General features: G+C 63.8%; 51 protein-coding genes (2 of these 51 running past the window's edge). 17 read left to right on the top strand and 34 right to left on the bottom strand.

What is annotated here, in order from left to right; all coding sequences use genetic code 11:
• On the bottom strand, positions 1 to 1036 hold the 5' portion of the coding sequence (locus tag AWB79_RS04540) for an aldose epimerase family protein (RefSeq protein WP_061166471.1). The gene continues 119 nt to the left of window position 1, outside the view; the window shows 1036 of its 1155 coding nt (coding positions 1-1036); it begins with the start codon at positions 1034 to 1036; its stop codon lies off the left edge, out of view.
• 141 nt (positions 1037 to 1177) lie between these two features.
• On the opposite strand from AWB79_RS04540, the gene AWB79_RS04535 reads away from it, so the two are divergent.
• The 8 genes from AWB79_RS04535 to AWB79_RS04500 all read left to right on the top strand — a co-directional run bounded on the left by AWB79_RS04535 (position 1178) and on the right by AWB79_RS04500 (position 9885).
• Positions 1178 to 1396 (top strand): hypothetical protein, encoded by a 219-nt coding sequence (locus AWB79_RS04535; RefSeq protein ID WP_061166470.1) that lies wholly within the window; start codon positions 1178 to 1180, stop codon positions 1394 to 1396.
• 256 nt (positions 1397 to 1652) lie between these two features.
• Positions 1653 to 4262, top strand: a complete 2610-nt coding sequence (locus tag AWB79_RS04530; RefSeq protein WP_061166190.1) for a PAS domain-containing hybrid sensor histidine kinase/response regulator — start codon at positions 1653 to 1655, stop codon at positions 4260 to 4262.
• A 59-nt stretch (positions 4263 to 4321) separates the two neighbouring features.
• Complete coding sequence (locus AWB79_RS04525; RefSeq protein ID WP_061166189.1) at positions 4322 to 4909, top strand: peroxidase-related enzyme; 588 nt, start codon at positions 4322 to 4324, stop codon at positions 4907 to 4909.
• Positions 4910 to 4915: 6 nt separating this feature from the next.
• The gene (locus AWB79_RS04520; RefSeq protein WP_061166188.1) at positions 4916 to 5809 is read left to right on the top strand and encodes a LysR substrate-binding domain-containing protein; all 894 of its coding nucleotides are present in this window, start codon (positions 4916 to 4918) and stop codon (positions 5807 to 5809) included.
• Between the two features lie 93 nt (positions 5810 to 5902).
• A complete protein-coding gene (locus AWB79_RS04515; protein WP_061166187.1) occupies positions 5903 to 6652 on the top strand; it encodes an SDR family NAD(P)-dependent oxidoreductase in 750 nt (249 codons plus the stop codon).
• Positions 6653 to 6708: 56 nt separating this feature from the next.
• Entirely contained in the window at positions 6709 to 8037 is a 1329-nt protein-coding gene (locus AWB79_RS04510) for an MFS transporter (protein ID WP_061166186.1), read from the top strand.
• A 25-nt stretch (positions 8038 to 8062) separates the two neighbouring features.
• Complete coding sequence (locus AWB79_RS04505; protein WP_061166185.1) at positions 8063 to 8905, top strand: transketolase; 843 nt, start codon at positions 8063 to 8065, stop codon at positions 8903 to 8905.
• Entirely contained in the window at positions 8902 to 9885 is a 984-nt protein-coding gene (locus tag AWB79_RS04500; RefSeq protein WP_061166184.1) for a transketolase family protein, read from the top strand. Before AWB79_RS04505 ends, AWB79_RS04500 begins: the two co-directional genes overlap by 4 nt.
• A gap of 42 nt (positions 9886 to 9927) precedes the next feature.
• Here the strand turns inward: AWB79_RS04500 and AWB79_RS04495 are convergent, their stop codons facing one another.
• The 11 genes from AWB79_RS04495 to AWB79_RS04445 all read right to left on the bottom strand — a co-directional run bounded on the left by AWB79_RS04495 (position 9928) and on the right by AWB79_RS04445 (position 21995).
• Positions 9928 to 10512: a DUF2894 domain-containing protein gene (locus AWB79_RS04495; protein WP_061166183.1), complete on the bottom strand. Its 585-nt coding sequence runs from the start codon at positions 10510 to 10512 to the stop codon at positions 9928 to 9930.
• Positions 10505 to 11152, bottom strand: coding sequence for an OmpA family protein (locus AWB79_RS04490; RefSeq protein WP_061166182.1), 648 nt, complete (start codon positions 11150 to 11152; stop codon positions 10505 to 10507). The genes AWB79_RS04495 and AWB79_RS04490 overlap by 8 nt, the downstream gene beginning before the upstream one ends.
• The gene (locus tag AWB79_RS04485; protein ID WP_061166181.1) at positions 11149 to 13701 is read right to left on the bottom strand and encodes a DUF802 domain-containing protein; all 2553 of its coding nucleotides are present in this window, start codon (positions 13699 to 13701) and stop codon (positions 11149 to 11151) included. The genes AWB79_RS04490 and AWB79_RS04485 overlap by 4 nt, the downstream gene beginning before the upstream one ends.
• Positions 13702 to 13711: 10 nt before the next feature.
• Positions 13712 to 14419 (bottom strand): DUF3348 domain-containing protein, encoded by a 708-nt coding sequence (locus AWB79_RS04480; RefSeq protein ID WP_061166180.1) that lies wholly within the window; start codon positions 14417 to 14419, stop codon positions 13712 to 13714.
• A gap of 95 nt (positions 14420 to 14514) precedes the next feature.
• The gene (locus AWB79_RS04475) at positions 14515 to 15600 is read right to left on the bottom strand and encodes a linear amide C-N hydrolase (RefSeq protein ID WP_061166179.1); all 1086 of its coding nucleotides are present in this window, start codon (positions 15598 to 15600) and stop codon (positions 14515 to 14517) included.
• Positions 15601 to 15638: 38 nt separating this feature from the next.
• Positions 15639 to 16964, bottom strand: coding sequence for a BatD family protein (locus tag AWB79_RS04470; RefSeq protein WP_061166178.1), 1326 nt, complete (start codon positions 16962 to 16964; stop codon positions 15639 to 15641).
• A complete protein-coding gene (locus tag AWB79_RS04465) occupies positions 16961 to 18538 on the bottom strand; it encodes a vWA domain-containing protein (RefSeq protein ID WP_061166177.1) in 1578 nt (525 codons plus the stop codon). The genes AWB79_RS04470 and AWB79_RS04465 overlap by 4 nt, the downstream gene beginning before the upstream one ends.
• A gap of 1 nt (position 18539) precedes the next feature.
• Complete coding sequence (locus AWB79_RS04460) at positions 18540 to 19556, bottom strand: vWA domain-containing protein (RefSeq protein WP_061166176.1); 1017 nt, start codon at positions 19554 to 19556, stop codon at positions 18540 to 18542.
• Positions 19543 to 20058 (bottom strand): DUF4381 domain-containing protein, encoded by a 516-nt coding sequence (locus tag AWB79_RS04455; protein WP_061166175.1) that lies wholly within the window; start codon positions 20056 to 20058, stop codon positions 19543 to 19545. Before AWB79_RS04455 ends, AWB79_RS04460 begins: the two co-directional genes overlap by 14 nt.
• Entirely contained in the window at positions 20055 to 21017 is a 963-nt protein-coding gene (locus AWB79_RS04450) for a DUF58 domain-containing protein (RefSeq protein ID WP_061166174.1), read from the bottom strand. Before AWB79_RS04450 ends, AWB79_RS04455 begins: the two co-directional genes overlap by 4 nt.
• 18 nt (positions 21018 to 21035) lie before the next feature.
• Complete coding sequence (locus tag AWB79_RS04445; protein ID WP_061166173.1) at positions 21036 to 21995, bottom strand: AAA family ATPase; 960 nt, start codon at positions 21993 to 21995, stop codon at positions 21036 to 21038.
• Between the two features lie 412 nt (positions 21996 to 22407).
• Here AWB79_RS04445 and AWB79_RS04440 point away from each other — a divergent pair, with 412 nt between their 5' ends.
• From AWB79_RS04440 to AWB79_RS04425, 4 genes are all read left to right on the top strand, one after another.
• Complete coding sequence (locus AWB79_RS04440; RefSeq protein WP_232470831.1) at positions 22408 to 23478, top strand: formylglycine-generating enzyme family protein; 1071 nt, start codon at positions 22408 to 22410, stop codon at positions 23476 to 23478.
• Positions 23444 to 24511: an HAD family hydrolase gene (locus AWB79_RS04435; RefSeq protein WP_061166172.1), complete on the top strand. Its 1068-nt coding sequence runs from the start codon at positions 23444 to 23446 to the stop codon at positions 24509 to 24511. The genes AWB79_RS04440 and AWB79_RS04435 overlap by 35 nt, the downstream gene beginning before the upstream one ends.
• Positions 24512 to 24563: 52 nt before the next feature.
• The gene (locus tag AWB79_RS04430; protein ID WP_074169328.1) at positions 24564 to 26237 is read left to right on the top strand and encodes an arylsulfatase; all 1674 of its coding nucleotides are present in this window, start codon (positions 24564 to 24566) and stop codon (positions 26235 to 26237) included.
• Between the two features lie 81 nt (positions 26238 to 26318).
• Positions 26319 to 28904 (top strand): fused MFS/spermidine synthase, encoded by a 2586-nt coding sequence (locus AWB79_RS04425; protein WP_061166171.1) that lies wholly within the window; start codon positions 26319 to 26321, stop codon positions 28902 to 28904.
• On the opposite strand, the gene AWB79_RS04420 is transcribed toward AWB79_RS04425, so the two are convergent.
• Positions 28901 to 29863 carry a SphA family protein gene (locus tag AWB79_RS04420; protein ID WP_061166170.1) on the bottom strand — a complete coding sequence of 321 codons (963 nt, stop codon included), beginning with the start codon at positions 29861 to 29863 and terminating at the stop codon, positions 28901 to 28903. The two genes, AWB79_RS04425 and AWB79_RS04420, sit on opposite strands and share 4 nt — an antisense overlap.
• A 240-nt stretch (positions 29864 to 30103) precedes the next feature.
• Here AWB79_RS04420 and AWB79_RS04415 point away from each other — a divergent pair, with 240 nt between their 5' ends.
• Entirely contained in the window at positions 30104 to 30433 is a 330-nt protein-coding gene (locus tag AWB79_RS04415; protein ID WP_232470819.1) for a GNAT family N-acetyltransferase, read from the top strand.
• Here AWB79_RS04415 and AWB79_RS04410 read toward each other — a convergent pair.
• The 8 genes from AWB79_RS04410 to AWB79_RS04375 all read right to left on the bottom strand — a co-directional run bounded on the left by AWB79_RS04410 (position 30412) and on the right by AWB79_RS04375 (position 37833).
• Positions 30412 to 30768, bottom strand: a complete 357-nt coding sequence (locus tag AWB79_RS04410) for a hypothetical protein (RefSeq protein ID WP_232470818.1) — start codon at positions 30766 to 30768, stop codon at positions 30412 to 30414. The genes AWB79_RS04415 and AWB79_RS04410 overlap by 22 nt on opposite strands.
• 371 nt (positions 30769 to 31139) lie before the next feature.
• Positions 31140 to 32603, bottom strand: a complete 1464-nt coding sequence (locus AWB79_RS04405) for an alkaline phosphatase family protein (RefSeq protein WP_061166168.1) — start codon at positions 32601 to 32603, stop codon at positions 31140 to 31142.
• Between the two features lie 144 nt (positions 32604 to 32747).
• Positions 32748 to 33113, bottom strand: coding sequence for a GFA family protein (locus AWB79_RS04400; RefSeq protein WP_061166167.1), 366 nt, complete (start codon positions 33111 to 33113; stop codon positions 32748 to 32750).
• A 31-nt stretch (positions 33114 to 33144) separates the two neighbouring features.
• The gene (locus AWB79_RS04395; protein ID WP_061166166.1) at positions 33145 to 33537 is read right to left on the bottom strand and encodes a tautomerase family protein; all 393 of its coding nucleotides are present in this window, start codon (positions 33535 to 33537) and stop codon (positions 33145 to 33147) included.
• Positions 33538 to 33647: 110 nt separating this feature from the next.
• Positions 33648 to 34814: an ABC transporter permease gene (locus AWB79_RS04390; RefSeq protein ID WP_061166165.1), complete on the bottom strand. Its 1167-nt coding sequence runs from the start codon at positions 34812 to 34814 to the stop codon at positions 33648 to 33650.
• A gap of 9 nt (positions 34815 to 34823) precedes the next feature.
• Positions 34824 to 35978, bottom strand: a complete 1155-nt coding sequence (locus AWB79_RS04385; RefSeq protein WP_061166164.1) for an ABC transporter permease — start codon at positions 35976 to 35978, stop codon at positions 34824 to 34826.
• A gap of 6 nt (positions 35979 to 35984) precedes the next feature.
• Positions 35985 to 36677: an ABC transporter ATP-binding protein gene (locus AWB79_RS04380; protein ID WP_061166163.1), complete on the bottom strand. Its 693-nt coding sequence runs from the start codon at positions 36675 to 36677 to the stop codon at positions 35985 to 35987.
• A 1-nt stretch (position 36678) separates the two neighbouring features.
• Positions 36679 to 37833, bottom strand: a complete 1155-nt coding sequence (locus tag AWB79_RS04375; protein WP_332459655.1) for an efflux RND transporter periplasmic adaptor subunit — start codon at positions 37831 to 37833, stop codon at positions 36679 to 36681.
• A 282-nt stretch (positions 37834 to 38115) separates the two neighbouring features.
• Between AWB79_RS04375 and AWB79_RS04370 the strand changes: the two genes are divergently transcribed.
• Positions 38116 to 39201, top strand: a complete 1086-nt coding sequence (locus AWB79_RS04370; protein ID WP_061166161.1) for a tartrate dehydrogenase — start codon at positions 38116 to 38118, stop codon at positions 39199 to 39201.
• Between the two features lie 66 nt (positions 39202 to 39267).
• Here the strand turns inward: AWB79_RS04370 and AWB79_RS04365 are convergent, their stop codons facing one another.
• The 6 genes from AWB79_RS04365 to manD form a co-directional block, all read right to left on the bottom strand.
• A complete protein-coding gene (locus AWB79_RS04365; protein ID WP_232470817.1) occupies positions 39268 to 40776 on the bottom strand; it encodes a tetratricopeptide repeat-containing glycosyltransferase family protein in 1509 nt (502 codons plus the stop codon).
• Positions 40777 to 41001: 225 nt separating this feature from the next.
• Positions 41002 to 41757 (bottom strand): GntR family transcriptional regulator, encoded by a 756-nt coding sequence (locus tag AWB79_RS04360; protein ID WP_374728526.1) that lies wholly within the window; start codon positions 41755 to 41757, stop codon positions 41002 to 41004.
• A 126-nt stretch (positions 41758 to 41883) separates the two neighbouring features.
• A complete protein-coding gene (locus tag AWB79_RS04355; RefSeq protein WP_061166159.1) occupies positions 41884 to 43182 on the bottom strand; it encodes an MFS transporter in 1299 nt (432 codons plus the stop codon).
• A 103-nt stretch (positions 43183 to 43285) separates the two neighbouring features.
• Complete coding sequence (locus AWB79_RS04350; RefSeq protein WP_061166158.1) at positions 43286 to 44323, bottom strand: L-idonate 5-dehydrogenase; 1038 nt, start codon at positions 44321 to 44323, stop codon at positions 43286 to 43288.
• Positions 44324 to 44371: 48 nt separating this feature from the next.
• Positions 44372 to 45742, bottom strand: coding sequence for an MFS transporter (locus tag AWB79_RS04345; protein ID WP_061166157.1), 1371 nt, complete (start codon positions 45740 to 45742; stop codon positions 44372 to 44374).
• Between the two features lie 57 nt (positions 45743 to 45799).
• Entirely contained in the window at positions 45800 to 47008 is a 1209-nt protein-coding gene (manD, locus tag AWB79_RS04340; RefSeq protein WP_061166156.1) for a D-mannonate dehydratase ManD, read from the bottom strand.
• 106 nt (positions 47009 to 47114) lie between these two features.
• On the opposite strand from manD, the gene AWB79_RS04335 reads away from it, so the two are divergent.
• The gene (locus AWB79_RS04335) at positions 47115 to 48596 is read left to right on the top strand and encodes a mannitol dehydrogenase family protein (protein ID WP_061166155.1); all 1482 of its coding nucleotides are present in this window, start codon (positions 47115 to 47117) and stop codon (positions 48594 to 48596) included.
• A 274-nt stretch (positions 48597 to 48870) separates the two neighbouring features.
• Positions 48871 to 49572: a hypothetical protein gene (locus tag AWB79_RS04330; protein WP_232470816.1), complete on the top strand. Its 702-nt coding sequence runs from the start codon at positions 48871 to 48873 to the stop codon at positions 49570 to 49572.
• Between the two features lie 9 nt (positions 49573 to 49581).
• Here AWB79_RS04330 and AWB79_RS04325 read toward each other — a convergent pair whose 3' ends face one another.
• From AWB79_RS04325 to AWB79_RS04295, 7 genes are all read right to left on the bottom strand, one after another.
• Positions 49582 to 51063: a M81 family metallopeptidase gene (locus tag AWB79_RS04325; RefSeq protein WP_061166153.1), complete on the bottom strand. Its 1482-nt coding sequence runs from the start codon at positions 51061 to 51063 to the stop codon at positions 49582 to 49584.
• The gene (locus AWB79_RS04320) at positions 51060 to 52322 is read right to left on the bottom strand and encodes a Zn-dependent hydrolase (RefSeq protein ID WP_061166152.1); all 1263 of its coding nucleotides are present in this window, start codon (positions 52320 to 52322) and stop codon (positions 51060 to 51062) included. Before AWB79_RS04320 ends, AWB79_RS04325 begins: the two co-directional genes overlap by 4 nt.
• Before the next feature lie 36 nt (positions 52323 to 52358).
• On the bottom strand, positions 52359 to 53060 hold the full coding sequence (locus AWB79_RS04315; RefSeq protein ID WP_061166151.1) for an ABC transporter ATP-binding protein: 702 nt from the start codon (positions 53058 to 53060) through the stop codon (positions 52359 to 52361).
• Positions 53057 to 53824: an ABC transporter ATP-binding protein gene (locus AWB79_RS04310; protein ID WP_061166150.1), complete on the bottom strand. Its 768-nt coding sequence runs from the start codon at positions 53822 to 53824 to the stop codon at positions 53057 to 53059. Before AWB79_RS04310 ends, AWB79_RS04315 begins: the two co-directional genes overlap by 4 nt.
• Positions 53821 to 54843 (bottom strand): branched-chain amino acid ABC transporter permease, encoded by a 1023-nt coding sequence (locus AWB79_RS04305; RefSeq protein ID WP_061166149.1) that lies wholly within the window; start codon positions 54841 to 54843, stop codon positions 53821 to 53823. The genes AWB79_RS04310 and AWB79_RS04305 overlap by 4 nt, the downstream gene beginning before the upstream one ends.
• Entirely contained in the window at positions 54840 to 55700 is an 861-nt protein-coding gene (locus AWB79_RS04300) for a branched-chain amino acid ABC transporter permease (protein ID WP_061166148.1), read from the bottom strand. Before AWB79_RS04300 ends, AWB79_RS04305 begins: the two co-directional genes overlap by 4 nt.
• A gap of 76 nt (positions 55701 to 55776) precedes the next feature.
• Entirely contained in the window at positions 55777 to 56985 is a 1209-nt protein-coding gene (locus AWB79_RS04295; RefSeq protein ID WP_061166147.1) for an ABC transporter substrate-binding protein, read from the bottom strand.
• A gap of 225 nt (positions 56986 to 57210) precedes the next feature.
• Between AWB79_RS04295 and AWB79_RS04290 the strand changes: the two genes are divergently transcribed.
• On the top strand, positions 57211 to 57671 hold the 5' portion of the coding sequence (locus tag AWB79_RS04290; protein ID WP_061166466.1) for a FadR/GntR family transcriptional regulator. The gene runs 379 nt beyond the window's last position; the window shows 461 of its 840 coding nt (coding positions 1-461); it begins with the start codon at positions 57211 to 57213; the stop codon falls past the right edge of the window.

Below are 57671 nucleotides of genomic sequence, written 5' to 3'. Positions count from 1 at the left end.
AGCCATCGGTTTGCCGATACGCCGCGCCCGACGTGCCTGTCACGCCGCCATCGAGGCCGTTGCCCGCGTAGAACTGGAGCCCGGGCTGCGTCGTGTAGACGTCGAGCACGCGGCCGCTCGACGGATCGTAGACGCGCGCCGCGAAGGTCGGTTCGCCGTTGCGCTGGCCGTTCTTGTTCAGCTTCCAGTTGTGATCGTAGCCGTGCGCATAGCGCATCTGCTGAAACGACGAACGCAGCCGCGCGCCGATCGGCGTCAGTGCACGCAGATCCAGCGGCGTGTTCTCGACGCTCGCGAGTTCGCCGGTGGGAATCGAATCGGGCCGCACGGGCGTATAGCTCGACGCGGCGATCATGATGAGCTGCCCTTCGACACTGCCGCTGCCTTCGCCCGCGAGATTGAAGTAACTGTGATTCGTGAGGTTCACGACAGTCGGCTTGTCGGTCTTCGCGCGATAGTCGATGCGCACTTCGTTGTCGTCCGTGAGCGTGTAGGTCACATCGACCGTGAGCGTGCCGGGAAAGCCGTTCTCGCCGTCGGGACTCACGTAGCGCAGCTGCACGCCCGCGCCCTGCGCGCCCTGAAACGTTCGCACGACGCTCCAGACCTTTTCATCGAAGCCATGCGGCCCGCCATGCAGCGTATTGGGCGGCTCGTTGACGGGCAGCTTCCACGTGTGACCTTCGAGTTCGAAGCGGCCATCGGCGATTCGGTTTGCGTAGCGCCCGATGAGACCGCCAAAGTGAATCTTGCCGTTGTACTTTTCGTAGTCGGCCAGCGAGCCGAAACCGAGCACGATATCCGCGCGATGCCCGCGCCGGTCCGGCACATCGAGCCGCGTCACGACGCCGCCATACGTGATGCAGTTCATCGTCACGCCGCGCGAGTTGGAAAGCGTGTATTGCGTGACCTGCTGACCCTGCCGCGTCGTCCCATACGGCGCCGACGCGACCGATGCGGCCCATCCGCCAAGCGGGATCAGGGCCGCGCATGTTGCAGCGGCAAAACGGATGATGACGAGGTCCGTGAGTGACATAAGCGGCTTGAGAGAAAAGCGTTCGATGCTGCCTTCGCGGCGTACGTCGGGATGCGTCGTGAGCATGACCTATGCCCGGGCACGGGACATGCGCGTTCGCACGTGAAGCGAGACTTCATCGATGACGACCAGGAGCGCCTCATGAATCAGCCAGCAAACCAGCAAGCGAGCGAACAAACCAACGAGCAGACTGATCGCCCGACGCCGCCGAAGCAAACGCCCGACGATCCGAATGTCGCGGATCGCCGTCTTTCCGACGAACAGAAGCGCGCGATGAAAAACGAACCCGCGCCACCGCAACGCGACAAGATCGAAAAAGCGGACATGCCGAATCCCAAGGATGTCGGTGAAGCTGGCTGATAACTTTGCTTCAATTCATTAGATGATTGGACGGTCTTTTATAACTTTGACATTCTGCATCGCCTGGTCGGGCGAACGAGTGAACACTTTTCGCAAGGGTATTCAGCAATTTCTTCCCGTCCATTTCCATGTTTCCGTATGACGCCTTCAAAAGCTATATCGCATAGCTTTTGTTGTATGGTATCCCTAAGCTATCGCTGCTCTCGATGCCGCGCCAGGCGACGCGTCTCGCCAAATACGGAAGCAAGGACGCTCAATGCACGATCCTGCTCATTTTTTACCGTCGTTCGTATGGCGCGCGGCGCGCGACGGGGTCATCCAGTACGCAAATCCGTGGGCGTGCCGTTATCTCGGCGTTGCATTTCCCGAACTGGTCGGACGGCACTGGAAAGCTTTTGTCCATCCGGACGACATCCCGCCCGTTCTCGACGCGCTGCGGCAGATGCGCGACGGCACGTTGCTGCGCAACGTCGACGTGCGCCTGTTGCGCCACGACGGCGCCTTCCGCTGGCACACGTTGCATCTCCAGTCGCGCCGCGACGAGGAAGGACAGATCGGCGACACCGTGGGGGTCGCGATCGACATCCACGAGTGCCGGCACGCATGGTCCATGTACGAGGCGAGCGAGCGGCGTCTGCAGGCCGCGTTCGCGGGCGCGCGCATGGGCGCGTGGGAATGGGACATGAAAACGCGCGTCGTGCGCATGACCGCGCAACTCGCCGCGCTCTATTCCTTTCCGCCAGGTACTGAAGCCGTCCTGCTCTCGGAAGTATGGGATCGCGTCGCGCCCGAATATCGCGAGCCGTTTCAGCGCAAGCTCACCGAAGCATTGCGCGATGGCGGTCCGTTCGAATTCGACTTCGTGCTGGAGGCGGACCCCGGCGCACGCCGCTGGTTGCGCATGCGCGGCCATCCCGAGTTCGATCGTCACGGCGTGCTCGCGCGCGTCTATGGCGTGAGCTTCGACATCAGCACGCAACGTGCCGACGAAGACCGCCTGAGCCTTTCCGAGCGGCGTTATCGCGCGCTGGTCGAATCGACGGGCGCGCTCGTGTGGTCGGCCGACGCGAACGGCGAGATCCGTCCTTCGGGCGGCGAATGGGAGACCTTCACCGGCGTCTCTCCCGAAGTGTTGTCGGGCTGGGGCTGGCTCGATTTCATTCATCCCGAGGATCGCGAGCGCACGCATCAGGCGTGGCTCGAAGCATTGAAGGAAGGCACCGCGCGCACGCTCACCTTTCGCATGTACCGGCGCGACGGCGCCTATCGCATGGTGCAGGCGCATGCCGCACCGCTGTATGACGAACAAGGCAATCTGCAGGAATGGTTCGGGACCACGACCGACGTGACGCCGCGCTTCGAGGCGCAGGCCGCGATCGAAGCGCGCAGCCTGCGTCTCACGGTCGCGATGCAGGCCGCGAAGATTCATATCGCGTCGCTGGAGCTCGAGACGTGGACGCTCGCCATCGAAACCGGAGGCGAGCGGCAGTTCAGCGAGACGCTCGGCTACGAGGCCGCGCTCGCGCGCGTGCATCCCGACGACAGCGCCACGCTCGACCGCTATGTGCGCAGCCTCGCGGCGGGCGAAGATCCGGGCGGCCACTTCGAGTTTCGCGTGAGCAACCTTCATGGCGAACAGTGGATGCAGGGAAGCGCCCTGCTTCAACGCAGCAAGGACGGCAAGCCGCTGCGCATCATCGGCAGCGTGATCGACATGACCGAGCGCAAGCACATGGAGTTGATGTTGCGCGAATCGGGCCGCCGCAAGGATGAATTTCTCGCCATGCTCGCGCATGAGTTGCGCAATCCGCTCGCGCCGCTGCGCACCGCCATCGCGCTGCTGCAGAAGGATCAGGATGTCGAGAAGCATCGGCGCGAGCTGATCGATCTGATGCGCAGGCAGGTGGAGCACATGACGCGCATCGTCGACGATCTGCTCGAAGTATCGCGCATCACGCAAGGACGCATCGCGCTGCAACTTGAGCCGATCCTCGTCGGCACCGCCGTCTATCACGCGGTCGAGGCGATCGCGGGCATGGTCGAGGGACGCTCGCAAAGCATTCACGTCGATGTGTCGGACGCCACCACCTGGGTCTGCGGCGACCCGACGCGGCTCTCGCAGATTCTCGTGAACGTGCTGAACAACGCGAGCAAGTACACGCCGGAGCAAGGCCGCATCACGGTCAGCGTGCAGGCCGATGACCAATGGGTCGCCATCGTCATCGCCGATACGGGCACGGGCATTTCCGCCGATCTGCTGCCGAAGGTGTTCGAGCTGTTCTCGCAAGGCGAGCGCACGCTCGACCGTTCGAACGGCGGGCTCGGCATCGGCTTGTCGCTCGTCAAGAAGCTCGTCGAGATGCACAAAGGCACGATCACCGTGCAGAGTCCCGGACCGGGTCTCGGCACGACCGTGACCGTGCGGCTGCCGCGCCTGCAGCATCACGAGCGGCATTCCGCGCTCGCCCTTTCCGATAGCGGCGTGCGCGAGGCGCGCGCGGCGCTGCGCATCCTCGTGGTCGACGATAACCGCGACGCCGCCGATTCGCTCGCCATGCTGTGCGAGTCCGAAGGCCATGTCGCGCGCGTCGCGTATTCCTCGTCGGAAGCGCTGGAGGCCGCCCAGCCCTTGCAGCCCGACGTCGCGCTGCTCGATATCGGCCTGCCCGATATCGACGGCTATGAGCTCGCCCGCCGCCTGCGCCGCAAGGGCGACACGACCCCGTTGCTGATCGCCATTACCGGATACGGACAGGCCGAGGACCGGCTGCGCGCGCAGTCGGCGGGCTTCGACTATCACTTCGTGAAGCCGGTGAACGTGGACAGCCTGCTCAAGCTGCTGGCATCGCTGACCGTCACGCGTTAGGGAACGTCGCTCTACAATGTGCGTTCAACGCCAACGCACCGAACCCACGACGAGACGCCATGACGCATAAGCCCATCAGCCGCTATCCGGTTCCCGATCCGCAAGACTGGCCCGACGATATCCGCGCGCGCATTCTCGAAGTGCAGGAGAAAGCGGGCTTCGTGCCCAACGTGTTCCTCACGCTCGCGCATCGGCCCGACGAATTCCGCGCGTTCTTCGCCTATCACGATGCACTGATGCTGAAGGAAGGCGGCCTCTCCAAAGGCGAGCGCGAGATGATCGTCGTTGCGACGAGCGCGGTGAACGATTGCCTCTATTGCGTCGTCGCGCACGGAGCCATCCTGCGCATCTACGAGAAGAACGCGCTGGTCGCGGATCAGGTCGCGGTGAATCATCGCAAGGCGGATATCACGCCGCGCCAAAGGGCCATGCTCGATTTCGCACTGAAGGTGTGCCGTGCATCGGGCACGGTGGACGATGCCGACTTCGCCGCGCTCCACGCCCACGGTTTCAGCGATGAAGACGCGTGGGACATCGCCGCGATCACCGCGTTCTTCGGCTTGTCGAACCGCATGGCCAACGTTATTTCGATGCGGCCCAACGACGAGTTCTTCCTGATGGGACGCGTGCCGAAAGCGCCGAAGTAAGCTGCCATGCGCCTTCCTCCGCTGAAATCCATCATCGCGTTCGAAAGCGTCGCGCGCACGAAGAGCGTGAACCGCGCCGCCGACGAACTCGGCCTCACGCCTTCCGCCGTCAGCCATCAACTGGCGAATCTGGAAAGCATCGTGGGCCGGCCGCTCTTCACGCGGCTCGGGCGCGGTCTCGTGCTGACGCCGACAGGCACGCAATATCTCTCCGACGTAACCGGTGCGCTCGCCGAACTCAATCGCGCGACCGAGCGGGCGTCGAGCGAAACATCGGTCGAGATATTGCGGATTCATTCGAGCCCGAGCTTCGGGCTGATGTGGCTGCTGCCGAGGCTTGCCGCGTTCCAGGAAGCGAACGGCGATATCCAGATGAACCTCGCGTGCTCGTACGAAGATGTGTCGTTCACCTCGGGTTACTACGATATCGCCGTGCGTCACGGTTACGCGCACTGGACCGATATCGAAGTCAAAACCTTGCCTCACGAAACCATCGCGCCGCTCGCATCGCGCGACTATCTCGCGCGCTTTCCCGTTTCATCGCCGGATGATCTGCTCGAGCGCCGCCTGATCCTCTCCGAGTCTCCGCTCGTGCAATGGCAGCAGTGGTTCGGCAAGTTCGGCGTCGCGGTGAAGCGCAAGGCGTTCGACTTCTCGTTCGATCGCTCGTACATGTCCCTCGAAGCCGCCGCGCTGGGTCACGGGATTGCGCTCGAGAGCACCATGCTCGCTTCGAGGCATCTCGAACGTGGCTCGCTCGTGCCCGTGTTCGGCCGCGAATATGCGGTCGAGGTGGATGCGCATCATCTGGTTTACCCGAGCCAGAACGCGGGATTGCCACGCGTGGCGAAGTTTCTCGCGTGGATGGACCGGCAAGTCGGGCGTCACGCCAATAGCTGAAAATTTCTCAGCAATAGTTGAACCGAACTGCGTTGATCGTCAGGTCGAAGGCGAAGAAACTGCGCCTACACCAGACAATCAACGGAGACAACGATGTTGCTCGAGAACCAGGTAGTGATCGTGACGGGCGCGGCTTCGGCGCGCGGAATCGGCAAGGCAACGGCTAAAGCGCTCGCGGCACAGGGCGCGCGCATCGTCGTGCTGGACCTGAAGGAAGCGGACGCGCAAAGCGCCGCGAACGATCTGGGCGAAGGCCATCTCGGCCTCGCCTGCGATGTCACCGACAAGGCCGCGTGCGTCGCCGCCGCCAATGCGACGATCGAGAAGTACGGACGCATCGACGCGCTCATCAACAACGCCGGCATCACGCAGCCGATCAAGACGCTGGAGATCGGCGCGGATAACTTCGACGCCGTGATCGGCGTGAACCTGCGCGGCACGCTGTACATGTCGCAAGCCGTGATTCCGCAGATGAAAAAGCAGCAGCGCGGCAGCATCGTGTGCATGTCGTCGGTGTCGGCACAGCGCGGCGGCGGCATCTTCGGCGGGCCGCACTACAGCGCCGCGAAGGCGGGCGTGCTCGGACTCGCCAAAGCCATGGCGCGCGAGTTCGGCGCGGACCGCATCCGCGTGAACTCGATCACGCCGGGCCTGATCCAGACCGACATCACCGGCGACAAGCTCACGCCCGAGATGCGCACGGACATCATCAAGGGCATTCCGCTCGGCCGGCTCGGCGATGCAGCGGATATCGCCAATGCGTGCCTGTTCCTTGCAAGCGATCTTTCCTCGTACCTGACGGGCGTTACGCTCGACGTGAACGGCGGCATGCTGATTCACTGATCGCACGCGCCCGCGCACCTGGAAAACCAGGGCGCCAAACATGGCTGGAGACATCTATGAAATCCAAACTTGCCACATCGGCGGTCACGGCTGAATTCGCATCGTCGGAGGATGCGGGCAGCTTCGAGGCAAAGACTTACGCCAAGGTCGGACGTCGCCTCATTCCCTTTCTGATGCTGTGTTATCTGGGCGCGTATCTCGATCGCGTCAACGTAGGCTTCGCGAAGTTGCAGATGCTCAACGACCTGCGCTTCAGCGAAACCGTCTATGGCATAGGCGCGGGCATTTTCTTTCTCGGCTACTTCCTTTTCGAAGTGCCCAGCAACGTGGTCCTGCACAAGCTGGGTGCGCGCAACTGGCTCGCTCGCATCATGCTCACGTGGGCCGTGATCTCCGCGAGCTTCGTGTTCGTCAAGTCGCCGACGGTCTTCTATATCCTCCGCTTTCTGCTCGGCGTCGCGGAGGCCGGTTTCGCGCCCGGCGTGATTCTTTATCTCACGTACTGGTTTCCCGCCGCGCGCCGCGCGAAAGCGCTCTCGCTGTTCTTCATGGCGATTCCGCTCGCGGGCATAGTCGGCGGACCGCTGTCCGGCTACATCATGCACGCGTTCCAGGACGTGCACGGGCTCGCCGGATGGAAGTGGCTCTTCATGCTCGAAGCGCTTCCCTCGCTGTTCCTGGGCGTCGCGATCCTGTTCTATCTCGACAATGGCATCGCCGGCGCAAAATGGCTCAGCGACGAAGAAAAGGCCCTGCTCAAGCGCAATGTCGAAAAGGACAACGCGCAGACCGTCAAGCATGTGTCGATTCGCGCGTTCATCGCCGACCGTCGCCTGTGGCTCATGGCCGCGATCTACTTCTGCGTCGTCATGGGTCAGTATGGCCTCACGTTCTGGCTGCCGACCATCGTACGTCGCACCGGCGTAGCGGACCCGCTGTGGGTCGGCATCCTCACCGCGATTCCGTATCTCTGCGCGATCGTCGCCTTGCCGCTGATCGGCGCGAGCGCGGACAAGCGCCGCGAACGCCGCCTGCATCTCGCGATTCCGATGCTCGTGTCCGCCGCCGGCTTCGCCACCCTGCCGATGCTGGGCAGCGTGGGCGCATCGATCATCTGCGTGAGCATTGCGGCCGCCGGCATTCTCGCTTCGTCGTCGCAATTCTGGGCGCTGCCCACGGCGGTGCTAGGCGGCATGTCGGCGGCAGCGGGCATCGCGGCGGTCAACTGCTTTGCCAATCTCGCAGGCTTCTTCTCGCCGGCCATCGTCGGCTGGCTCAACGACCTCACCGGCAAGGCGACCGCCGGCCTGCTCTTCATTTCGATTGCGATCGTGCTGGGCGCGGTGCTCGTGTTCTTCGTGCCCGCCAAGACCGTCAATCGCTGAATTCAATCACTCAAGGAGACAACGCATGAGCACTCCCGTCATCGAGGAGGTGACGCTCGCCGAGCGCGCCTACCGTATCCGCCGCAACGCGCTTCTGATGGGCGAAGTGCAAGGCCAGGGCTATATCGGCCAGGCGCTCGACATCGCCGATGTGCTGGCCGTCGCCTACTTCGGCGCGATGAACTACCGCGCCGAAGATCCCGAATGGGAAGGACGCGATCGCTTCCTGCTTTCGAACGGTCATTACGCAATCGCGCTGTACGCCGCGCTGTTCGAAGCCGGCATCCTGCCGCAAGACGAACTCGAAACCTATGGCAGCGACGACAGCCGTCTGCCCATGTCCGGGATGGCCAGCTACACGCCCGGCATGGAGATGTCCGGCGGCTCGCTCGGTCAAGGTCTCACGATCGCCGTGGGCCGCTGTCTCGGCCTCAGGCGCAAAGGATCGAAATCCTTCGTCTATACGCTCTTCTCCGATGGCGAACTCGACGAAGGCTCGGTCTGGGAAGGCCTCATGTCGGCGGCGCACTGGAAGCTCGACAACCTCATCGCGATGGTCGACGTGAACAATCAGCAGGCCGATGGCCCGTCCACGCAGATCATGTCGTTCGAACCGCTCGTCGAAAAGCTCGAAGCGTTCGGCTGGTATGTGCAGCGCGTGAACGGCAACGATCTCGACGCAGTGAAGCAGGCCTTCGACAACGCGCGCAATCTGAAGGACGCGAAGCCCCGCATCATCGTGTGCGATACGAAGATGGGCCGTGGCGTGCCGTTCCTCGAACAACGCGAGAAGAACCATTTCATCCGCGTCGATCCACACGAGTGGAAGCTGGCGCTCGAAGCACTCGAAGCAGGGAGACAAGCATGAGCACGCGTCTGAAAACATCCGCGATGATCGCGTCGATCGCAAGCGAAGGGCAGCTCACGCGTTCCGCGCCCTTCGGCCACGCACTGGTCGAACTGGCGCGCGCGAAGTCGAACGTCATCGGCATGACGGCCGATCTCGGCAAGTACACGGACCTGCATATCTTCGCGAAGGAATTTCCCGAGCGTTACTATCAGATGGGCATGGCCGAGCAACTGCTGATGGGCGCCGCGGCGGGCTTCGCCCACGAAGGCGCGCAACCCTTCGTGACGACGTATGCGGTGTTCGCGACGCGACGCGCCTATGACTTCATCCACCAGACCATCGCGGAAGACAATCTCGATGTGAAGATCGTGGCCGCGCTGCCAGGACTCACGACAGGTTACGGCCCGAGCCATCAGGCCGCGGAAGATCTCGCGCTGATGCGCGCCATGCCGAACATGACCGTGATCGATCCGTGCGACGCGCTCGACATCGAGCAGATGGTGCCCGCCATCGCCGCGCACAAGGGTCCGGTGTATGCGCGTCTGCTGCGCGGCAACGTACCCGCCGTGCTCGACGAATACGACTACAAGTTCGAGCTGGGCAAGGCCAAACTGCTGCGCGATGGGCGCGACGTGCTCATCATCTCGTCGGGCATTCTGACCATGCGCGCGCTGGAAACCGCGAAGGCGCTGCAAGCCGACAACGTCGATGTCGCCGTGCTGCACGTGCCGACCATCAAGCCGCTCGATACGGAAACGATCATCCGCGAGGCGCAGCGTTCGGGCCGACTGGTCGTGGTGGCCGAGAACCATACGACGATCGGCGGCCTCGGCGAAGCGGTCGCGACGACGCTGCTTACCGCCGGCGTCACGCCCGCGTATCGCCAGATCGCGTTGCCCGACGCGTTCCTCGATGCGGGCGCGCTGCCCACGCTGCACGATCGATACGGCATCTCGACGAACGTGATGGCGACTAAGATCAAGGGCTGGCTGGCGTAACGCCCGCATGCCGCGCGGTTCGATGAGCCGCGCGGCGCTGCTTTATTTTCTGACGCGTCCGCCCTTCTTCGCGGCCGCCGCACGGGGCGCGTCCTTCGCGGCGGTCACGACCGGACCGCTCAGCTCTTCCATCCACGAAAGCGCATCGATGTAGGCTAGGAATTGCTGAAGATATTCCGGCGAAACCTCGCGCATCAGCGAAAGCGACCGATGCACGAGACTGCTCGAATTGAGCGGCCCGGCGTTCTTCGGGACTTGCGCAAACGAATCGCGCAATTGTTTCTCCGCGCTGACTTTCGACCACACCGCGCGAAAGTACTCGAGCAGTTCCGCATGTGTTGCTTCATGCACCGATGAAGCCTTCGCGATATCTTCGACGAGCATGGCGAGCGGACCGCGCGCGCTTTTTTCCACGACGCGCTTCGATGCGGCAAGCTCGATATCGCGCTCGTACGCATCGAGCAATTGCGCGAGACGTTCGTCGAGCATGCGGCGCGCTTCGCCGTCGTAAGCGGACGTGCGCTTTTCCAGCCCATCGATCAGATGGAAACTCACTGGATTCGCGCGGTCGTCGCCATTCGCACGCCATGCGTCGAGCCTCGCGCGAGCGCGCGCCGCGTCAGTCATGCGCCTTCACCGCACCATTGGTCGGACGGGGCACGGCGGAAATCTCGACGCGGCGATTTTTCGCCCGCCCGACTTCATCGGCGTTGGAGCTGACCGGCTGCTCCGAGCCGAACGCCGCAGCGAACACCGACTTCGACGGCACGCCCGCGTCGATCAGCGCGCGCGTCACGGTCAGCGCGCGTTTCGCCGACAGCTCCCAGTTGTCCGCGAAGCGCCGATTGCCTTCGTGGACCTGCTGATCGTCGGCGAAGCCGCTGACCATCAGGATTTCCTCATGCGCGTCGAGATACGTGGAAAGCGGGCCGGCGAGACTCTTCAGCACATCGCGCCCTTGCGGCTGCAACTGGTCCGAGTTGAGCGAGAAGAGCACGTTGCCGCTGATGCCGATGCGCCCGTTCACGAGCGTCACGCGCCCCGATGCGAGCGGCCCAGCCAGTGCCTGCTCCAGCGTCTTGCGGCGCTGCGTTTCCATTTGCCGGTGCTTCACTTCTTCGTCGAGCTTGTTTTCGAGCTGCAACTGCACCCCGATCACGCCGACGAGTATCAGCACGAACGCGCCGAGCAACACCGACATAAGATCGGCGAACGCGGCCCAGATCGGCGCGGCGTGCTCCGTGCCGCCGTCGATTTCCTCGTTCATGCCGCTCTGGCTCCGGCCACGCGCTGACCCGCGATATGCTGCAGGTCCTCGACGATCTGCTTCTGCGACAGCATGCTCAGATCGATCACTTCCTTCGCCTGCGCGACGTAATACGCGAGCTGCTCATCGCTGCGGGCAAGCGACTTGTCGAGCGCGCTTTCGATGCGTTCCAGATGCGCGACGAGCTTGTCGTTCGACTCGCCGAACATCAGCACGGCCGCGCCGAACGCATCCGACAGGCTCGCCACTTCGACGGCGCTGGTCGTGACCTGCGCGGCCATCGCGCCGAGTTTGCCCGCTTCGCTTTCGACCGTGCCGGTGAACTGCGCGCCGACGCGTTCGAGCAGCGTCGCGGAGGTGTCGACGAGTGCGTCGATCGCGGCGCGCTGTTCGTTCGATGCGAGATTGACCGCATCCAGAAGGGTTTCCACCGTCGCGAGCAGACGGCTTCGTTCGTCGAGCATCGCGGTATCGCGGACCATGGAATCGCTGAGCTTCTGACGCATTTCCGCGACGACTTCGGCCGCCGCCTTGGGCGCTTCGGACGCGGCCTGCACCAGTTGCCCGATCTCCGCGATGGTCGCACCCGCGTGCGCCCGGGCTTCAGCCGACATCTCGCTTGCCGTGTGCGCGAGGGCGTCGCAGATTTCCTTCTGACGGCTCGCGGCCACTTCGCTTGTGGTCTGCAATTGTTCACGCAAGGACGCCGCCATCGCGTCGAGCGTTTCGCTCCATGCCGCGAGGCGTGCTTCGCCGCGTTCGGCCAGTTCGACGCGCAAGTCCGCATGGGAGCGGTCCACAGCCTGCACGAGCGATGCCGCATGCTGCTCGAAACTCGCGGCGGCCACACTCAGTGCGTTCTGGTTTCGTTCCGCCGCCTGCTCGTTCGCGCGCGCATGCTGCGCGAGCGCTTCGTTCCACGCTTGCGACAGCTTGCCCGTCGCGGCTTCAAGACGTGCGGCGACGCCATCGACGAGATTCGACGAGCGCGTGTCGAACGTCTGCGCGAAGCGATCCATCGACGCATCCATGCGCGCGACGAGCGCATCGCTCGATTGCGCATGCTTCGTCACCGACGACTCCACACCAGTCGACACGCGATCCATCTGCGCCGACACGCCTTCGACGAGATGCAGCGAGCGCTGCTCGAAGGTTTCGGCAAAGCGCACCAGCGACGCATCCATGCGCGCGACGAGCGCATCGCTCGATTGCGCATGCTGCGCGACCGACGACTCCACACCAGTCGACACGCGGTCCATCTGCGCCGACACGCCTTCGACGAGATGCAGCGAGCGCTGCTCGAACGTTTCGGCAAAGCGCGCCAGCGATGCATCCATGCGCGCGACAAGGGCATCGCTCGATTGCGAATGCTTCGCCACCGACGACTCCACACCATTCGACACGCGATCCATCTGCGCCGACACGCCTTCGACGAGATGCGTCGCGCGTTGCTCGAAGCTTTGCGCGAACCGATCCAGCGACACGCCCATTTCGCCGACGAGTGCCGCATTCGACCGGCCGTGCTGCGCAAGCGACTCGCCCCAGATTTCAGCGACCTTCGCGGACGTCGCCTCGAAGCCGCTCGACAATCCTTCGAGCTGACGCGCGACCGCCTGCTCCACGCCGCCATGCAGCGCGCTCGCTTCGCGCGCGATGCCGTCCATGGTCGTCTGCATGATCGGCTGCAGCGCGGCGCTCGCGGCACGCGCGCTGTCGGCCACACTCTGCTTCAGCGACAGTTCGACCGATGTAGCCAGCCGCCGATAGGCAGTCTCCGTCTTCGCATGAAACGCCTCCTGATTCGCGATCTGCGTCTCGTTTGCCGCCGCGCTTTGCTGCTCGATTGCGAGCATCATCGATTGAAGGCGGTCGACGAGCTTCGGCATCACCTCTGTCTGCGATTGCAGCAGCTTGAACGTTTCCTCACGCTGATGCGCCTGCGTGAACACGCGCAGCGTCGTCGCGATCTTCGCGTCGAGTTGCTGCGTGACATGCAGCCGTTCGCGGCGGCACAGCGCGGACAGGAGTCCGAGCATCGCGGATGTCGCGACGCCCGCGATCGATGTGCCGAACGCGAAGCCAAGTCCCGTGACGGGCGCCGCCAGCGATGCGCGAATCGCCGTCAGGTCCGACGCGCTCTGCAACGCGGTGCCGGTGCCGCGCAGGGTCGCGACCATGCCGAGCAGCGTGCCGAGCATGCCGAGCAGCACGAGAAGCCCGACGAGATAAGGCGCGAGCGCGGGCCCGGGCAACGCGGCCCGTTCACCTTCAACGCGCAGGCGCACCGCATTGCGCAGGCTCGGATGCAGGGTATCGAGCCACGATGCGAGACTGCGCGGCGCGGTCGCGAGTTGCGTGACGGCCTGCTGCAGCGTCTCGGTGATCTGCTGATAGCGCCGCAGTTCGGCGGCTCCCGCGAGATAGCATCCGGCGATCACGAGCGTGACCGCGAACGCGAGCGCATTCGAGGCCACGTAGGCGATGCCAATGCCGCACACCGCAGCGAGGCCAATCGCGAAGACAACAATGTTCAGAAGATTTCGGGGCATAGCGAGCAAGTTAGCGGAGGCGAAGAGCCGCGAGCAAGCCTTCGATCGGTTGAAAACGGACGTCCAGTTCGGCGAGCAGCACGCTTTGCTGGTCGCGGCGGAACACGTCGAGCCACGCGTTCGGCGCAGGCGTTTCTGATGTCGCGTGCGCGCTGCGCAGGCGCTCGAAATGCTTGCCGAGCAAAACGGGCACGTTGGCCAGCAGGCTGCGCTCGCGCGCGCTCAACGCCTGCTCCATGACGGCGTCGACCACGGCGAGGCGCGCCATGTCGGGCGACGTCGCGGCGAGCGTCGCGCGCAGGCGGCCACGCAGCGCGCCGATGTCGGCGTCCATCGCCTGTTGCAGGGACAGATAGCGCTGACGAAAGTCCGCGTAATCGGCAGGCGCTTCATCCGCGAGCGGCTGCGCGGGCGCGCGATGTCTGCGGCGCGCCGCCGCTTCCTCGCGCGCGAATGCGCCACCGAGCGACGCACGCACGCGCGCGCACTCCTTCTCCATGTGTTCCATGCTGCGTCCGGCGGATCGCGCGCCGGAGACGGCGGGCGGATCGGAGGCGAGCGCGGTGGACAGCGCGATCGCGTCGGTCCAGCCGAGCCATTGGCTCAGCCGGTCCGCGAGCGACGGAGCGGGTTCGAAAACGTCGAGATCGGCAAACTGCGCCAGCAGGCGCACGAGCGCCGGGCCGCTGAATGCCGTGCGCTTGGGGCCTTGCACGATGTCAGGGGAGGCAAAAGCTCGCTATTTTACCTGTGCTGGCGAGAGCGTCGCCCCGTTTCATGACAGCGCCGTGAAAATCACGCCTCCTGGCCGAGTCAGGGCGCTTTCGCCGGCATGAATGCGAACGGCGGCGTCGCCACGAAGCTTCCGGACACTTCGCCCGAATAAACCTGCCCTGAATCGATGGTCAGCTTCATCACCGGCGCGCCCGGATTCAGGTTCAGCTTCTTCATCGACACCCAGAACGTGTCGGGCCGCGTGGCGGAGTCGAAGTAGTAGTTCAGGTTCTGCTGGTCGGACACCGTGCGCCATATCGTCGAAGAAAGATTCGGCTGCTCGGGCGTGCTGATCCCGAGCGGCACGCTCACCGATCGCATCAGGCTCATCACGCTCGCCACCGCCTGAAATGGATACGACTGCTGCGGCACGCCCGCCATGTAGTTCGGATCGGCCTTTTTCGGAATGGCGTCGAGCAGAAAGGACGTGCGCACGAAGCGATCCGCCGCGCGATTCGTGCCTGGCAAAAAGCCCGAGCCGCCGACGCTCCTCCAGTAGGTATCGATCGCAAGCTGGTCGTCGTAGACGGGCGAGTTGGTCATCACCTTGTACTTCTTGCTCTGATGGATGATGAGCTTGCCGTTGAGATACTCGAAGATGGCCGAATCGCCCCGCGCATCGGAAAGCGAAAGATGAATGGTGAGCGGCTTGCCGTTGGGCAGCGGCGGCGCGATGATCTGGAACGGCTCGCGCGACAGCACGTAGACCGCTTGCCCGACGGTCGCGAAGTTGTCGAGCGCGTATTGCGCCCACAGGCTGATGGACATCGGATCGCGCTTCGGGTCGGGCTTCCCGTAATCGGTTTCGGCCAGATACAGCGCGTTGGCGACGAGCCCGCGTTCGTTCATGCCGTCCACGGTGCCGATCTCGTAGCCCGACACCACCACGCTCCCATACTTCGACTTCCATTTGATCGAACGCGGTCCCGCGTTGCCGTCGCGCTCGATGCCCGCCGGCATCACCCAAAGGTTCGAGCGCATGTCCTCGGACCAGTCCATCGTGCGGCCCGTGATGACGAGTCCCTTGTCGCCGACGTACAGCGCGCGCGTGCAAGCCAGCGCCAGCGACGTGGAAAGCAGGGCGAGCGCGACGAGGCACGCGAGCCTCCGGGTAAAGCGATTCATGGCCGTAATCCTTTCTTGTCGATGATCGAGATCCTGCCTCATCCTTCGTTGAGCGGCGGCAACGCGGGCTTTCTCGCATGACGCGAGCGCTTCGAGGGCATCAGACGATGAAGCTTCACGCGCATCCGGGCGTCGTCGGCCTGGGGCTTTTGATAATGAGCCTCGACGCCCCTCGCGAGTTCCTGCAATGCGGGTTCTTCCTCGTGTGCGAGGTCGTCGAGCTTCGCAGGATGCGCGATATGCGGATTCGTGTCCATCCACCGATACAGCGCCGGCGCCACGCGCTGCATGAGGCCCGAGTCGGCCGCGCGGCGCAATGCGCGCCACGCGGCGAACTCGCCTTCCGCCCGGCGCTTTCGTTCCGCGCGCCACCAGCGCGACAGGCGTTCGAGCCATCTGCGCAGGCGCGGATAGCACCAGACGCCGGCCACGATTGCAAGCAACGCGATGCACGCAATCACCATGTCACGCGCGTTCAGGAAGATGACCGTATGACGCGCGGCGCCGGCGAGCGCATCGGCGGGAATTTCCCACAGCGGCTTTTCGTGCGCCGCGCGCGCGATGAAACGCACGGCGGGCAGATGAACGGTTTCGCGCCGCTGCGTCGTCGTGTTCCACCATTCGATATCGATCGGCGGCAACTCGTAATGGCCGCGCCGGTTCACGACATACGTGACCGTATCCGTGCGCTCGCCCGCGACGAGACCGGTCCGGTCGCTTGCGATATTGCGCGTCGCGGGCTGCTTCGGCGTGCGGCGCAAGCCCTCGATATCGTCGAACCGAACCGGCGCGATCAGCATCGATTCGGTCGCCTCGGCGCGCTGCGTGACCATGCGCGTGATCGTGCCGCCCACTTCGAGCTTGCCGTCCTGCGGCTCGATGCGCTGCGTCGCCGTGAGATTCGGCGCGGGGAAAAACGACGTCATGCCTTCCGCACCGGGCGGCAATGTGGCGAGGAATTTTAGCGCCGGCGTCTGTTGCGCGACGGGCGTATCCATTCCGCCGGGATGCAGCGTGATCGTGAACGCGGGCACGTCGAACGAACCCGAGGTGCGCGGCACGATCCGATACGCGCGGCTCACGCCGAACCAGCGCACGCCGTCGATCGTCTCGTTCATGTTCTGCGCGCTGTCGTCGGGTAATGTGACGAAGGCATCGCGGATTTCGAAGAGCGGCCAGTCGGGCGCGGCGGTGAACCAGGTCGTGGTGAGCGCATCGACCACGAGCATCACCGCGCTGCCCGCGACCACCGGACCCGAAGGTTCGAGATGCGCGCGCAGCATCGTGCGCGGCGCGTCGTCGGCCCATGCGATCGCGCATGCGAGCCACAGACACAGCATCGAGAGAAGGCGGCGCATCATCATGGCGCGCCTTCCGCTTCCTGGGCGAAGCGCTGATGCAGGAAAGCCGCCGGCGACGTGTTCAGGTTGCGCATCCACGCGTCTTCCGACGGACGCTGTCCTTGCACGAGCACCTGCTTGCCTTCCTTGCCCTTCTTCTTTTCGATGTCGATCTGATCGGGCTTGAGCGTCGTCGATTCGTCGCCTTCGTTTTCGTCCTTGATGAGCTTCCGCGCGAGATCGCGATTGGCGAGCGCATCGGTGAAATTTGCGCGGCGCGCGATGGCGTTGTCGTAAGCCTTCACCGCGCCCTCGTAATCCTTCAAGTGCGCGAGCGTGTTGCCGATGTAGAAATACGCATCCGCCGTATCCAGACGCGAGAAGGTTTCGAGCGCATCCGCATAGTCGCCCGCGAGATATTGCGCGCGGCCTTTCCACATCGGATCGTCGAAGCGTTGCGCGGCACGCTTGTAATCGCCGTGTTCGAAGCTGAAGCGTCCCTGCTGATCGTGCGTCGCGAACAGGTCGAGCCATTCGAACGACGCCGCATGCGCTTCCTTCGGCGTGCCGCTGGCTGCAAGCGCAATGATCAGGACAGGCAGCCATTTGACCGTCCAGCCGCGCCTGAAGCAATACAACGCGATCAGCAGAATCGGCAGGATCAGCCAGTAGCCCGTCTCCTTCCAGCGCGGCACGACCTTCGATTCCTGCTCCGCTTCGAGATAGACCTGCGCGCGATGCCGCACCCATTCGATATCGTCGTCATCGGCGCGCATGCTCGCGAGCGGTATCGATGCGGCTCGCGTGATCTTCTGAATCGCGGCGGCGTCGAAGGTGCCGGTGAGCGGATGGCCCGCATCGTCCATCGCGAGTTCGCCGTTCGGCTTGCGTATCGGCCCGCCGTTCTCCGTGCCCACCGCGAGCCAAAGCAACTGATGCTTCGACGCCTTCGCCACGCGCAGGAACTCATCGGCATGGCTTTCGTCGAAGCCGTCGCTCACGAAGACGATCGTCCCCGCCGCTTCATCCTTCTCCAGCATGCGCTCCGCGATCTCGAGACCCGCGGCCGCGTTCTTGCCGTCGCGCGGCATCAGTTCGGGCGCGAGCGCGGGCACGTAGAGATCGAGCATGGCCGGGTCTTCGGTCGGCGGCACGACCAGATGCGCGCTCGCCGCGAACACGACGAGCCCGGTGCGCGCGCCCTTGCGCGCCGCCGCGAGATCGAGCACCTTCTGCTTCGCGCGCTCGATGCGCGTCGGCGCGATATCGGCGGCATCCATCGAACGCGCGAGCTCCAGCACCACGACGAGCGGCGCCTTGTCCTGATCGAACGGCGGGCGTTCCTGCTGCCACGTCGGGCCCGCGATTGCGATGGCGCCGAGCGCGATCAGCGCGGCCAGCGTATGCACCGGCTGCACGCCGCGACGCGCGCCGTCGCCGACGATCAGATGCTCCAGCAAGCGCGGCGCGATGAGATTGCGCCAGCGCGCGCGCACGTCGTTGCGACGCAGCCAGACGAAGGGCAGCAGCACGGCGGGAATCAGCAGCAGCAGCCACAGCGGTCGCAAAAAGTGAAACGCCGTGAGGTCGATGGCCATGTCAGGCCTCCGCCTCTTCAGTGGTCGCGCGACGCGGCGCGCGCAGCCACGCGACGAGTAACGCGAGCACGTGATAGAGCGTCAGCAGCGAGACCGCGAGCGCGAGCGGCGCCCAATAGAACTCGCGCTGCGGCCGATAGACTTCGCGCTTGACCTTCTCGGGCGTCATCTTGTCGATCTGCGCATACACAGACGCGAGATCCTCTTCACGCCCGAGCGCATGAAACGCACTGCCGCCCGTTATTGTCGCGATGCGCGCGAGCGCGTCGAGGTCGACCTTGTCCTCGCCTTGCGTGCCCGGATCGCCGATACCGATCGTATGCACGACGATGCCATGCCGTTTCGCGATACGCGCCGCCTGCTCCGGAGGAATCGCGCTCGCGGTGTCGTTGCCGTCGGTTAGCAGCACGAGCACTTTTTCCTGCGCGGGCGTGTTCTGCATCAGCTTGACCGCGAGACCGATCGCGTCACCAATGGCCGTGCGCGGTCCCGCCATGCCGATGCGCATCGCGTCGAGCAACATCTGCACGCTGTCGTGATCGAGCGTGAGCGGCGCTTGCGGATAGGCGGCATCGCCGAACACGACGAGACCGATACGATCGGCCTTGCGTTTCGCGATGAAGTCCGCGACCACGCGCTTCACCGCGCTCAGACGATCCAGGCGTTCGCCGCTCGCACTGTCGATGAAATCACGTTCGCTCATCGATTGCGACAGGTCGATCGCAAGCAGGAGATCGCGTGCGGGCATGTCGCGCGTGACAGGCGCTTCGACGAACACCGGACGCGCCGCCGCGATCAGCAGCAGCACCCACAGCAAGGGCATCAGCAGGCGTTGCAGCCAGTTGCTGCGCAGACGCACGCCGCCGGGCGCGGGCTTCTCGCCGGCGGCGTCGGCCATTTCCTGAAAGAACGGCATGCGCACCGCGGACGCCGTCGTGCGATACGCAGGCACGAGCCACCACACGAGCGCGGGCAGCGGCAACAGCGCGAACATCCACGGGAATTCAAGCTTCCACATGATGATGCGCGATCCAGTCGCGTGCGGCTTGCGCGAGATGCTTCGCCTGATCCGGCGTCACGTCGCCCAGGCGTTCGGCGGGAGCGTAGCTCGCCATGCAGAGCAGCGCCCCGCATTCATCGTCGAAGGATGCGCGGGTCTTGCGCAGGTAGGCGAGCCACGATGCACCGCTCAGCGCGGCCACTCGTTCTCGCGATGCGGTCGCGAGCGCCGTGCGCTTGATGAGCGGCGCGATCTCGGCAAGCGCGGTCGCGCGCGTGGCTGCATCGTCGAGCTTCGCTTCGATGCGCGTCAGTTCCGCCAGCGCCTCGCGACGATAGCGCGCCTTCTCGTGACGTCGCCACGCGCGCCACGCAAGGAACAACGCGATCAGCACGAGCAACAACGCGACGAGCAACCAGCCGATGGTCTTCGGCGCATACGAAACCGGCGCGGGTAAAGGCAATTCGCGCAACGATTGCAACGCGGCGGGTGTATCGCGGGGAACGAGAGGATCGCTCATATGCCGCTTCCCGGTGCATGGCGCGGCCGCTCGCCGAAGAGCCTGCGCACCTGATCCGTGACAGGCTCGGCCGTCGACAACGCCATCAGCGGCACACCGCTCGCGCGCAGCAACTCGGCGATGCCGGCGGCGCGTCCCTTGAACAGACTCGCGAGCGGTTCGCGCACGCGCTCATGCTCGATGCGCAATTCGACCTGCAAGCGCCCTTCGCTCACGACCAGCGCGCGATGTTCCGGCATGCGCTGCCACATCGGATCGAAGACGAGCGCGGCGATCACGTCGTTGTGCGCCGCGAGCTGGCGCAAGAGCTGCCGCGTGCGTTCATCGGCGCCCGCGAAATCGCTCACGATGCACACGAGAAAATCGTGCCCCGCGATCTGCAGCACGCCTTCCAGCGCGGCATTCAGTTGCGCGTAGTTCGTGCGCGCGGGACTCTCGGCGGCGAGCGCGCGATTCATGCGGCCGATCGCACCGAACAACATGTCGATGCGGCTGCGGCTGCGCAAAGGCCGCACGCGCACGATGTCGTCGTCGCCGAAGACCACGCCGCCGACGCGATCGCCCGCGGCGAAGGCCATCCACACGGCGAGGGCGGCGGCTTCGGCGGCGACCACCGACTTGAACGCGCGGCTTGATCCGAAGAACATGTTCATGCGCTGATCGACCACCACCAGCAGAGGCCGGTCGCGCTCCTCCGTGTACACGCGTACATGCGGCTTGCCGGTGCGCAATGTCACGCGCCAATCCAGATGACGGATATCGTCGCCCGGCAGATAGCCGCGCAGCTCCTCGAAGTTGAGACCGCGCCCGCGCATGCGCGACGCGTGCCGGCCCGACAGAATGCTCGACACCGGTGCGGGCTTGAGAAAGCTCAACCCGCGCGCACGATATTCGAGCCGCGCGAGATGCGCGGCATCGACATACACGCTTCCGATCGAGTCCTCTGCGCTTGCCGCCATTGAAGCGATCCTCCGGAGTTAAGCCGGCACGGCCACCTTTTCGACGAGCCGGTCGATCACCTGGTCGGCGCTCACGTTGTCCGCGTTCGCGTCATACGACAGCATCAGACGATGGCGCAGCACCGGATGAATCACCGCGCGCACATCGTCGGGCGTGACGAAGTCGCGTTCGTCGAGCCAGGCATGCACGCGGCTCGCACGATCGAGCCCGATCGCGCCGCGCGGGCTCGCGCCCACTTCGATCCACTTGCCGAGATCGGCATCGAGGATTTCGCCATGACGCGTCGCATTGACGATCGACACGATGTATTCGTCGATGGCGGGCGCAACCGACACGCGCCGCGCCGCCTCGCGCACCGCGAATATCTCTTCCTGCGAGAGCGTTTCGAAGCTCGCCTTCTCGCCTTCGTTCTCGCGCCGCAACAGACGCAGCATCTCGCACTCGCTTTGCGGCGACGGATAGGTGATCAGCACCTTCAACAGAAAGCGGTCCATCTGCGCTTCCGGCAGCGGATACGTGCCTTCCTGCTCGATCGGATTCTGCGTCGCCATGACGAGAAAGAGATCGGGCATTGCATGCGTCTTGCCCGCGACCGAGATCTGCCGCTCTTCCATGGCTTCGAGCAATGCCGATTGCACTTTCGCGGGCGCGCGATTGATTTCGTCCGCGAGAATCAGATTGCCGAAGATCGGGCCGGGCTGAAACGTGAGCGTGCGCTCCGTGCCGGATTGCAGCAGCGTTTCGCCGCCGGTGATGTCGGACGGGAGCAGATCGGGTGTGAACTGAATGCGCTTCATGGTTGCCGCGAGGCGCGCCGCGATGGCCTTCACCGTGCGCGTCTTCGCAAGACCCGGCAGGCTTTCGAGCAGCACGTGGCCGTCGGCGAGCAGCGCGATCAGGATTTGCCGCACGACCGCCTCCTGTCCCACGACCGCCTCACCGATGCTTGCCTCGAATCGCCGGATGGTATCGCGCATGACTGGCTCGCCCTCTCGTTCGTCCTGGTGTACCGCTCGCTCCACCACGTTAAGCGCCCGCGTGAGCGACAAGTTACTGGAGCGTGGCTCTTTCGTCAAAGCGTCGGATTGGTTCATTTAGCGAAACGGCGGACATGATATACAGCGCGTTTCGCGCTTGTATCAATACCTCGGGTGCATTCGATAAAGCGCTTAAAAAAAGATTGAATTCGAATAACCCTTCGTATATTGATGACACCGGATGCGCTCGAGGCGCCTGCGGAGCACGCAAATGTCGAAGGGATCGACGGGTCAGGAGAAGCCGACGCACGAACCAGGCGCGACGCCTGGCTCGCGCATGCGCCGTGTCGCGCTATGGGGAACGTTGCTTCTGCTGTGCCCCGCGCTCGTCGGCTACGGGGTGAGCCGCGCGATGAGCGCGCATGACAAGCCTGAGATTCGCATCGTGCTGGGCGACGGCACGCAGGGTCCGAAGGGCATGGCCTGGGTGCCCGGCGGCGAATTCCTGATGGGAAGCGACAGCAAGCTCGCGCAGGCGAACGAGCGCCCCGCGCACAAGGTGCGCGTGCACGGCTTCTGGATGGACGAGCATCACGTGACGAACGCGGAGTTCCGAGCGTTCGTCGCGGCGACGGGCTATGTCACCACCGCCGAGAAGAAACCCGACTGGGACACGTTGCGCGTGCAGTTGCCGCCCGGCACGCCGCGCCCGCCCGACAGCAAGCTCGTGCCGGGCGCGATGGTGTTCACCGGCACGAAGGAGCAAGTGTCGCTGCAGGACTACTCGCGCTGGTGGCGCTTCGTGCCCGGCGCGGACTGGCGTCATCCGACGGGACCTGCGAGCAATATCGACGGCCGCGACGATCACCCCGTCGTGCAAGTGTCGTATGAAGATGCCGAGGCCTACGCGAAGTGGGCCGGCAAGCGCCTGCCGACCGAAGCCGAATGGGAGTTCGCCGCGCGCGGCGGCCTCGATCAGGCTACTTACGCATGGGGCGATCAGTTCACGCCGGACGGCAAGCAGATGGCGAACGTCTGGCAAGGGCAACAGCCGCAGCCCTTTCCCGTGCTCAACGCGAAAGCGGGCGGCGCGGCGGGAACGAGTCCGGTGGGCAGCTTTCCGGCCAACGGCTACGGCCTCTCCGACATGACCGGCAATGCCTGGCAATGGGTCGCGGACTGGTATCGCGCGGATCAGTTCCGGCGCGAGGCGTCCATCGGCGGCGTGGTGAACGAGCCCGCCGGCCCCGCGGAATCCTGGGACCCGGCCGACCCCGGCGTGCCCGTGCAGGCGCCCAAGCGCGTGACCCGCGGCGGCTCGTTCCTGTGCAACGAAAGCTATTGCCTGAGTTATCGCCCGAGCGCGCGGCGCGGCACCGATCCGTACAACAGCATGTCACATCTGGGATTTCGCCTCGTGATGGACAAGGACGTGTGGGATCGGACGCATGCTCGCTCATCGATCGATACGGCAGCGCGCTGAGCGTCTGCTCGCGCTCGCGGCGACGCTGCTCGCCGCGCTCGTCATCGCCGGATGCGCGAATCCGGGCGATAGCGCGAGCGCATCCAGCCCGCAGGCGCAGCCCGCCGCGACCGCGGTGCTGCCCTCGTGGCGCGACGGCATCGCGCGCGAGACCATCATCCATTTCGTCGACGACGTGACGCGACAGGGTTCGCCGTCCTATGTGCCGCCCGACGAGCGCATTGCGGTGTTCGACAACGACGGCACCTTGTGGAGCGAGCAACCGCTGTACTTCCAGTTCGTATTCATGCTGGACCAGGTGAAGGCCGCCGCACCGAAGCATCCCGAGTGGCGCAACAACCCGGCGTTCCGCGCGCTCGCCGCCCACGATCAGGCGGCGCTCGCGGGACAGCAGAAGGAAGTGATGAAGCTGATCGCGGTGGCCAACAGCGGCATGAGCGTCGATGAATACGACAGCACGATTCGCGCATGGCTTGGGCGCGCGAAGCATCCGAAGTTTCGGCGGCCCTATACGGAGCTCGTCTATCAACCGCAACTGGAACTGCTCGCCTATCTGCGCGCGAACGGCTTCAAGACGTACATCGTGTCCGGCGGAACGGTCGAATTCATGCGCGTATTCGCCCAGCGCGTCTACGGCATTCCGCCCGAGCAGGTTATCGGGTCGAGTCAGCGCGTGAAGTATGAGATGCGCGACGGCAAGCCTGTGCTCGTGCGCGAACCGAAGCTCGATTTCGTCGATGACGGGCCGGGCAAGCCCGTCGGCATCTATCGCAATATCGGGCGCAGGCCGGTGCTCGCGTTCGGCAACTCGGACGGCGATCTGCAGATGTTGCAGTACACGGCGGCGCAAACCGGTCCGCATCTCGCGCTGCTCGTGCATCACGACGACGCGGCGCGCGAATTCGCCTACGACCGGCAATCGAAGGTCGGCAAGCTGGATAAGGCATGGGACGAGGCGCGCGCGAAAGGCTGGACCGTCGTGAGCATGAAGGACGACTGGAACGTGATCTATCCGCCGGGCGCGGGGCAATGATGACGATGTCTCTTGGGGGCAATGCGGTGTGCATCGCGAATGGAGAGCAACAATGACAAAGCCGAATCTTCGACGCGTCCGGTATCTGACCGGCGCCCTCGCCGCCATCGCGGCCGTCTGTGTCCTGATCGTCCCGCCGATGATCTCGACCGCGCAGACGCAGAACAACGCGAAGCCCGCCGCGCCCGCGAAACCGGCCGCGCAGAACAACGCGGCGCCCGCGAATCAGCAGAATCAGAACTCGAAGAAGCCGAACATTCTCGTGATCTTCGGCGACGATATCGGCCAGACGAACATCAGCGCGTATAGCCGCGGCGTCGTGGGCTACGAGACGCCGAACATCGACCGTATCGCGAACGAAGGCATGATCTTCACGGACTACTATGCGGAGAATAGCTGCACGGCGGGCCGCTCGACCTTCATCACGGGCGAAGTGACGCTGCGCACGGGCTTGTCGAAGGTCGGCATTCCGGGCTCGAATGTGGGCCTTCAGGCGGCGAACGTCACGATCGCGCAGGCGCTGAAGCCACTTGGCTACGCAACCGGCCAGTTCGGCAAGAATCACCTGGGCGACCGCAACGAGTTCCTGCCCACAGCACACGGCTTCGACGAATTCTTCGGCAACCTTTACCACCTGAACGCGGAAGAGGAGCCGGAGCGCCCGTACTATCCGAAGAACGACAAGGACTGGGTCAAGGCCAATGCGCCGCGCGGCGTGATTCATTCTTTCGCGGACGGCAAGATCCAGGACACCGGCCCGCTCACGACCAAGCGCATGGAGACGATCGACGACGAAACGACGCAGGCGGCGATCGACTTCATCCAGAAGCAGGCGAAGGCGGACAAGCCCTTCTTCGTGTGGATGAACACCACCCGCATGCACCTGTTCACGCATGTCCGTCCATCGATGCAGGGGCAGAGCGGCATGCCCGGCAACGAGTATGCGGACGGCATGATCGAACACGACGGCGACGTCGGCAAGCTGCTCAAGACGCTCGACGATCTGAAGCTGACCGACAACACGATCGTCGTCTACACGACCGACAACGGCCCGAACCAGTTCTCGTGGCCCGACGCCGCCACGACTCCGTTCAGAAGCGAGAAGGACACCAACTGGGAAGGCGCGTTCCGCGTGCCCGCCATGGTCCGATGGCCGGGACACATCAAGCCGAACTCGGTATCGAGACAGATGATGTCGGGCCTCGACTGGTTCCCCACGCTGCTCGCGGCCGCGGGCGACACGACCATCTCCGACCGCCTGCTCAAGGGCGCGGCGATAGGCGGCAAGAACTTCAAGGTGCATCTCGACGGCTATAACTTCCTGCCGTACCTGACCGGCCAGGCGAAGGAAGGGCCGCGTCACGAGTTCTTCTACTTCAACGACGACGGCCTGCTCGTCGCGATGCGCCAGGACAACTGGAAGATCGTCTTCTGCGAGCAGCGCGAGCCGGGCGGCTTCCAGGTGTGGGCCAACCCGTTCACGTGCCTGCGCGTGCCGAAGATATTCAATCTGCGCATGGACCCGTACGAACGCGCGGACGTGGTGTCCGACCAGTACTACGACTGGACCACGAAGAACGTCTATCTCGCGCAATACGCGGTATCGAAAGTCGCGCCGTTCCTCGCGTCGTTCAAGCAATATCCGCCGAGCCAGCGACCGTCGAGCTTCAGCATCGACCAGATGACCGACGCGCTGATGAAGAGCCTGAGCGGCACGGGCAAGTAAGCATCGCATTGGTTCGACGACCACGCCCGCTGCATCGAAAGACGCAGCGGGTGTTCTTGCATAAAGGATTTTGCATTCACGATGAGCCATCTCAGCGCCGACCATCCGAAATCGACCCGGCCCGACGCCGCCCGCAAGACGCGCCGCGCGCATTCGCATGACACGCCGGTCGCGCAGAGAACCGCCGTGCCCGCGCTGCTGCTGTTCGTCTCGGGGATGGCCGCGCTCATCTATCAGGTGCTCTGGGTGAAGCAGCTCACGCTCGTCGTGGGCATCGAGGTGCAGGCGGTGACGATCGCGATCAGCGCGTTCTTCGCGGGCCTCGCGCTCGGCGGATGGCGCGTGGGGAAACTCGCCGACCGCGTTGCGCGGCCCATGCTGCTGTATGCCGCGCTGGAGGTCGCGGCGCTGTTGCTCGGCGTCGGCGCGACGCAGGCGCTCGCGCACAGCGCGGGGTGGTTCGCGAAGCTGCAGGCGAGCGTCGGGCCGCTCGCGTGGGCGCTGCCCTTCACGCTCGTCGGGCTGCCGGCCATCGCGATGGGGGGCACCGTGCCCGTGCTCACGCGCGCGCTCGCGCCATCGCGGCAAGGCGTCGGCGGCGCGGGCGGACGGCTCTACGCGGCCAACACCGCGGGCGCGATCACGGGCGCGTTGCTGCCCGCCTTCGTGCTGATTCCCGCGCTCGGCGTGCAAGGCAGCGCGCTCGCGGCGGCCGCGCTGAACGCGCTCGCAGCGCTCGGTGCGGTGGCGCTTTCACGTGGCGTGCGGCCCGGTATCGGAGCCAGCGTCGCGCGTTCCGATGGATCGGCGGCGCCCGCCCAGGCACGCGTCGCGGTCGCGCTGTACGCGGTCGCGGGCGGCATCGCGCTCGGTTATGAAGTCGTCTGGTCGCAGGCCATCGCGCAGTTCATCAGCACGCGCAGCTTCGCGTTTTCCATCGTGCTCGCGACCTATCTTTTCGGGCTCGCGCTCGGCAGCGCCGTCGCGGCGCGCCATGTCGGGCGCGTGCGCGATCCGTGGAGCGTCTTCGGCGCGTTGATCGGCCTCGCGGGGCTGGCGGCGCTGGGCGGCGTCGCGGGCGCGGGCGACTGGCTCGCGGCCGCGCAGGCGCATGCGTCGGCGCTCGTGCTCGCCGCGACCGGCAATCTGCTTGCGTCGATGTGCGCGAGCTTCGCCGTCGCCGCCTGCGCGATCGTGCTCCTGCCGACTATTCTGCTCGGCGCCGCGTTTCCGTTCGCCTTGCGCATGGCGGCGCATGGAGACGACGGGCGCGGCGCAAGTGGAGCCAGCACCGGCGCGGACGTCGGCCGCGTGCTCGCGCTGAACACGGCGGGCGGCATCGCGGGCACGCTGTTCGCGGGATTCGAGCTCGTGCCCGCGCTCGGACTGATCCGGGCGCTCGGCGTGCTCGCGGTGGCGGCGGGGCTCATCGGCGTGTCGGCGGCGTTGAGCGGCGGCGGCGCGCGGCGCGCGGGCATCGCCACATGTGCGGTCATCGCAATGCTGTGCGCGGTCGTGGCCTTCGTCACGCCCGCTGATCGTCTCGGCACGTTGCTCGCCCATGCGCACGGCGGCGATCTCGCGTTCTACGAGGAAAGCGGGGGCGGCACGGTCGCGGTGCTCGAACAGGGCGACGGCGCTCGGCGCTTCCGCCGCCTCTACATACAAGGCGTGTCCAATTCGGGCGATGCGATGACCTCGCGCCGCTACATGCGCCTGCAAGCGCTCGCGCCGTTGATGATCCATACCGGAACGCCGCGCTCGGCGCTCGTGATCGGCCTCGGGACGGGCATCACCGGCGGCGCGCTGCTCACCTGGCCGACGCTTGAAAAGCGCGTCGTCGCGGAACTGTTGCCGGCGGTCGCGCGCGCGTCATCGCGTTTCGACGGCAATTACGGCATGAGCGCCGATCCGCGCATCGACCTGCGCATGGCCGATGGCAGGCGCGAGCTGCTCGCGCGCGACGAGCATTACGACCTCGTCACGCTGGAGCCGCCGCCGCCGTCCGCTGCGGGCGTCGTGAACCTGTACTCGACCGACTTCTACCGGCTCGCGGCCGCGCGTTTGAACGAAGGCGGCATCGTCGCGCAATGGCTGCCGCTCGCGACGCAAAACGAAGATCAGACGCGTTCGCTGATCCAGAGCTTTCTGCAGGTTTTTCCGCACGCCGCACTCTGGACCACGGAGTTCCACGAGATGATGCTGGTCGGCTCCATGCAGCCGATGCCGCTCGACGTGGCGCGTCTGCGCGCGCGTTTCGCGCAGCCGGAAGTCGCGCGCGCGTTGCGCGAAGTCGGCATCGCGTCACCGGAAGCGTTCGCCGCGACGTGGGTGGCGGACCGCTCGGCGCTGGCCTATTACGCCGAAGACGCACGTCCCGTCACCGACGACGATCCGCGCATCGAATATGCGCCGTGGGTGCGTCGCGGCGATTTCTCCGCGACGCTCGCGCACATGCTGGCGCTGCAAAGCGAGCCGCCGCTGACAGGCGCCGACGCCGCCTTCAAGGAAACGCTCGCCACCGAGCGTGGCATTTTGCATGCGTTCTACCGCGCGGGTCTGGATGCCTATCGCGGCGACCGCGATGCGTGGGCGCGGGACATCGGCATGGTGATGCAGGCGGATCGCGGAAATCCGTATTACCGCTGGGTGACGGGCGGTCTCTAAAACACCATCGTCGCCGTCGCCATGAAGGTCTTCGTGCTCTTGAGACGGTTGGTGCTGGTGACGGACGGCACCCAGCGCAGGCTCGCCGACAGCGGATGCTTGCCATCGACCTTGGTGTCGTAAGTGACGATGGGGCCGATGGTGAAATCGTGCCCGACGAAGCCGTCGAGGCGATCGGCGGTCGGGCCGGTATCGTTGCCGAGCTGCTGCACCGTGCCCATCACGACGCCCATGCCGAAACCGTTCGCGAACTTCTTCAGGCCCATCACGTCGAGCGTGAACAACGGGGCGTTCTGATAGTCCGTGGCGGAGTTGCGCGTGTAGAACTGGAAGCTCATCACCGCATCGAATTCGAGGCCGTACTTCGGCACCAGCTTCGTGTACGCGATCTGCGGCACGAAGGTCCAGTTGTTCAGGCTTGCGTTCGCGAGTGCGTTCACATCGTACTTGCCGGTCGGCGCCCAGATGTTGAAGGACAGCGCGATATGATCGGTCTCCGAAAAATGGTAGCCCGCCTCGATCGGCGTGAAGAGCATGTCATAGAGATTCGATACGCGATCGCTCGTGGTCCGGTTCAACTGACCGACCGCGAAGGTGCCCGTCACCTGCTCCCAGATGTACGGCAGCGTGATGCCCGACGCCAGCGACCAGCCGCCGTAGTTCCCCCACACTTTCAGAAGGCTCGCCAGTGTGAGCGACACTTCGCCGTTCAGCCCGAGCGAGGACTGGCCCGCGATCGGCACCTGACGATTGCCGCCGATCGAGCCATCCAGATAGACGGTCTCCAGGCTCGCGATCCACACCGGCTCGGTTGGCACGATGCCCACGCCCGACAGCACGCTCGTGCCCGCGACGGGACGCCCTAGCGCGCCCTCGGTCGCCTGCGCGCCGCCCGCGGCGAATGTCGACGCACACGCGAGCACGACCGCACGCACGCACCGTCTGGTCAGCGTTCCCATGCCTGGCACCTCCGCGAGCCCGAAGCCTGCAATCGATAGAACCGAAAACCGCTCCCAGCAATATTGGAATTCAGCGGCCTTGTAAAGCACGCGGGACGCAACAGCCGCCGATGTGACGCGATTTAACTACACGGTTAAAATTACCCACCAAATGCAGTCATCAAACGACTCGAGGAGATATTTCCGATGGCCGTTAAGGGACAGTGGATCGTCGCGACGGTGAGCTTCTGAACGCGGACTATGATGGCGATTCCCGAAAGCCGGATCATCGAGTCATGCAGCGGTAGGAAAGGGTCTTTCGAGCACAAAGGCATCCTGTGGGGCATGTATGTGCGCGAGGGTGCGCGCGGCACGGGGCTCTCGGCCGCGCTGCTCGATCGCGTGCTTGCGCATGCGCGCGGTGTGGTCGACGAAATCAAGCTCGAAGTGGCGCCCGACAATCTCGCAGCGCTCAGGCTGTATCGTGCAGCGGGCTTCGTCGAGTATGCGCGCGAGCCGCGAGCGTTGAAGATCGACGGCGTCTGTCACGATTCGCTCTTCATGACGCTTCAATTGGCGCGGAGCGTTTGAAGCAACATCTCGGCGTCGCGGCATGGCACGCGAACCAGGATGTCGAATTCATCGGTGACTTCCTCGATACAGCCCAGGCCAAGAAGAAACTTGTCGACGCGAATCAATTCGATGACGCCATCCGCGAGTATCAGACGATATACATCGCCGTATTCGTTCTTGATGCCCACGCGCATGTCGAACAGCGGCTCGGTCGCGTCCGAATGCATGGAGACGAACGCCGTGATTTGCGCGTCGAGTTTCGCTGTGGCTGTGCCTGCGATCAATTGGCTCCGCATAGTGTCTTCTTGGGTGCAGGTTGATGTCACGATGACGTGCGGCGTGCAGTATTGCACGCGTCATTTATCCATGAGCAAAATTTCAGATTTTTTAAGGACGCAGCGAAAGAAACGGCCTCTTTACTTCGTATGATCCTTCAGTATGCCGATTTCCTTTATGCGGAAGTCATTGCTAAACGCTTATTCGACCATGCGCGTTGACGCTCGAATGGAAGCCATATCGAACTAAACCGTTTGCGAGCCTCGATTCACGAAGCGTTTTTTATAGCTCGCAATTCTTGAAAAAGGAATTCGATATTGAGCATTTCATAACTTCGCTTCTATTGGGGAAACGCGTGCGACCAGGCCCGCGAGGCGGACCCGGTCTTTGTGTGAATCGAGGAGAAATGCGCCCGACGCCGATGCAAGGTGCCGGCGTCAGCGTTGCATCAACGGAAGCCCAGCGAATCCGCCTTGACGCGCAAGTCGGCGAAGCGACCGCCCGGCGTCGTGGTTTGCGAGGCGCCTTCGGCCCCTTTCGCCACGCGCGACTTGTCGAGGATGCCGATACCCGTTCCGAGCACCGACGAGTTCGAGCATTCGAGGCCGAACGGCCCCGGCGAAACCGTCAGCACGGGCGCATCCGTGCGCGGCGCGTCGCTCAGATCGAGCGCATAGGCCATGTTGAACGTGCTCGGGTCGCTTGCACGCACGCCCAGCGGATCGAGCCCGAAGCGCCATGCGAGCAGTTGATGGATCGAACTCGGATCGAATGGATAGCGCGCCACGTTGTTCGCGCGCACTCGCGGTCCGAGCAACATGCACGGCACGCGAAAACCCAGACGGCCGTCGTTGCCGAGCTTCTGCTCCGCAACCGTCAACGACTTGACCGGTGGCGCGACATGATCGAAGAAGCCGCCCCATTCATCGTAGATGATGATCATCAGCGTCTTGCTCCAGTTCGGGCTCGTGCGCAGCGCTTCATAGATCTGTCCGAGCAGCGCCTGACCGTTGCGCACGTCGGCGTGCGGGTGATCGTCGTTGGACGTGCCGTTGGCCTCGCCGCCGAAGCTCGGATCGACCATGCAGAACGACGGCAGATTGCCGCCCGCCGCATCGGACAGGAACTCGGAGAAGAGCCGCGAGCGCCCGACATAGCGCGTGCCGTAGAGCGCCGTGAACGGAACATCGTGGAAGTAGTATTTCGACGACACGTTCTTCGCGTCGAGCCGATCCCAGATCGTCGAAAGCGATGAGGTGTCGGTGGTGTCGCTCAGACGATCGGTCTCGCCGCTGTGCAGATAGACGCGATTCGGAAAGGTGTCGGCGAGGATGCCGCTCATGTAGTAGTCGCAGACGGTGTATTGCGCGGCCGCCTGTCGATAGAACTCAAGATCGTTGCCCGTGAAATATCCGATAGGCAGCAGGTCGCCGCGCGTCTTGTTCGTGTCCGGCGTAAGCAGAAAGCCGTTCATCGCACCGTTGGCGAGATGCGTGCGGCCCGCGTCGTATTCGTGATCCGGGTCCGCGTACTGACAGCCCTGAAAGCCGAACGCCGGATTGGCCGACAGCGAAAAGGTCGTCTGCGTCTGACCGAATGCATCGGTGAATTGCCTGCCCGCCTGCACGCCCGCCACGCCAGGCACCCAGCCGAACATGTGATCGAAGGAGCGGTTCTCCATCGTGACGAGCACGATGTGATCGATGCCAGAAGTCGCGGGTGCGGGCAGCGTCGGGCGCGGCAGGTTCGCGCGGTCGGGCGGAATGTTGCCGATGGGACTCGTCGGCGTGATGGTGCCGGAGTTGTCGTCGCTGCCCCCGCCGCCGCAGGCGGACAGCATGGCCGTGCTGGCGAGCGCGGCGAGCAGGCGGCGGCGTACCGCGTCGGGTTCGTTGGAGGGTTTCTGGGCCATGGCGGCGCTCCGTGTGAATGTAGTTGTCGAACGCCGTTCGTTTGCGGACGCGGTTGCGCTTCGAAAATTCGAAGGCGAACGGCTTGTGGGTGCCGGGATATAGCATTTGCCATACCCGGCGCCTTCATTCACACGGCGCTGCACCTACGCGCCAGATATCACCGAGCTGCTCGCGCCGTCCGCGATCGCTGAAGAGAGCGCATACGCATCCAAGCCTTCGACGCAGCCGAGATTCACGCGCCATTCGGCCGGATTCGAGCGCGTCTGATGAAACGTGTAAATTCCACAGTGCCGGCAGAAGAAATGTTTGGCGGTGCGCGTGTTGAACTGGTACAGGACGAGGTCGCTTTCGCCGCTGAGGATGCGCAACGCGTCGGCGAGAAACGGCGGCGACATGACCGCGCCGCGGCGCCGGCACAGGCTGCAATTGCAGCGCTTGGCCGGTTCGGGCGGCGTATCGGCTTCGAAGGTGACCGCACCGCAGTGGCACGCGCCTTTCAGGGTCGTCATTGTGAATGCATCTCCAAAGTGCTCGTCGTGGTCAGCCGGCGTCCTCCACATATTGAGCGAGTCCGCGTCCGAACGACCAGTCCTCGCGGCGATTCGGCGCGAGCACGATCATCACGTCCTCGGGCCGCAGACCCGGCGATGCGGCGAGTTTCGCCGCGAGAGTCTTGTAGAACGCCTTCTTGGTCGCGGTGTCGCGCCAGTCGCTCGCGGTGATGTGAATGAACACGAGATCGTCGCTGCGCTCGACGCCGAGATAACCGGGATCGTACGCGAAATCGTCGCGGTCGTACTGCTGGATCAACTGGAAGCGATCGTCGGCGGGGACGTGGAATGCTTCGACCAGCGCCTGATGAATGCTGTTCGAAATAGCATGAATGTGATCGCGGGGCTTGCCTCTTATGAGCGAGATTCTGACGAGCGGCATGATGGTTGTTCCTCACGTTAAATCCGGTTTCGATGAGGATGAAGATACGCCGTCATGCGCGTTCTGAAAATTCAGAAGTTCTGGATGGATCGTTTGATGGAATCGAAGGGTCAGCGCGCCCGCAATGCCTCGACGATACTCATTCTCGACGCCCGCATGGCCGGCAAAAACCCGCCTACGAATCCCATCACGAGCGAGAACCCGAGCGTCTTGCCAATCACGGAGGGGGTAAGAATGAACCGGAACGACAAATCCGCGAAGGTCTGAAAATTGGTCGTGGAAAACGAAGCGAACTGCATCAGCGCCGCGCAGCACAGCCCCGCGATACCGCCAACCAGTCCCAGCAACAGCGCCTCCAGCAAAAACGCCCCGAGCACGTCGAAGCGCTTGAACCCCAGCGCCCGCAAGGTCCCGATCTCCGCCACGCGATTCGCAACCGACGCATACATGGTGATCATCGCGCCGATCATCGCGGCGATCGAAAAGATGATCGACAGCGTGAACCCGAGGATATTGATGAACGTCGACAGCGCCTTCGACTGATCGCTATAAAAAACCTGTTCGCGCTTCGCTTCATCGGTCAGGCGCGGGTCCACGTCGATATCGGCCTTGAAGCGCTCGAACGCATCGCTGCGCGCGAGACGCACGACCATCGACGAAAAGCTCGTGCGGCGGAACGACTGCATCAGCTGATCGACATCGCCCCAGATTTCCGAATCGAAGCCGCTGCCGCCTGCATCGAAATGACCGACCACGGTCCAGTCACGCTGCGCGAAACGCAATCGGTCGCCAATGCCCGTGCCGCCGAAACCCTTCGCGATGCTGCTCCCCACGATGATCTCCGACGACCCGTGCCTGAACATGCGCCCCGCCGTCAGCTTCACCTGCGGGCGCAATTCGACGCCCATCGACGACACGCCGCGAATCACGACATTCGCCGGCGTGTTCGTGCCGAGCTTGGTGAGCGAGATCAGCACCACGGTTTCCTTCGATGCGAGCGGCTCGCCGTCGCCGTTCATCGCGACCGACGGATGCATCTCCATCACGTTCGCCTGGCCGCGATCGATCGCGCTTTGAATCTCCGTTTCCGCGCCCTTGCGAATCACGACGACGTTATCGCGCTCGCCGGTGGACACGAGCGTTTTCTTGAGGCCGGCGTCGAGCATCAGCACGGTCGCGAACACGAACACGACGAGCGCGAGGCCGCCCGCCGTCAGCATCGTCGTGAGACGGCGCGCCCAGAGATTGCGCGCGACGTAGGAAACGGGAATCGCCATCGCGCGCCCTCAGCCGATCGCCCGCAGGCCTTCGACGATGCGCACGCGGCTCGCCTGCACCGCCGGCACGATCGCCGCCGCCATCGCGACCGCGAACGCGCATGCGGCCTGCAGGAGCATGGTCTCGCGCGACACCATGAAGACCGGGAACACGCCGCCTGTCGCGTGCTTGAAGACTTCGGCCATCGGCGGTGTCGCCAGAATGCCGATTCCGCCGCCTATCGCGCAGATCGCGAGCGACTCGCCGAACACGAGCACGGAGAGAAAGCCGGGGCCGAAGCCGAGCGCCTTCAATGTCGCGTATTCGGTCGTGCGTTCTCGCGCGCTCATCGCCATGGCGTTCGCCATCACGGCCATGATGATCAGAATCACCACGTAGGACACGACGCGTATCGCCGCAATGATCTGATTCGACATCGCGACGAAGCCGAGCTGAAATGCCTGCTCGGTTTCGGTCAGCGTTTCGGCGAGCGAGTTCTTGAACACGTTGTCGATGTTGCGCGAGACCACCGCCGCCTCATCCGGGTCCCTGACGCCGACCACATACACGCCGACCTGATCGACATTGCGCTTGGTCGTCTTGCGGATCGTCTCGTTCAGATAGTCCCAGTGAAAAATGAGCTGCCGCGTGATGGTCGATTCGTCGCGCCCTTCCATGATCCCGCACACGACGAAGTCCCATGTTCCGGGATAGATCGTGCCTTTCAACGGAATCACGTCGCCGACCTTGAAGCCGTATTGATCCGCGAGTTGCCGGCCGATGAGCGCGCCCTTGCGATCGCGCAGATAGTCCTCGCGCGCCTGCTCCGACACGATGAACTCGGGATAGAGATCGAGATAGTTATCCGACACGGCGAACTGCGCGAAGAAGTTCTTCGGATCGCGATAGACGCCGCCAAACCAGTTCGAGCGCGCGACGAGCGTCACGCCATCCACACCGCGTATGCGGTTCTCGTAGGCGAGCGGCAACGGAAACACCAGCGAGATCGCGTTGCGCGTGACGAGCCGCGCATTCGACGCCGCCGATGCGCCCGCATACCACGCGTCCACCACCGTATGCAGCAATCCATAAGCGAGCACGGCAATGGTCAGACCGAGCACCGTCAGCGCGGTACGCAGCTTGTGGCGCAGCGCGTTGCGCAGGATCAGCTTCAGCACATACATGATGATTCAGCGCGTGGCGCCATCGATCAGCTCTCCCTTCTCCAGATGCACGAGCGCCTTCGCCGCGCCGGCCGCGTGCGCGTCGTGCGTCACCATGATGATGGTCTTGCCGAGCTTGTCGTTCAGGCGTTGCAGCATCGCGAGGACATCGGCGGCGGAGTTGCGGTCGAGATCGCCGGTGGGTTCGTCGGCGACGATCAGCGTCGGGTCCGTGATCAGCGCCCGCGCAATCGCGACGCGTTGCTGCTGTCCGCCCGAAAGCTCCGATGGATAGTGGCTCATGCGATCGGCCATGTTGACCATGTCGAGCACCATCGCGACGCGTTCCTTTCGTTCGTGGCGCGTGAGGCGCGTGAGCATCAGCGGCAACTCGACGTTCTCGAACGCGGAGAGCACCGGCATCAGGTTATAGAACTGGAAGATGAAGCCCACATTCGCCGCGCGCCAGTCCGCGAGCGCGGCCTCGGGCAGGCGCGTGATGTCGAGGCCGCTCACGAGCAACTCGCCGCTGTCGGGCCGGTCGATGCCCGCGATCAGGTTGAGCAGCGTGCTCTTGCCGGAACCGGACGGGCCCATCAGCGCGACGAAATCGCCCCGTGCAATGGAGAGCGTGATGTCGGTCAGCACCGGCACGATCTGCACGCCGCGCCGATACGACTTCGCGACGTGGCTGATCCGAACGAGAGGCGTCGTGCTCACGCTATTTCTTCGCCACGGTCACGCGGGCGCCGTCCTTGAGCTTGTCGCCGGGCGCGAGCACGAGCACATCGCCGGGCTTCACGCCTTGCACCGCGAGCAGATCGCCGATGCGCTCGCCCTTCGTCACCGGCACTTCGCGCGCCGTGTCGTGCTCGACGAGATAGACGACTTGTCTGCCGCCGCGCATGACGACCGTCGACGGCTGCACCGCGACGACCGCCTTCTTTTCGTCGGGCGGCACCGGCTTCGACAGGAACGCGACCTTCGCGGACATGTCGGGCAGCACGCGCGCATCGCGTTCGACGAAACGAATCTTCACGAGCACGGTGGCCTTCGAGCGATCGACCGTCGGCACGATGCGCGACACGCGGCCCGCGAAGCGCGTATCGGGCAGCGCGTCGAGCTGGATTTCGCACGGCTGGTCGACGGTAATGCGCGCAATGTTCGATTCCGCGACGTCGGCCTCGACTTCGAGCGTCTTCATGTCGGCGATGGTGACGACCGCGCCCTTGCTGTCCGACGCCGACGAGAACGGCGTAATGTTGTCGCCCACGTTGGCGTGCTTCACGAGCACGACGCCGTCGAAAGGCGCGCGGATCACGGTCTGATCGACCGCCACCTGCGCCGCCTGCGCATTGGCCTGCGCGGACGCGATTGCGGCCTCTTCGCTGTTGATCGATGCCTGAGCCTTGTCGTAGCGGGCGAGCGCGGCATCAAACTGCGTCGCGGGAATCGCGCCTTGTGGGGCGAGAATCCTGAAGCGGCGAAGATCGACTTCCGCGTTCTTCAGTTCGGCGCGTTGCAGTTCGAGATTGGCGCGCGCGACCTTGACCTGCGCTTTCGCCTGCGCAAGCGACGCGGCGACGTCAGCGCTTTCGAGTCGCGCGATGATCTCGCCCTCCTTCACCTGCGAGCCTTCGAGCACGCCCAGCCACTCGACGCGGCCCTGCGCCTTCGAGGCCACCGCGGCCTTGCGCTGCGGCACGACATAACCGGTGGCGTTCAAAAGGGTATAGCTTTGCGACGGATAGACGGAGGTGACGGTGGCGGTCTCCACCGCTTGCGGGCCGGTCAGCCTGAATGCCACGCCGATCAGCAAGAGCAGAACCGCGGCGATGACCGCATAGCGCAGCCAGTTGCGCCGTCGCCGCGGCATGACGGCGGACGGTCCCCGGTCGATTTTGAGTTTTTCGAGATCGTGTTCAGCCAATTTTGGAGCGTGCGCCGTTGTGCGGTTTCGCGGACCGGATGCGTTGAAGGGACGGTCAGTATAGCGCCGGGATTTGATGCGCTTACAGCGCTTTCGGTCGCCACTGGCCGGCTCATTTGTGAATTTAAGTTAAAGATGCTTTGAGTTTCGTCCCGGTTGCAGCGCCGAAAGTTGGCTAGAGTGAATACACGCCGCAACCTACCGGCATATCGAAGACGGAGACACGACATGAAAACCTATCGCATCGCAACCATTCCCGGCGACGGCATCGGCAAGGAGGTCGTGCCCGCGGGCCAGCAAGTCCTCGAAGCTTTGGCACGCAGCACGCAAAATTTTGAATTCAAATTCGAAAACTTCGACTGGGGCGCGGACTACTATCGGCAGCACGGGGTGATGATGCCCGCCGATGGGCTGGATGCGATACGTGACAAGGACGCGATCCTGTTCGGCTCCGCCGGTGACCCCGACGTGCCCGATCACATCACGCTGTGGGGCCTGCGCCTCAAGATCTGCCAGGGGCTCGATCAATATGCGAACGTGCGCCCGACGCGCATCCTGCCGGGCATCGACGCGCCGCTCAAGCGCTGCGCGCCGGAAGACCTGAACTGGGTGATCGTGCGGGAGAACTCGGAAGGCGAATACTCGGGAGTTGGCGGGCGCGTGCATCAGGGGCATCCGATCGAGGCGGCGACCGATGTATCGATTCTTACGCGTGCAGGCGTCGAACGCATTATGCGTTTTGCGTTCAAACTCGCGCAGTCGCGTCCGCGCAAACTGCTGACCGTCATCACGAAGAGCAACGCGCAGCGTCACGCGATGGTCATGTGGGACGAAGTCGCGCTGGAGATCTCGAAGGAATTCCCGGATGTGACGTGGGACAAGGAACTTGTCGACGCTTCCACCGCGCGCATGGTGAACCGGCCCGCCACGCTCGACACGATCGTCGCCACCAACCTGCACGCCGACATCCTGAGCGATCTGGCCGCCGCGCTCGCGGGCAGCCTGGGCATCGCGCCGACAGGCAACATCGATCCCGAGCGTCGCTACCCGTCGATGTTCGAGCCGATCCACGGTTCCGCGTTCGACATCATGGGCAAGGGTCTCGCCAACCCCATCGGCACGTTCTGGTCGGTCGTGATGCTGCTCGAGCACCTCGGTGAATTCGAAGCCGCAAAGCGCGTGATGGCCGCGGTCGAAGCCGTCACCGCCGATCCCTCGCTGCACACGCGTGACCTCGGCGGCACGGCGACGACCGCGCAAGTGACCGCTGCCGTGTGTGCGTTCGTCGAGCGCGTGGAAGCCGCGGCTGCTTGACGCCCTCGAAACACGCTTCACTTGCTTCATCGAAGAATCCGGCCGCGTGCGCGCGGCCGGAGCGTCTTACGCGGGCCGCCAGGCGCCGCCCTCCAGTACCGCGCGCACCCGTCCGAGCACTTCGTTCCAGTTGCCCGGCTCGTTCTGGTTGAAGAGACGCATCCGCGGATACCACGGCGTGTCTTCACGATCGCGCATCCAGCGCCAGCAGCCGTGATAGCGGTTCAATAGCCATACCTGTTTGCCCATCGCGCCCGCGAGATGAGCGACCGATGTGTCCACGCAGATCACGAGATCGAGCGACGCGACTAGCGCGGCGGTATCGGCGAAATCCGTGACCTCGTCCATCCAGTCGATGACATGGGCGCGCTGTCGAGGCAGCAGACTTTTCGCTTCATCCACTGGTTTCTGCAGACTGATCCAGTGCGCTTGCGGCCAGGAAACGAGCGCGTCCATCAGTTCCACCGGCATGCTGCGCAGCGCATCGACCTCCGGGCGAAATCTGCCGCCGGCCCACGCGATGCCGATGCGAGGCAGCGCTGCATCGCCCAATTTGGCGAGACGGGTCGACCATCGGTGGGCGGCTCGCGGGTCTGCGCGAAGATAGGGCATGTCTGCGGGCACGGTATCGATGCTCGTGTCGAAGGCCATCGGCAAGGACATGAGCGGACTGTGCACGTCCCAATCGCGCAAATCGATGCGCCCGGCATCGAGATATTCGAACTCCGTTGATCCGCGACCGAACGACTCGACGAACAGCTCGCGCAATGAGCCAGGGCCCGCGAAACCCACTTTCGCGAAACGCGCCAGCGTTAGCGGGATATAGCGCGCGAATTGCAGCGAATCGCCAAGACCCTGTTCGTTCAGAATCAGCAGACGATCACGTTCCGCACGCACCGGCTCGCCCTTCCATTGCGGAATGGGCAAGTCAGGAGGCGCGCCCTCGGGGCGTCCGGTCTCGTCCTGAAAGTTCGACCAGCGATGCTCGAAATGTGGCCACGCCTCGCGATATCGCCCCGCGGCGAGCAACGCATGACCCAGATTGCTTCGCGCCTCCAGATTGCCGGGTTGAAGCGTGGTCGCATGACTGAAGTGCGAGAGTGCGTCGTCGAACGCACCGAGCTTGTTCAGCACGCCGCCGAGGTTGTTATGCGCGTGAGCGTGACCGGGATCGAGCGCGAGCAGTTGCCGATAAGCCGCTGCAGCCTCTTCGAAGCGCGAGCCCAATTGCAGCGCGCGGCCGAGGTTATAGAGCAGGACGGTCTGATCGACTTTCGGTTGCCAACGCTGCGCATGCTCCAATCCGGAACTTGCGGTCGCGGCGGCTCGATCGAACGCGCGCAGTTTCGTCTGTACCACGCTGAGCGTGTTGTGAAAGGCGGGATTGGTTGAGCGTTCGACTGCCTTGATGAGCCAGCGCTCGGCATCCCCTGCGTCGCCCAGTGCGAGCGCGAGCACACCCCGCAAATGAAGCACATCCGCGTGGTCCGGAGCGACCCTTAAACATCGTTCGATCCAGTGCAACGCCGTTTGCGTGTGACCGGAGTTGTAGGCATCGGCTGCCTGGGCGTACATCGAGTGAAACTCTTCTTGCATCGTAGTGCTTGCCGCTTCGATTGTTCAGCGAATTGATCGCGGTACAGCGACGTTATGGCCGGGCATGTCAGATGTAAATTCTAGCAACCGGCGAACGCGTCCGATTCGAGAAAATGAAACATTCAGTATTTCATTTGCTCCTCACTTACGATCGCGTCACGCAAAACAAAAAGGCGGCTTGCGCCGCCTTTCCAGCCGTTTCGATCATCCTCCCAATGGCACGCGCTCCGGCTCGTCCGGCTCGAACCAGTCGGGATTGCGCGCCGCGATCGGATGCAGCGATACGAGGATCTCGCGCAGATGCGCGCGCATCGCTTCTTCGGCGCCATCGGGATCGTGCGCCTTCAGCGCGCTCACGATGCGTGCGTGCTGCTTGATCAGCAGATCGAGCGGCGAAACATCGGGCAGGCTCAGATAGCGCACGCGGTCCATCTGAGCCTTGATATCCTGAATGGTGTCCCACGCGGCGACGCAGTCGATCGACTGGGCGATCTGCATATGGAACTGCTCGTCGAGCGTGAGGAACGCGCTGGTGTCGTTCACTTTCGACGCGGTCTTCTGTTCGCGCAGGTTCGCGGCAAGATCGTCGAGTTGCGAATCTGTAATCGCGATGGCAGCCTTCCGCGCCACGGCCGTTTCGATCGCCTCGCGAATGAAGCGCCCCTCGCGCACCTGACGCGGCGAGATCTTCTTCACGAAGGTGCCGCGCTGCGGCAGCACTTGCAGCACGCCGGCTTCGACCAGCTTGATGAAGGTCTCGCGCACGGGCTGGCGCGAAACCTGGAACATCTCCGAGACTTCCTTCTCCGAAAGTGGCGTGCCGGGCACGAGTTGTCCCGCGAAGATGGCCTGACGCAGCGCCCGAAAAATCTGCTTGCCGATGGGCTCGTGCGAGTCGTGCGAAATCAGCGAGGTGAGATCGGGCAACTCGATCTTCTGCGACGCGAGCGGCCTGCGCATGCGCGTACGCCGCACTGTTGCCGCCCCGTCCGACACGATACCGTCTTGCATGATTGAACCTGAATTAAATCTGAGCGCTGGTGAGGAAAACGCGGAGCGCTTACGGGTCCGCGCTTCCCGATACTATCACGCGGTCGTGGCCGCCCCTTCGCGCTTCTCGCGCGTTTTCGGCTCTCGGATGAACACGAGCGAGCACAGCGCGCCGAGCACCGCGATCGCGCCGGCCAGAACGAACGCGCTGCCATAAGCACCGTGCGTCGCCTCGACGATGAAGCCCGTCACCGCTGGCCCGATCACGCCCGCGAGATTCGCGAGCAGATGCACGAAGCCGCCCACGCCGCCGACGTTCTCGCGGCGCACCGTGTCCTGGATCACGGCCCAGTAGACCGACCCCGTCACGTACAGGAAGAAGATCGTCACCGACATAAGGGCCACCGCGCCCTGCGTGCTCTGCACACGCCCCGCGAACGCCACGCACAGCGCGGCCATGCCAAGGCATACCGTCAGCACGATGCGGCGCGACATCAGCGGCTTGCCCGTGATGCGCAGAATCGCATCGGTGACGAAGCCACCCGCCGCAAGCCCGATGCTGCCGAGCAGCCACGGGATCACAGTCGCGAAGCTCATGTCGCGCAAGGACATGTGATGCGCTTCGGTCAGATAAGTCGGGAACCACGACAGGAAAAAGAACAGCACATAGTTGTACGCGAAGAATGCGAATGCCGTGGCGAGGATGATCGGCTGACGAAGATAGAAGCGTAGATTGGCCTCTTTGCCATGCGCGCCGTGCTCCATCGACGCGGCATTCTGCTGCCCCGCGACGATCAGATCGAGTTCGGCCTGCGTCACGCGCTTGTTCTGCTGCGGATGCTCGGTAGTCGCCAGCGACCACAACACGAGCCAAGCAAAGCCGATCAGCATGATGATGACGAAGGCCCAGCGCCAGCCGAACTGAATCGCCATATAGCCGACGATCGGTCCCGCGAGCGCGCCGCCCAGGGGCGTGCCCGAACTGATGACGCCGATCGCGCTCGCCACTTCACGACGCGGGAACCAGTTGTTCACCATCTTGCTGTTCGACGAGCTGAACGGTCCTTCGCCCATGCCGAACAGCACGCGCAGCACGATCAGCGAAACCAGGCTGCTCGCGAGCGCGGTCGCGCCGCAAAAGAGCGACCAGATGCCCATCGCGCCGCCGAACACCTTTTTCGCGCCGATCTTGTCCGACAGCACGCCGCCGACGAAATTGAACAATGCATACCCGATGAAAAAGCTGCTGAACACGATTCCCATCTGCGCGTGCGTGAAATGCAGATCCTTCTGAATCAGCGGGGCGGCGATGGACAACGCCGCGCGGTCGAGATAGTTGACGACGCCGGCGAGAAACAGCAGGCCGACGACGAACCATCGCTGGCTCTTGATCATGGTGAGTCTCCGATGCACCGCTTCTTCTGGCTTTTTAGCCGGGCGGTTCAATGAATAACGAATAATGAATTTTGAATGCCGCTGCCGATGCCGGGAACGCGGATCAGTCGAACTGCAAATGCACCTTCATCGACTGATTGCGATCCAGCGCGACCTCGAAAGCGCGGTTCGCCTCGGCAAGCGGGAACGCATGCGTCATCAACGGGCGCAGATCGATACGCTGCGACGCGAGCTCGTCGGCGGCGGTTGCGTATTCGTCCGTGAAGCGGAACGAGCCCTGATAGCGCAGTTCCTTGGCCATGACGAGATTCGCCGCCACGGGCGACTGGCCCGCGGGCAGATTCCCGAGCTGGATCACCGTGCCGCCCGCGCGCACCGAGCGCAATGCGGTGTCGAGACCGGCCGGGCTGCCCGATGCCTCGATCACCACGTCGAAGGTGCCGCGTTCGCGCGACCACGCGTCGATGCGCGCCTGATCGTTGGCGAGCACGGTCTCATCCGCGCCGAGCGAGGCCGCCATCGCGAGCGCCTTGTCCGCGAGATCGATCGCGACGATGCGATGCGCGCCCGCGCGCCGGGCCGCCGCCAGCACGATGCAGCCAATCGGCCCGCATCCGACCAGAAGCATCGTCGCGCCGACGAGCGAACCCGCGAGCTTCAGGGCGTGCAACGCGACCGCGAGCGGTTCGGCCATCGAGGCCTGCGCGAAGTCGAGGCTGTCCGGCACCGGAACGCACTGCCGCGCCGCCGCCGTGATGTATTGGCGAAACATGCCCTGCATGTGGGGAAATGTCGAAGCGCTGCCCATGAAGCGCATGTTCAGGCAATGATTCGGCATGCCCTTCACGCAAAAACGGCACGCGCCGCAATTCAGACCCGGATTGACCGCGACGCGCTGACCAATCGCAAGGCCGCTTACACCTTCGCCCAGCGCGGCGATTTCGCCCGCGACTTCGTGACCGAGCACGAACGGTTCGCGCACGGCGAAGTCTCCGCTCTTGCCCTTGAAGTAATACGACAGATCCGATCCGCAGATGCCGCCTGCACGCACGCGGATCTGCACCTGGCCGGGAAGCGGCTCCGGCGTGTCGATCTCGTCGATGACGAGCTTCTTCGGTTCGTGGAGAACGGCTGCGAGCATGGTCGATGTCCTGGATTCAGCGGTTTGTATAAAGAGTTTTGAATTCAATCAACGGCGCGCGGCAAGCGCGGGTGCGACGGAGGCTTCGGTGGCTTCCTTGCCGTGCTGCGGCGCGGCCCAGTCATGCAGATCGCGCCCGAGCCGCGCGGGAGCGGTTTCCGGCAGCAGCAACAGCGAGATGGTCGAGACGATGCCGAGCACCGCCACGTAGGCGATGAGCCCGATGGAGCTGCCGCCCGTCGTCTGAATCAGCTTCACCGCGACGAGGCCGAGCACGCCGCTGCCGATGAGCGAGCCGACCTGCCAGATGAGCGCGATGCCGCTGCAGCGCACGCGCGCCGGAAACAGTTCGGGAAACAGCGAGGCCTGAGGCGCATAGCACAGGCTATGACCAATGCTGATCGCCAGAATCATGACCGTCTGGATCGCGAGACGGCTGCCGCTGTCGATAGCATGAAACAGCGGCACCACGAGCAGCACATGCAGCACCGCGCCCGTGATGAAGGTTACGCGCCGGCCGATGCGATCCGACAGCGCGCCCGCGAGCGGAATCGTGATCAGTTCGAGCACGACGGCGACGATGATGGTCTGCAGCAACAGCGCATCGGAGATACCGTGCGCGCGGCCGTAGGCGAGCACGATCATCGTGTACATCGCGAACGTGCACGCTTCGATCAGCTTCGCGCCGACGCCCTTCGCGATCGTCGCGCCGTGCTGCTTCACTACTTCCACGACGGGCCGCGACTCGACTGCCTTGGTTTGTCGAATCGCCGCAAACACCGGCGACTCCTCCGTGCGCAAGCGAATGTAGAGACCCACCACGACGAGCACGATGCTGCCGAGAAACGGCAGCCGCCAGCCCCAGTCCATCAGTTGCTCGTGCGTGAGCGCCGCCGTAAGAATGGCGAAGATGCCGGACGGAATCAGGAAGCCGGCGGGCGCGCCGAGTTGTACCAGACTTGCGAAGAAACCGCGTTCGCGCGGCGGCGCGTATTCCGCAGTGAGGAGCACGGCGCCCGCTTGTTCGCCGCCCACGCCGAAGCCTTGCAGCACGCGAATCAGCACCAGCGACGCGGGCGCCCAGATGCCGATCTGCGAATAGTCCGGCAACAGACCGATGACGAAGGTCCCAAGACCCACAATGAGAATCGTGACGATCAGCGCCTTCTTGCGCCCGACTTTGTCGCCAAAATGCCCGAACACGATGCCGCCGATCGGCCGCGCGACGAAGCCGACCGCATAGGTCGCGAACGCGGCGAGTGTGCCGATCAGCGGATCGTGGCTAGGAAAGAACTTCGCGCCGAACACGAGCACTGCCGCCGTGCCGTAGACGAAGAAATCGTAATACTCAGCCGCCGTGCCGATAGTCGATGCCGCGGCCACGCGGCGCAGCATCGCGCTGGTTTGCCTGTCTGCCATGTCTCTCTCCGGAATCTTGTGTTTTGAATGCGTAATGCCAATCGGTGCCGACCGGGATCACCAGTTCCAGAGCGTGCCGTCCTCGAGGCGCGCCACGGGCAGATAGGCCGGGTCGTACGGATACTTTGCGGCCAGCTTCTCGTCGATATCGACGCCATGCCCCGGCGCTTCGCCCGGATGCATCATGCCGCGGTCGAACGACCACGCATGCGGGAATACCTCGAGCGCTTCCTTCGGAAAGCCCATGTATTCCTGCACGCCGAAGTTCGGCACCCACAGATCGAAATGAAGCGCCGCGCCCATGCAGACCGGTGACAGATCCGAGGGACCATGGCAACCGGTGCGCACCTGATACAAAGCCGCGAAATCCGCGATGCGTTTCAGATGCGTGATGCCGCCCGCATGCGTGAGCGTCGCGCGGATGTAGTCGATCAACTGCTCTTCGATCAACTGCTTGCAGTCCCAGATGCTGTTGAACACTTCGCCCACGGCAATCGGCGTGACGGTGTGCTCGCGGATCAGACGAAATCCGGCCTGATTCTCGGCGGGCGTCGGATCCTCCATCCAGAACAGTCGATACGGCTCGACCGATTTGCCGAGGCGCGCGGCTTCGATGGGCGTAAGACGGTGATGCACGTCGTGAAGAAGATGCGTATCGAAGCCGAACTTCTCCCGCACGGCTTCGAAGAGCTTCGGCACGAAATCCAGATACTTTTCCGAAGACCAGCTCTGCTCCTCGACCGCACCCTTCGTGGCCGGCTCGTACATGCCGTTGCCCTTCGCGACGCCATAGACCGAGCGCATGTTCGGCACGCCGCATTGAATGCGGATCGCTTTATAGCCCTCTTCGATATGCTCGGCGTAGCGGTCGAGCGCCTCGGGAATATCGCGGCCGGTCGCATGTCCATAGACCATCACGCCTTCGCGCGAGGCACCGCCCAGCAGCTTGTACAGCGGCATGTTCGCGGCCTTGCCGAGGATGTCCCACAGCGCCATGTCGACCGCCGCTATCGCCGACATGGTCACCGGCCCGCGACGCCAGTACGCGCCCTTGTAGAGGAACTGCCAGGTGTCTTCGATGCGGCCGGCGTCGCGGCCAATCAGAAGCGGACACACGTGGTCCTTCAAATACGATGCGACGGCCAGTTCCCGGCCGTTGAGCGTCGCATCGCCGATACCGTGGATGCCCTCATCCGTCTCGATCTTCAGCGTGACGAAGTTGCGGCCGGGGCATGTCACGATCACGTCGGCGCGGATGATTTTCATAGGTATTTCCTTGAATGGGCATGCGATGTAGCGGATACTACCATACCAGTATGTCACATCGTCAATTACGGGTTTTCCCCATTCTGAATTCAAAATTCGATCGAAAATGAACGAGAAATCAATGCTCAACCGTTCGTCGACCGCTTCTTTCGACGCTCATTGCCTCTCGCCGCGCTGGCAGGAACCCGCGATTGGAATCGTGCATCTCGGGATCGGCAATTTTCATCGCGCGCATGAGGCGCTCTATACCGAGGAAGCCATGCTCGTGCAGACCGGCGACTGGGGTATTTGCGGCGTGACGCTGCAGGGCGACGTCAGCAAGCGCGACGCGTTGATGGCGCAGGGCGGGCTTTACAGCGTCGTCGAGCGCGGACCGGACGGCGTGCGCGTGACGGTCGTCCGATCGTTGCGTGAAGTGCTCGCGATGCCTTTCGATCGCGCGCGTCTGTTCGAACTCCTCGCCGACGAGCGCGTGCGCATCGTGTCGCTCACCGTCACCGAGAAAGGCTACTGCCGCGACCCGCAAACGGGCGATGCCGACTTCACGCATCCGGGAGTCGCGCACGATCTCGCGCATCCCGATGAGCCCGGTACGGTGCCAGGCATCCTGTGCGCCGGCCTGAAGGCGCGACGCGACGCGGGCCAGCCGCCCTTCACAGTGCTGTCCTGCGACAACCTCTCGCACAACGGCGACGCGTTGCGGCAGGCGGTGTGCTCCTTCGCGCGCAGGCTCGATCCGGCGCTTGCCGCGTGGATCGAAACGCACGTCGCCTTCCCGTCCACGATGGTCGACCGCATTGTTCCCGCGACCACCGATGCCGACCGTGAGGCCGCACAATCCGCTCTCGGCGTGCGCGATGAAGTGCCGGTGCCGTGCGAGCCGTTCCGTCAATGGGTCATCGAAGACCGCTTTCCAGCCGGACGTCCGGCTTGGGAAACGGCGGGCGCGCAACTAGTTGACGACGTCGCACCGTTCGAGATCGCGAAACTTCGCATGTTGAATGCCACGCACTCGACGCTTGCGTACCTCTCGATGCTCGCGGGATTCGAAACCATAAGCGACGCGATCGGCCACGCGGCCCTGCGCAAGCTCATTCACGCGATGATGGCGCGCGAGATCGCGCCGACGCTCGCGGTGCCGGCGTCATTCGACCTCGCGGCATACCGCGACGCGCTCCTGAATCGCTATGCGAATCCGGCGCTGAAACACCGTTGCGCGCAGATCGCGATGGACGGCAGCCAGAAGATGCCGCCGCGCATTTTGTCTACCATTACGGCGAGGCTCGACGCTGGCCAGCCGATCGAACGGCTCGCGCTCGCGGTCGCCGCGTGGTTCACGTTCCTGCGCGGCCGTGCCGACGACGGCACCCGCTACGCGATCAGCGACCCGCTCGCCGCGCGTCTCACACGGGCAGCGGAAAGCGCGGATACCCCGGAGCATCTCGTCGATGCGCTGCTCGCCGTGAGCGATGTGTTTCCGGCAGCGCTCGCGGGCAATCCGGCGCTTCGCGAAGCGCTCGTAGGCGCCGCAACGAAACTGGCGAGCGGCGCCCTCGCGGCGATCGAGGAATATGCGAACCTCGATTGAATTAAGTATTCCGCATGCAAGATGCCGATTTGTGCGTAAGCCTGCCGATCCGGCAGCTTCGCTTTAAGATAGCGGCTTCATCTTGACCCGGCTTCGAGCGCCAGGAGTGGCAGTGTTCTTTTTGAAACATGGACGAAGCATCGTTGCGTGCGTGATCGGCGCGTCCCTCTGCATCTCGGTATCCGCGCGCGCAGTGACGACGTCCGGCGGCCAAGCAGCGAGCGCTGTTGGCGCGACGAGCATCGCAGCGAGCAATGCAACGGCGTCAGACATCATGTCAGCCGATGCGCTTCCGCCTAACTTCGACGGCGACGACCCCGAGCACGTCCGCGACGCGCTCGCAGGTCATCCCGCACCGGGGCAGCCGCCTTCCATCTCGAACCGGGTACGGACATTTCTTTCGCATCCGTTCAGCAGAACGCGTCGAGGTCAAGCCGCATCGGCGACGTCCGGAGCGAGTCAGCCGCTCGCGAACGCACAGGCGGATCGCACGTTCACATTCGTGATCCCCGTTTCATACGGCGTGCGCTATCTGTCCAAGAAGAAAATGCTCACGGTGAACGTGTCGCTGTCGGCGCCTGAGAACCCCACCGCCATTCTGCTCAAGCAGACGGTCAAGGGGCAAAGCGGCCGCAAGCTGGTCGTCGCACCCGAAGCGAAGGAGAAGGGGTTCATCCAGACCTTCGACGTGATTCAGTTGAAACCCGATGGCGACATCAAGACGACCGTGCGTGGCAATACACTCCTGCCAAACTTCGGCCATGCGCACGGAAACGGCGATTTCGCGATCGTTCTCATCTGCACGCTCACGCCGCCCTACCTGAGCGACGACGTCGAACACAGCGCGCCCACCGATGAAGAACCCACCGATATCACGCGCAGGACATCCACGCTGAATGGCAGCGTGGATGCGGCGTGGCTCATCGATCGCAAGGAAGGCACGATCGTGACGAAGCGCCTGCGCCTCGTCAAATAGGCGTCCCGCTCAGTAGTCGGCTTCCACATCCAGAGGATACACGGGGCGCTTCAGGTTGCCGAAGTCGAAGAGGCCGTAGTCGGAACTCGTCACGCCGCGGCTGTCGCATTCGACGAGACCACCCGAGATCGGCACGAACACGGGGCGGCAATACATGCGCGATTTGAGAATGAGGAATCGCGCACTTCGTGGGTCGATGCCGACACTCTCGAACACACCCAGATCCCACGGCTCGTGCGTGCGCTCCGTCAGGAGAATGCGCGCAGCAGGCGTTTCGAGCACCGCCGCGCGACCCATGTACGCGCGCTGCCCCGTGTAGGTCGGGCCGCTGATGATGTATTCGCCATCCGTCAACGCGCGTACGACACCCGTCACTTCGAGCGGCGGCTTGCCGCACGATGCTACGCTCGCGAGCTTGTTGCCAATGCCCACCGTGATCCTCGAGCCCTCACCCGCCGCGAACAGTTTCGCCACCGCTTCCGGATCGCACAGCGGTCCGACGACGATGCCATCGAGTTCCTGACGCAATGCTTCCTCGAACGCGTCGGTCGTATCGCACGTTCCGCCCGACATGCAGTTGTCGCCGTGATCGAGCAGCAGGATCGGCTTGTTTGTCTCACGCGCAAGCGCGGCGCCCTCACTGACCGATTGCGCGAGCGGCGCGCTGCGATACACGAAACCATCGCGCTCGCTCCAGATCTGCCGCGCGATGCGGTGCGCGACTTGCTGCGCCTTTGTGCGCTCGCCATCGGCGACCACGACGACGCTGATGCACGGCGCCGCGATATCGGCAAGCGAAAAGCCCGATAGCACCGACACGGCCAGCACACCTTCCTCGTCTTCTGCTTCGCGCGCGGCATCCACGGCGCGCTTCATCGCGCCCTCGGCCGTCGCACTCCTGAGCGTGTGCGTCAGCAGTGGTGGCTGCGCCCACGCAATCACGGGCTTCGCCTTGCCATGAATCAGATCGAGCAGCAGCCGCGCCGCATGCTCGCCGCTTTCATACATGTCGACATGAGGATACGTCTTGAAGCTCGTGATGACATCCGCGTTGTCGATCATCTTCTGCGTGACGTTCGCGTGCAGATCGAGCGACACGGCGATCGGCGCATGAGGCAACGCACGGCGCACGCGCTCCAGCAGATCGCCCTCTCCATCGGGCGAGTTCTCCGCGACCATCGCGCCATGCAGATCGAGCATCACGGCATCGCAACCCGCGGCTGCATAGACGATCGACTGGCAGATCGCGTCATAAGCCGCCGCCGCCACACGCCCGCTCGGATTGGCCTGCGCCGAGACCGGCGTGACGATCTCCGCATCTGCGCGCTTCGCGGCATCGATGAATGCCGACATCGCCGTGCGCATGCCCGCGTTCTCGCGATAGGCGTCGTCGCCATAGGAGGGACCGTCGCGGCCGAAGGCTTCGAGCGGTGTCGGCACTGGCGAGAACGTATTGGTCTCGTGATTCATCCGCGCGATGAGAATCTTCATGCGCGCTCCCCAACGACCGCCGCGTTCGCCGCGCGCAGCATCGCCTGCAGCAGAACGTTGCAGCCTGCTTCGAGATGATCGGCGCGCGCATCCTCGATCTCGTTGTGACTGATGCCGTCCTTGCAAGGCACGAAGATCATCGCAGCCGGCGCCACGCGCGCAAGATAAACGGCGTCGTGTCCCGCACCGCTCACGACGTCCATCGACGTGAAGCCGAGCGCATCCGCACTCTCTCGAACCGACGCCACCAGCGACGACTCGAAAGGCTGCGGCGCGAAGTAGACGACTTCGTCCACCGTCACGGGCAACTCCGCCTGCGCGCAGATTTCGCGCAATGCGCGATCCATCGCGAGCAGCGTGGCATCGTCGGCGGCGCGCAAATCGACGGTCAGTTTCACGCGTCCCGGAATCACGTTGCGCGAGTTCGGATGCACGCTTACCCAGCCGACCGTGCCACGTCCATGAGGCGCGTGATCGAGCGCGATGCGATTGACCGTGCGAATCAGGTCCGCAGCGACCAGCAGCGCATCGCGGCGCAATTCCATCGGCGTCGGTCCGGCGTGCGCTTCCATGCCCTCGATCGTCACGTCGTACCAGCGTTGCCCGAGCGCGCCCTGCACCACGCCGATCACCTTGTCGTTCGCCTCCAGCACCGGCCCTTGCTCGATATGCGCCTCGAAGTACGCGCCCACGTCATGCGCCGCAACGCGTTCTCCCGCATAGCCGATCGATGCGAGCGCATCGCGCACCGACACGCCTTCGCGATCGACCTGCGCCAGCGCATGATCCAGCGTGAAGGCGCCGGCGAACACGCCCGAGCCCATCATCACAGGCACGAGGCGCGAGCCTTCCTCATTGGTCCAGACCGCGACTTCCAGCGGCGCTTGTGTGCGCACGTCGTTGTCGTTCAGCGTGCGCAACACTTCGAGTCCCGCCAGTACGCCGTAGTTGCCGTCGAACTTGCCGCCGGTGGGCTGCGTGTCGATGTGACTGCCCGTGACCACGGGCGGCAGATCATCTCGCACGCCCGCACGACGCGCGAAGATATTGCCGATCGCATCCACGCGCACCGTGCAGCCGATCTCCTTCGCCCAAGCGACGAAAAGATCGCGGCCCTGCCTGTCGAGATCCGTCAAGGCGAGACGACATACGCCGCCCTTCTCGGTCGCGCCGATTCGCGCGAGCTGCATGAGACTGTTCCAGAGACGCGCACCGTCGATGCGCAAGCCGGCATGCGCCGGCAGATCGTGAGCTTGCATTCGAAGTTCCTTCGCTGAGTGTTGCTGGTGCGACGTTCAGACCACGCCGACACCGAGATATCGATCCTTGATCGTTTCATCCGCGATGAAGTCGGCATTGCCGCCTTCATACACGATGCGTCCCTGCTCGATGATGTAATGCCGGTCCGCGAGTTGCGTGCACACTTCGAGATTCTGTTCGACGAGCAGAATCGTCACGCCCGCCTCGCGAATCAGCTTCAATTGCGCGACGATCTCTTCGACGATGACGGGCGCGAGTCCTTCCACCGGTTCATCGAGCATCAGCAGACGCGGATGGTTCATCAGCGCGCGACCGATCGCGAGCATCTGCTGCTCGCCACCGGATAACTGGCCGCCGCCGTTGGTTCTGCGCTCCTTCAGACGCGGAAAGATGCGATAGATATCGGCGAGCTGCCAGGGCGAATCCTTGCGCGCGCCGAGCCGCAAGTTCTCTTCGACCGACAGAAGCTTGAAGATGCCGCGGTGCTCCGGCACGAAGCACACGCCGCGCGCCGCGATCCTGTGCGGCGGCAGCCTCGCAAGCTCCACGTTCTTGAATTTCACGCTGCCTCGCTGCGGCGTCACGACGCCCGCGATGCTTTTGAGCGTCGTCGACTTGCCCGCGCCGTTACGGCCCAGCAACGTGACGGTCTCGCCTTCAGCGATCGTGAGCGACACGCCCTGAAGAATATGGCTCTTGCCGTAGTAGCCGTGAATGTTATCGACTGCGAGCATCATGCGCGGCCTCCGGTGATCATGTTGCCCAGATAGGCGCTGCGCACGCGCTCGTCGCCGCGAATCTCAGCGGGCTTGCCTTCCACCAGTACGCGCCCTTGCTGCATCACCGTGATCGTGTCGGAGATGTCCATCACGATATCCATGTTGTGCTCGATCAACACGACCGTGTAATCCTCGCGCAGGCTGCGTATCAGATGCTTCATGTCGTCGAGATCGTCGATGCCCATGCCCGAGGTCGGCTCATCGAGAAAAATCGCCTTGGGTCGCGCGGCGAGCGCCATGCCGACTTCGAGGCGCCGCTGCTGGCCATGCGACAACGCGCTTGCCTGCGTCGATTCGAAGCGTTGCAACGCAAGCCGTTCGAGAATGCCATCGACCGTATCGCGATGCTCGAGCGCCCCACGCGGCGGCGTCCAGGCGTTGAGCGCGCGCTTCGAATCGACGCCCTGCGCGGCAAGCCGCAGATTCTCGCGCACCGGCAAATTCGCGAAAAGACTTGTCACCTGAAACGACCGTGCAATACCTCGCTTCACGCGACGATGATCCGGTTCGTGCGTCACATCATGGCCGTCGAACACAATGTTGCCCGCGCTGATCGGCACGGTGCCCGTCAACACATGAAACAGCGTGGTCTTGCCCGCGCCGTTCGGTCCGATCACCGAATGCACCGTGTTACGCGCGATGCGCAGGTTCACATCCGTGAGCGCCGCGAACTTGCCGTAGCGTTTGCCGACGCCCTTCGCTTCCAGTATCGACGCGCTCATGCCGCCTCTCCCTCATTGCGCTTCACCGCGCGCCAGATACGTTCGCCCAGTCCCCACAAGCCACGCTGCATGAAGAGACTCACGGCGATCAGAACCAGACCGAGCAACAACAGCCAGCGCGGCCAGAGCGTCGACAGCCAGTCGGCGAAGAGCACATAGAAAGCAGCGCCCAGCACGGAGGAAAACAGATTGCCCGTTCCGCCGATGACCGTCATCACCAGAATCATCTCGCTCGTGTGATAGTCGATGTTCGAGAGCGGCGCGATGCCGGTCATCATCGCGTGCAGTGCGCCCGCGAGTCCCGTGACCGCGCCCGATACGACGAAGGCCGCCAGCTTGAAGCGCCGCACGTCGTAGCCCACCGCGGCGGCGCGCGCTTCGTTGTCGCGGATGGCGAGCAAGGTGCGCCCGAAGACCGAGTGAGACACGCGCAGCATCAGCCAGAACGCGATCAGAAACAGCACCGCGACGAAGCTGTAGTACTGCCATGGCGAGGCGATCGAAACCAGCGGCTGACCGAAGATCGACAACGTGGGACGTGGAATATCGAGCAGGCCGTTGTCGCCACCGGTGAGATCGGGTGTCGTGTATGCGAGGAAGTAGAACATCTGGCCGAATGCGAGCGTGAGCATGACGAAGTACGCGCCGCGCTGCCGAATGGAAAACCATCCGACGATGGCCGCCGCCACTGCGCCTACGACGATCGCACCTAGCAGCGCGGCCGGGACCTGAAGTCCGGACTTCGTGAGGATCAGTCCCGCGCTGTAGCTGCCGAGACCGAAGAAGATGCCCTGCCCGAACGACAACAGGCCCGCATGCCCGAGCAACAGATTGCAGCCCAGTGCCGCGAGCGCATAGACCAGTACTTCGGTTGCGAGCGATCCCGAACGCATCGTCATCGGCAACAGGCAGACGACGAACGCCGCGAGCAACAGGAACCGGTAGCGATGCAGGGAATGTCGGAGGGATCGTCTTGGCACGCTCACGTCCAGCGATTTCGAACTCGATTTGGAATTCACGCGGCCCTCCCGAGCAATCCGTTCGGACGCAGCAACAACACCGCGGCCATCGCCACGTAGATCATGAGACGCGCGCCTTCAGGCCACAGTGTGCTCATCACGCTCTGCACGATGCCGACCAGAAGCCCGCCGACCAGCGCGCCGAGAAAGTTGCCCATGCCGCCCACCACGACTACGACGAAGGCGACGCCCAGCGCTTCGATGCCCATGAACGGATCGACGCCGCGTATCGGCGCGGCCAGCACGCCCGCCAGCGCCGCCGTGCCCGCTCCCAGCGCGAACACGAGGCTGAAGATGCGCGTCACGTTGATGCCGAGGAGCGACACCATCTCGCTCGATTCGCTGCCCGCGCGCACCGCGCTGCCCAGGCGAGTGCCTTCGAGCACCCACCACAGAATGCCCGCGAGCACCGCCGTGAACGCGATCACGAAGAGCCGGTACTTCGGGTAGATGAAGCTGCCCCACATGACCACGCCGTTGAGGACGTCGGGCACGGCGACGTTATCGCCGAGCGGCCCCCAGGCGATGATCGCGCATTCCTGAATCACGAGCGCGAGCCCGACCGTCGCGAGAATGTGAAACTCGTGCTGTTGCGCGTAGACGTGCCGCAGCACGATCTTCTCGACGACCCAGGCCAGTGCACCGACGACGATGGGCACGACGACGAGCGCGGTCCAGAAATTCATCGACCACTGGATCGCCTGATAGCAAAAGTAGGCGCCCAGCAGATAGAACGCGCCGTGCGCGAAGTTCACGAAGCGCAGCAGCCCGAAGACGATCGACAAGCCGACCGCGAGCAGAAAGTACAGCATCCCCACGCCGATGCCGTTCACGACCTGCAACAGATAAACGTTCATGGCCTTGCTTCAGAAGAGTTGCGGCGCGAATGCAGTGCCTGACTGCATTCGCATGGGAACAGCGCGCGCTACGACATCACGCGAGCTTGCACTGCGTCTTGTCGAGCGGCAGGAACGACTGGCCGGAACTCACGATATCGGCGTAATCGTCCTTGTCTTTCATCTTGCTCTTTGCCTTGCCTTTGAGAAGATAGTAGTTCTTCAGCACTTGATGATCGCCCGCGCGAATTTCTTCGGGACCGGTCAGTCCCGCGTACTTCATGCCCTCGAGCGCCGTGATGACCTTTTTCGGATCGACGGTGCCGGCCTTCACGATGCCATCGAGAAGAATCTTGGTGCAGATGTAGGAACCCGCGAGACTGTAATTCGGATTCGCCTTGTACGCGTCGTTCACGCGCTTGACCAGATCGTGATTCAGCGGCGAATCGATCGCATGCCAGTACTGTGCGCCGAAATACACGCCTTCGCAGATATCCGGACCGAGCGCTTCGAATTGCTCGAGACCCGATGCCCATGCCATGAGAATCGTGCAATTGTTCTTCATGCCGAAGCTCACGGCCTGACGCAATGTGTCAGACGATTGCGAGCCGAAGTTGAGAATCAACAGAACATCGGGCTTCGCGGCGACAGCATTCGTCAGATAACCGCTGAATTCCTTTTCATTGAGCGAGTGATAGCTATTGCCCACATGCTCGATGCCCTTCTCCTTGAAGATGTTCTTCGCGGCGGACAAAAGGCCGTCGCCGAACACGTATTGTGGCGTGATGGTGTACCAGCGCTTTGCCTTGGGCATTGCCTGAATCAGAGGACGCACCGTCTGCTCGATCGCGCCGAAGGTCGGCACCGACCAGCGGAAGGTCGCGCTGTTGCAGTCTTTGCCGGTCAGTTCATCCGCCCCTGCGGTGGTGATGAAGATGCCGCCGGCCTTCTCGACTTCCTTGCCCATCGCAAGCGCTTCGGAGGAAAGGATGCCGCCGGCGAAGTAGCGCGCATTCTTTTGCTGCGCGATTTCCTGCACACGCCGCACCGCCGTTGCGGGTTTTCCCTCGGTATCGAGCGTGGTGTAGGCGAGCGGCTGGCCGAGCACCTTGCCGTACTGCTCTATGGCGAGCTTCATGCCGAGATCGGCGTATTTACCGTTGGCCGCGAACGGGCCGGACATCGGAACCGGGCAGGCAAACTGGATCGGCGAGCCTTGTGCAAAGGCGCTTCTTGTGACGAGCGCCTCGATTGATCCGGGAATGGCCGACAGCGCGGCCAGCTTCAACATGTTTCGGCGATTCAAAGTTGTCGCTCCTTGAGAAGAAGACCTGCGCGGCCGCCGCGCTTTTTTTCGTGGTACGTTCAGGCATCGGCTGGCTTCATCCTATTTATCATGATAAATAGAATGAACCCGATGCTAGGAACAATAAATTCAAGTGTCAATAAGGCAATATTCCGGTCTGCGCGAAAGCGCATGCGCGCGTACAAGACGGACACGAACCGCGAGCGAAACGAGAGGAACATCGACATGGTGATGGAACGTGCCAAACGCGGCGGCGCGGCAATCGAAATCGCGCAGCAGCCGATCAAGCAGCCCAAGCGCGCGGACCTGGTCGCCGAGGAGATCAAACGGCTGATCACGGAGAAGAACCTGAAGCCCGGCGACAAGCTACCGCGCGAAGTCGAGTTGCAGCAGCTCTTCTCGGTGAGCAAGAGCACGATCCGCGAGGCGCTCAAGTCGCTCGAAGTGCAAGGGCTAATCAAGGTGACAACCGGTCCTTCGGGTGGTGGCACGATTGTCGAAGTCCCGCTCGACCGCACCTTGCAGCTCTTGCAGAACTATCTGTTCTTCAAGGACGTGAGCATCGACGACATCTACACCGTGCGGCAACTGCTCGAGCCCGAGCTCGCGGCCGGCGCGGTGCCGCATCTCACCGAAGCGGACTTCGCCGCGCTCGAAGCGAATATCGCGTGCTGCGATGAACCGGC

The organism is Caballeronia hypogeia (assembly GCF_001544875.2).
Classification (GTDB): Bacteria; Pseudomonadota; Gammaproteobacteria; order Burkholderiales; family Burkholderiaceae; genus Caballeronia; species Caballeronia hypogeia.
This window is presented reverse-complemented; position numbering and strand designations above follow the sequence as displayed.

Bases quoted from the DNA above. Each gene is read 5' to 3' on its own strand.
- AWB79_RS04310 (WP_061166150.1), bottom strand. From the start codon at position 53,824: ATGAGCGCGTCGATACTGGAAGCGAAGGGCGTCGGCAAACGCTACGGC.
- AWB79_RS04320 (WP_061166152.1), bottom strand. From the start codon at position 52,322: ATGCAAGCTCACGATCTGCCGGCGCATGCCGGCTTGCGCATCGACGGT.
- AWB79_RS04335 (WP_061166155.1), top strand. From the start codon at position 47,115: ATGAACGAGAAATCAATGCTCAACCGTTCGTCGACCGCTTCTTTCGAC.
- AWB79_RS04360 (WP_374728526.1), bottom strand. From the start codon at position 41,757: ATGCGCAGGCCGCTCGCGTCGCAGAAGATCGAGTTGCCCGATCTCACC.
- AWB79_RS04395 (WP_061166166.1), bottom strand. From the start codon at position 33,537: ATGCCGCTCGTCAGAATCTCGCTCATAAGAGGCAAGCCCCGCGATCAC.
- AWB79_RS04420 (WP_061166170.1), bottom strand. From the start codon at position 29,863: ATGGGAACGCTGACCAGACGGTGCGTGCGTGCGGTCGTGCTCGCGTGT.
- AWB79_RS04515 (WP_061166187.1), top strand. From the start codon at position 5,903: ATGTTGCTCGAGAACCAGGTAGTGATCGTGACGGGCGCGGCTTCGGCG.
- AWB79_RS04425 (WP_061166171.1), top strand. From the start codon at position 26,319: ATGAGCCATCTCAGCGCCGACCATCCGAAATCGACCCGGCCCGACGCC.
- AWB79_RS04390 (WP_061166165.1), bottom strand. From the start codon at position 34,814: ATGGCGATTCCCGTTTCCTACGTCGCGCGCAATCTCTGGGCGCGCCGT.
- AWB79_RS04520 (WP_061166188.1), top strand. From the start codon at position 4,916: ATGCGCCTTCCTCCGCTGAAATCCATCATCGCGTTCGAAAGCGTCGCG.
- AWB79_RS04450 (WP_061166174.1), bottom strand. From the start codon at position 21,017: ATGGCGGCAAGCGCAGAGGACTCGATCGGAAGCGTGTATGTCGATGCC.
- AWB79_RS04510 (WP_061166186.1), top strand. From the start codon at position 6,709: ATGAAATCCAAACTTGCCACATCGGCGGTCACGGCTGAATTCGCATCG.
- AWB79_RS04505 (WP_061166185.1), top strand. From the start codon at position 8,063: ATGAGCACTCCCGTCATCGAGGAGGTGACGCTCGCCGAGCGCGCCTAC.
- AWB79_RS04470 (WP_061166178.1), bottom strand. From the start codon at position 16,964: ATGATGATGCGCCGCCTTCTCTCGATGCTGTGTCTGTGGCTCGCATGC.
- AWB79_RS04535 (WP_061166470.1), top strand. From the start codon at position 1,178: ATGAATCAGCCAGCAAACCAGCAAGCGAGCGAACAAACCAACGAGCAG.
- AWB79_RS04355 (WP_061166159.1), bottom strand. From the start codon at position 43,182: ATGATCAAGAGCCAGCGATGGTTCGTCGTCGGCCTGCTGTTTCTCGCC.
- AWB79_RS04365 (WP_232470817.1), bottom strand. From the start codon at position 40,776: ATGTACGCCCAGGCAGCCGATGCCTACAACTCCGGTCACACGCAAACG.
- AWB79_RS04350 (WP_061166158.1), bottom strand. From the start codon at position 44,323: ATGCTCGCAGCCGTTCTCCACGAACCGAAGAAGCTCGTCATCGACGAG.
- AWB79_RS04330 (WP_232470816.1), top strand. From the start codon at position 48,871: ATGTCAGCCGATGCGCTTCCGCCTAACTTCGACGGCGACGACCCCGAG.
- AWB79_RS04300 (WP_061166148.1), bottom strand. From the start codon at position 55,700: ATGAACGTTTATCTGTTGCAGGTCGTGAACGGCATCGGCGTGGGGATG.
- manD (WP_061166156.1), bottom strand. From the start codon at position 47,008: ATGAAAATCATCCGCGCCGACGTGATCGTGACATGCCCCGGCCGCAAC.
- AWB79_RS04485 (WP_061166181.1), bottom strand. From the start codon at position 13,701: ATGCCCCGAAATCTTCTGAACATTGTTGTCTTCGCGATTGGCCTCGCT.
- AWB79_RS04400 (WP_061166167.1), bottom strand. From the start codon at position 33,113: ATGACGACCCTGAAAGGCGCGTGCCACTGCGGTGCGGTCACCTTCGAA.
- AWB79_RS04385 (WP_061166164.1), bottom strand. From the start codon at position 35,978: ATGTATGTGCTGAAGCTGATCCTGCGCAACGCGCTGCGCCACAAGCTG.
- AWB79_RS04405 (WP_061166168.1), bottom strand. From the start codon at position 32,603: ATGGCCCAGAAACCCTCCAACGAACCCGACGCGGTACGCCGCCGCCTG.
- AWB79_RS04460 (WP_061166176.1), bottom strand. From the start codon at position 19,556: ATGTGGAAGCTTGAATTCCCGTGGATGTTCGCGCTGTTGCCGCTGCCC.
- AWB79_RS04370 (WP_061166161.1), top strand. From the start codon at position 38,116: ATGAAAACCTATCGCATCGCAACCATTCCCGGCGACGGCATCGGCAAG.
- AWB79_RS04325 (WP_061166153.1), bottom strand. From the start codon at position 51,063: ATGAAGATTCTCATCGCGCGGATGAATCACGAGACCAATACGTTCTCG.
- AWB79_RS04375 (WP_332459655.1), bottom strand. From the start codon at position 37,833: ATGCCGCGGCGACGGCGCAACTGGCTGCGCTATGCGGTCATCGCCGCG.
- AWB79_RS04345 (WP_061166157.1), bottom strand. From the start codon at position 45,742: ATGGCAGACAGGCAAACCAGCGCGATGCTGCGCCGCGTGGCCGCGGCA.
- AWB79_RS04495 (WP_061166183.1), bottom strand. From the start codon at position 10,512: ATGACTGACGCGGCGCGCGCTCGCGCGAGGCTCGACGCATGGCGTGCG.
- AWB79_RS04415 (WP_232470819.1), top strand. From the start codon at position 30,104: ATGATGGCGATTCCCGAAAGCCGGATCATCGAGTCATGCAGCGGTAGG.
- AWB79_RS04435 (WP_061166172.1), top strand. From the start codon at position 23,444: ATGCTCGCTCATCGATCGATACGGCAGCGCGCTGAGCGTCTGCTCGCG.
- AWB79_RS04430 (WP_074169328.1), top strand. From the start codon at position 24,564: ATGACAAAGCCGAATCTTCGACGCGTCCGGTATCTGACCGGCGCCCTC.
- AWB79_RS04500 (WP_061166184.1), top strand. From the start codon at position 8,902: ATGAGCACGCGTCTGAAAACATCCGCGATGATCGCGTCGATCGCAAGC.
- AWB79_RS04475 (WP_061166179.1), bottom strand. From the start codon at position 15,600: ATGAATCGCTTTACCCGGAGGCTCGCGTGCCTCGTCGCGCTCGCCCTG.
- AWB79_RS04455 (WP_061166175.1), bottom strand. From the start codon at position 20,058: ATGAGCGATCCTCTCGTTCCCCGCGATACACCCGCCGCGTTGCAATCG.
- AWB79_RS04445 (WP_061166173.1), bottom strand. From the start codon at position 21,995: ATGCGCGATACCATCCGGCGATTCGAGGCAAGCATCGGTGAGGCGGTC.
- AWB79_RS04315 (WP_061166151.1), bottom strand. From the start codon at position 53,060: ATGATGCTCGCAGTCGATAACATTCACGGCTACTACGGCAAGAGCCAT.
- AWB79_RS04530 (WP_061166190.1), top strand. From the start codon at position 1,653: ATGCACGATCCTGCTCATTTTTTACCGTCGTTCGTATGGCGCGCGGCG.
- AWB79_RS04440 (WP_232470831.1), top strand. From the start codon at position 22,408: ATGAGCGCGCATGACAAGCCTGAGATTCGCATCGTGCTGGGCGACGGC.
- AWB79_RS04525 (WP_061166189.1), top strand. From the start codon at position 4,322: ATGACGCATAAGCCCATCAGCCGCTATCCGGTTCCCGATCCGCAAGAC.
- AWB79_RS04490 (WP_061166182.1), bottom strand. From the start codon at position 11,152: ATGAACGAGGAAATCGACGGCGGCACGGAGCACGCCGCGCCGATCTGG.
- AWB79_RS04465 (WP_061166177.1), bottom strand. From the start codon at position 18,538: ATGGCCATCGACCTCACGGCGTTTCACTTTTTGCGACCGCTGTGGCTG.